Source organism: Acinetobacter indicus, from assembly GCF_009914475.1.
GTDB lineage: Bacteria > Pseudomonadota > Gammaproteobacteria > Pseudomonadales > Moraxellaceae > Acinetobacter > Acinetobacter indicus.
The window spans coordinates 2,824,803-2,882,473 of the sequence record NZ_CP045198.1; the positions used below are offsets into that span (position 1 = coordinate 2,824,803).

At 48.7% G+C, this 57,671-nt stretch carries 45 protein-coding genes, 4 tRNA genes and 1 pseudogene (2 of these 50 cut by a window edge); 25 read left to right on the forward strand and 25 right to left on the reverse strand.

Going from position 1 to position 57,671, the window contains the following annotated elements; genetic code table 11:
* A protein-coding gene (pilB, locus tag GA693_RS13880) for a type IV-A pilus assembly ATPase PilB (protein ID WP_075167609.1) crosses the window boundary here: on the reverse strand, positions 1–417 show its 5' portion. The gene continues 1,290 nt to the left of window position 1, outside the view; the window shows 417 of its 1,707 coding nt (coding positions 1–417); it begins with the start codon at positions 415–417; its stop codon lies beyond the left edge, outside the window.
* 288 nt (positions 418–705) lie between these two features.
* On the opposite strand from pilB, the gene tpiA reads away from it, so the two are divergent.
* From tpiA to GA693_RS13930, 10 genes are all read left to right on the forward strand, one after another.
* The gene (tpiA, locus tag GA693_RS13885; protein WP_005181780.1) at positions 706–1,497 is read left to right on the forward strand and encodes a triose-phosphate isomerase; all 792 of its coding nucleotides are present in this window, start codon (positions 706–708) and stop codon (positions 1,495–1,497) included.
* A 13-nt stretch (positions 1,498–1,510) separates the two neighbouring features.
* Positions 1,511–1,840, forward strand: coding sequence for a preprotein translocase subunit SecG (gene secG, locus GA693_RS13890; RefSeq protein ID WP_005181783.1), 330 nt, complete (start codon positions 1,511–1,513; stop codon positions 1,838–1,840).
* A gap of 53 nt (positions 1,841–1,893) precedes the next feature.
* Positions 1,894–1,978: transfer RNA gene (locus GA693_RS13895), tRNA-Leu, on the forward strand.
* A gap of 51 nt (positions 1,979–2,029) precedes the next feature.
* Positions 2,030–2,106, forward strand: a tRNA-Met gene (locus GA693_RS13900).
* Positions 2,107–2,183: 77 nt separating this feature from the next.
* Positions 2,184–2,260: transfer RNA gene (locus tag GA693_RS13905), tRNA-Met, on the forward strand.
* A gap of 143 nt (positions 2,261–2,403) precedes the next feature.
* Positions 2,404–2,480: transfer RNA gene (locus tag GA693_RS13910), tRNA-Met, on the forward strand.
* Positions 2,481–2,708: 228 nt separating this feature from the next.
* On the forward strand, positions 2,709–3,233 hold the full coding sequence (gene rimP / locus GA693_RS13915; RefSeq protein WP_005181784.1) for a ribosome maturation factor RimP: 525 nt from the start codon (positions 2,709–2,711) through the stop codon (positions 3,231–3,233).
* Between the two features lie 32 nt (positions 3,234–3,265).
* Positions 3,266–4,750 carry a transcription termination factor NusA gene (nusA, locus tag GA693_RS13920; RefSeq protein ID WP_005181786.1) on the forward strand — a complete coding sequence of 495 codons (1,485 nt, stop codon included), beginning with the start codon at positions 3,266–3,268 and terminating at the stop codon, positions 4,748–4,750.
* 10 nt (positions 4,751–4,760) lie between these two features.
* Complete coding sequence (gene infB, locus GA693_RS13925; RefSeq protein WP_005181788.1) at positions 4,761–7,481, forward strand: translation initiation factor IF-2; 2,721 nt, start codon at positions 4,761–4,763, stop codon at positions 7,479–7,481.
* The gene (locus GA693_RS13930) at positions 7,481–7,885 is read left to right on the forward strand and encodes a ribosome-binding factor A (RefSeq protein ID WP_005181793.1); all 405 of its coding nucleotides are present in this window, start codon (positions 7,481–7,483) and stop codon (positions 7,883–7,885) included. Before infB ends, GA693_RS13930 begins: the two co-directional genes overlap by 1 nt.
* A gap of 53 nt (positions 7,886–7,938) precedes the next feature.
* Here GA693_RS13930 and GA693_RS13935 read toward each other — a convergent pair whose 3' ends face one another.
* From GA693_RS13935 to GA693_RS14005, 15 genes are all read right to left on the reverse strand, one after another.
* Positions 7,939–9,243, reverse strand: a complete 1,305-nt coding sequence (locus GA693_RS13935; protein ID WP_160241679.1) for an IS4 family transposase — start codon at positions 9,241–9,243, stop codon at positions 7,939–7,941.
* A gap of 247 nt (positions 9,244–9,490) precedes the next feature.
* Entirely contained in the window at positions 9,491–9,901 is a 411-nt protein-coding gene (locus tag GA693_RS13940; RefSeq protein WP_005181795.1) for a Na+/H+ antiporter subunit G, read from the reverse strand.
* 9 nt (positions 9,902–9,910) lie between these two features.
* Entirely contained in the window at positions 9,911–10,186 is a 276-nt protein-coding gene (locus GA693_RS13945) for a monovalent cation/H+ antiporter subunit F (protein ID WP_005181799.1), read from the reverse strand.
* Positions 10,183–10,704 (reverse strand): Na+/H+ antiporter subunit E, encoded by a 522-nt coding sequence (locus GA693_RS13950; protein ID WP_005181800.1) that lies wholly within the window; start codon positions 10,702–10,704, stop codon positions 10,183–10,185. Before GA693_RS13950 ends, GA693_RS13945 begins: the two co-directional genes overlap by 4 nt.
* 2 nt (positions 10,705–10,706) lie before the next feature.
* Complete coding sequence (locus tag GA693_RS13955) at positions 10,707–12,515, reverse strand: monovalent cation/H+ antiporter subunit D (RefSeq protein ID WP_160241678.1); 1,809 nt, start codon at positions 12,513–12,515, stop codon at positions 10,707–10,709.
* Complete coding sequence (locus tag GA693_RS13960) at positions 12,515–12,880, reverse strand: Na+/H+ antiporter subunit C (RefSeq protein ID WP_160241677.1); 366 nt, start codon at positions 12,878–12,880, stop codon at positions 12,515–12,517. The genes GA693_RS13955 and GA693_RS13960 overlap by 1 nt, the downstream gene beginning before the upstream one ends.
* Before the next feature lie 2 nt (positions 12,881–12,882).
* On the reverse strand, positions 12,883–15,720 hold the full coding sequence (locus GA693_RS13965; RefSeq protein WP_104499198.1) for a monovalent cation/H+ antiporter subunit A: 2,838 nt from the start codon (positions 15,718–15,720) through the stop codon (positions 12,883–12,885).
* Positions 15,721–16,059: 339 nt separating this feature from the next.
* Entirely contained in the window at positions 16,060–17,427 is a 1,368-nt protein-coding gene (locus GA693_RS13970; protein WP_160241676.1) for an AAA family ATPase, read from the reverse strand.
* 16 nt (positions 17,428–17,443) lie between these two features.
* Positions 17,444–18,946, reverse strand: a complete 1,503-nt coding sequence (locus GA693_RS13975; RefSeq protein ID WP_160241675.1) for a UvrD-helicase domain-containing protein — start codon at positions 18,944–18,946, stop codon at positions 17,444–17,446.
* Positions 18,947–18,957: 11 nt separating this feature from the next.
* Positions 18,958–19,743: a bifunctional phosphoribosyl-AMP cyclohydrolase/phosphoribosyl-ATP diphosphatase HisIE gene (gene hisIE, locus GA693_RS13980; RefSeq protein ID WP_005181811.1), complete on the reverse strand. Its 786-nt coding sequence runs from the start codon at positions 19,741–19,743 to the stop codon at positions 18,958–18,960.
* A 149-nt stretch (positions 19,744–19,892) separates the two neighbouring features.
* A complete protein-coding gene (locus GA693_RS13985) occupies positions 19,893–20,969 on the reverse strand; it encodes a patatin-like phospholipase domain-containing protein (RefSeq protein ID WP_160241674.1) in 1,077 nt (358 codons plus the stop codon).
* Positions 20,970–21,164: 195 nt separating this feature from the next.
* A complete protein-coding gene (locus GA693_RS13990; RefSeq protein WP_104494772.1) occupies positions 21,165–22,784 on the reverse strand; it encodes an ABC1 kinase family protein in 1,620 nt (539 codons plus the stop codon).
* Positions 22,785–22,796: 12 nt separating this feature from the next.
* Positions 22,797–23,468, reverse strand: coding sequence for a ubiquinone biosynthesis accessory factor UbiJ (locus tag GA693_RS13995; RefSeq protein WP_104471776.1), 672 nt, complete (start codon positions 23,466–23,468; stop codon positions 22,797–22,799).
* 19 nt (positions 23,469–23,487) lie between these two features.
* Positions 23,488–24,429, reverse strand: a complete 942-nt coding sequence (ubiE, locus tag GA693_RS14000; protein ID WP_160241673.1) for a bifunctional demethylmenaquinone methyltransferase/2-methoxy-6-polyprenyl-1,4-benzoquinol methylase UbiE — start codon at positions 24,427–24,429, stop codon at positions 23,488–23,490.
* Between the two features lie 207 nt (positions 24,430–24,636).
* Positions 24,637–25,341 (reverse strand): FFLEELY motif protein, encoded by a 705-nt coding sequence (locus GA693_RS14005; protein WP_160241672.1) that lies wholly within the window; start codon positions 25,339–25,341, stop codon positions 24,637–24,639.
* A gap of 207 nt (positions 25,342–25,548) precedes the next feature.
* Here GA693_RS14005 and pap point away from each other — a divergent pair, with 207 nt between their 5' ends.
* Positions 25,549–26,973 (forward strand): polyphosphate:AMP phosphotransferase, encoded by a 1,425-nt coding sequence (pap, locus tag GA693_RS14010; protein WP_160241671.1) that lies wholly within the window; start codon positions 25,549–25,551, stop codon positions 26,971–26,973.
* Between the two features lie 74 nt (positions 26,974–27,047).
* On the opposite strand, the gene GA693_RS14015 is transcribed toward pap, so the two are convergent.
* Positions 27,048–27,554 carry a hypothetical protein gene (locus tag GA693_RS14015; protein ID WP_005181834.1) on the reverse strand — a complete coding sequence of 169 codons (507 nt, stop codon included), beginning with the start codon at positions 27,552–27,554 and terminating at the stop codon, positions 27,048–27,050.
* A gap of 181 nt (positions 27,555–27,735) precedes the next feature.
* Here GA693_RS14015 and GA693_RS14020 point away from each other — a divergent pair, with 181 nt between their 5' ends.
* The 7 genes from GA693_RS14020 (at position 27,736) to GA693_RS14050 (ending at position 42,879) form a co-directional block, all read left to right on the forward strand.
* Complete coding sequence (locus GA693_RS14020) at positions 27,736–31,422, forward strand: exodeoxyribonuclease V subunit gamma (protein ID WP_160241670.1); 3,687 nt, start codon at positions 27,736–27,738, stop codon at positions 31,420–31,422.
* 3 nt (positions 31,423–31,425) lie between these two features.
* The gene (locus GA693_RS14025) at positions 31,426–35,142 is read left to right on the forward strand and encodes a UvrD-helicase domain-containing protein (protein WP_160241669.1); all 3,717 of its coding nucleotides are present in this window, start codon (positions 31,426–31,428) and stop codon (positions 35,140–35,142) included.
* Positions 35,143–35,204: 62 nt separating this feature from the next.
* Complete coding sequence (recD, locus tag GA693_RS14030; protein WP_160241668.1) at positions 35,205–36,980, forward strand: exodeoxyribonuclease V subunit alpha; 1,776 nt, start codon at positions 35,205–35,207, stop codon at positions 36,978–36,980.
* Positions 36,981–37,665: 685 nt separating this feature from the next.
* Positions 37,666–38,733: an RNA-guided endonuclease InsQ/TnpB family protein gene (locus tag GA693_RS14035; protein WP_160241667.1), complete on the forward strand. Its 1,068-nt coding sequence runs from the start codon at positions 37,666–37,668 to the stop codon at positions 38,731–38,733.
* Between the two features lie 217 nt (positions 38,734–38,950).
* Complete coding sequence (rpsO, locus tag GA693_RS14040; RefSeq protein ID WP_004637724.1) at positions 38,951–39,220, forward strand: 30S ribosomal protein S15; 270 nt, start codon at positions 38,951–38,953, stop codon at positions 39,218–39,220.
* Between the two features lie 247 nt (positions 39,221–39,467).
* On the forward strand, positions 39,468–41,555 hold the full coding sequence (gene pnp, locus GA693_RS14045; RefSeq protein ID WP_171065134.1) for a polyribonucleotide nucleotidyltransferase: 2,088 nt from the start codon (positions 39,468–39,470) through the stop codon (positions 41,553–41,555).
* Positions 41,556–41,652: 97 nt separating this feature from the next.
* Positions 41,653–42,879 carry a CorA family divalent cation transporter gene (locus GA693_RS14050; RefSeq protein ID WP_160241666.1) on the forward strand — a complete coding sequence of 409 codons (1,227 nt, stop codon included), beginning with the start codon at positions 41,653–41,655 and terminating at the stop codon, positions 42,877–42,879.
* Between the two features lie 87 nt (positions 42,880–42,966).
* Here the strand turns inward: GA693_RS14050 and GA693_RS14055 are convergent, their stop codons facing one another.
* The 6 genes from GA693_RS14055 to GA693_RS14080 form a co-directional block, all read right to left on the reverse strand.
* On the reverse strand, positions 42,967–43,236 hold the full coding sequence (locus tag GA693_RS14055) for a YdcH family protein (RefSeq protein WP_034598128.1): 270 nt from the start codon (positions 43,234–43,236) through the stop codon (positions 42,967–42,969).
* 76 nt (positions 43,237–43,312) lie between these two features.
* Complete coding sequence (locus GA693_RS14060) at positions 43,313–43,651, reverse strand: chaperone modulator CbpM (protein WP_005181858.1); 339 nt, start codon at positions 43,649–43,651, stop codon at positions 43,313–43,315.
* A 392-nt stretch (positions 43,652–44,043) separates the two neighbouring features.
* Positions 44,044–44,505, reverse strand: coding sequence for a DUF2147 domain-containing protein (locus GA693_RS14065; RefSeq protein ID WP_005181860.1), 462 nt, complete (start codon positions 44,503–44,505; stop codon positions 44,044–44,046).
* A gap of 411 nt (positions 44,506–44,916) precedes the next feature.
* Positions 44,917–45,792 carry an Hsp33 family molecular chaperone HslO gene (hslO, locus tag GA693_RS14070; RefSeq protein WP_075175495.1) on the reverse strand — a complete coding sequence of 292 codons (876 nt, stop codon included), beginning with the start codon at positions 45,790–45,792 and terminating at the stop codon, positions 44,917–44,919.
* A 50-nt stretch (positions 45,793–45,842) separates the two neighbouring features.
* Entirely contained in the window at positions 45,843–47,684 is a 1,842-nt protein-coding gene (locus GA693_RS14075; RefSeq protein ID WP_016659637.1) for a monovalent cation:proton antiporter-2 (CPA2) family protein, read from the reverse strand.
* A 49-nt stretch (positions 47,685–47,733) separates the two neighbouring features.
* The gene (locus tag GA693_RS14080; protein WP_160241665.1) at positions 47,734–49,956 is read right to left on the reverse strand and encodes a primosomal protein N'; all 2,223 of its coding nucleotides are present in this window, start codon (positions 49,954–49,956) and stop codon (positions 47,734–47,736) included.
* 151 nt (positions 49,957–50,107) lie between these two features.
* Between GA693_RS14080 and gspF the strand changes: the two genes are divergently transcribed.
* From gspF to GA693_RS14100, 5 genes and pseudogenes are all read left to right on the forward strand, one after another.
* On the forward strand, positions 50,108–51,313 hold the full coding sequence (gspF, locus tag GA693_RS14085; RefSeq protein ID WP_005181870.1) for a type II secretion system inner membrane protein GspF: 1,206 nt from the start codon (positions 50,108–50,110) through the stop codon (positions 51,311–51,313).
* A 79-nt stretch (positions 51,314–51,392) separates the two neighbouring features.
* Positions 51,393–51,827: a type II secretion system major pseudopilin GspG gene (gene gspG / locus GA693_RS14090; protein WP_160241664.1), complete on the forward strand. Its 435-nt coding sequence runs from the start codon at positions 51,393–51,395 to the stop codon at positions 51,825–51,827.
* A gap of 13 nt (positions 51,828–51,840) precedes the next feature.
* Positions 51,841–52,062 (forward strand): annotated as a pseudogene (locus GA693_RS15020) (hypothetical protein); the annotation flags it as partial.
* A 117-nt stretch (positions 52,063–52,179) separates the two neighbouring features.
* Positions 52,180–52,563, forward strand: coding sequence for a type II secretion system major pseudopilin GspG (gene gspG, locus GA693_RS14930; protein ID WP_228718909.1), 384 nt, complete (start codon positions 52,180–52,182; stop codon positions 52,561–52,563).
* A gap of 279 nt (positions 52,564–52,842) precedes the next feature.
* Positions 52,843–53,178 carry a hypothetical protein gene (locus GA693_RS14100; RefSeq protein WP_016659636.1) on the forward strand — a complete coding sequence of 112 codons (336 nt, stop codon included), beginning with the start codon at positions 52,843–52,845 and terminating at the stop codon, positions 53,176–53,178.
* 153 nt (positions 53,179–53,331) lie between these two features.
* Here GA693_RS14100 and lnt read toward each other — a convergent pair whose 3' ends face one another.
* Together lnt and GA693_RS14110 are read right to left on the reverse strand one after the other, a co-directional pair.
* Positions 53,332–54,891 (reverse strand): apolipoprotein N-acyltransferase, encoded by a 1,560-nt coding sequence (gene lnt, locus GA693_RS14105; protein ID WP_160241662.1) that lies wholly within the window; start codon positions 54,889–54,891, stop codon positions 53,332–53,334.
* Positions 54,888–55,727: an HlyC/CorC family transporter gene (locus GA693_RS14110; protein WP_005181878.1), complete on the reverse strand. Its 840-nt coding sequence runs from the start codon at positions 55,725–55,727 to the stop codon at positions 54,888–54,890. Before GA693_RS14110 ends, lnt begins: the two co-directional genes overlap by 4 nt.
* A gap of 198 nt (positions 55,728–55,925) precedes the next feature.
* On the opposite strand from GA693_RS14110, the gene tusA reads away from it, so the two are divergent.
* Positions 55,926–56,183: a sulfurtransferase TusA gene (tusA, locus tag GA693_RS14115; RefSeq protein WP_160241661.1), complete on the forward strand. Its 258-nt coding sequence runs from the start codon at positions 55,926–55,928 to the stop codon at positions 56,181–56,183.
* A 149-nt stretch (positions 56,184–56,332) separates the two neighbouring features.
* Positions 56,333–57,671, forward strand: the 5' portion of a protein-coding gene (locus GA693_RS14120; protein WP_160241660.1) for a type VI secretion system Vgr family protein. The gene runs 1,313 nt beyond the window's last position; only the first 1,339 of its 2,652 coding nucleotides appear in the window; it begins with the start codon at positions 56,333–56,335; the stop codon falls past the right edge of the window.

A 57,671-nucleotide genomic window follows, 5' to 3' on the forward strand; every position in this document is an offset into this window, starting at 1 on the left:
CAGCTTGTCATGCTCAACAATCACCACTTCAATATTCAGCTTGCTGTTAAAGCGGATCGCATCAATGGCTTCGATATTGGTTGGGTTACTGGTAGCAATATAAAGCTGATTGTGACGTCGGAAAATGGGCAGAATTCGGTATTTGGTGAACAGTTTTTCATCCAGACCTTCACGTACAATCAGACGCGAATCGTACACGGCTAAGTCAAAAATCGGCTCACCAAATTCATAGGAAATTTTTTCAGCAATAGTCAGCGGTGAAATCTGCAACTGCTGAATTAAATACGGCACAATATCGGTCTCAGCTTTTCTTGCCGCGACAATGGCTTGCTGCATATTTTCAGCCGTCACAAGCCCTTCTTCGACCAGTCGCCGAATAAAACCTGTAAATCTAGGCATTGCTTGTTGTACTGACATTCCCCAACGTCCTTAAAAAAAATCAAAAAAGTTTGTTTATAATTGGTATCACAAAATTATACTTTTGTTGCATAAAAATACCATATCTGAAAATGATGTCACCACCTAAGTATCCCCTAAAAGCATGAACCAGTCGCAATTAATCGGCAAAGATTTTTGTTAAGCCGATGTTCAGATGGGCCTATTTAGACTGCAAATCTAAAAATGCCGCAACAAATTGTTCTGTCCTGAATCGATTTACGTGTAGAATGTGCGCGATTGAAACATAGGTATTTGAATAGGTATTGTATGTCGGGTTCGGCGATTACGCCTTGGGTGATTGGCAATTGGAAAATGAACCCAGTGCAAGCAGAAGCGCAACAGCTGGTTTCAGAATTTAAAACATTATTAGAACAGCAGGCCATTGATGCCGCACAGTGTCATTTAGGGGTTGCGCCAGTTGCAATCGCATTGGGCAGTGTTCAGGAACAGCTGAAAACTGCGGTACGTCCGGTGTATACCGTGGCACAAGATGTTTCACGTATTGCTGGTTTAGGTGCTTATACTGGTGAGGTGAGTGCCGAGCTATTAAAAGACAGCCAGATTGGCTTTGTACTGGTCGGTCATTCAGAACGCCGTGAAATTTTTGCTGAAAATGTGCAAATTCTAAATGCAAAAATTCAAAATGCACTGGCAGCCGGTCTGACCGTAATTTACTGTGTCGGTGAAAGCCTGCAGCAGCGTGAAAGTGGCCAGGCCGAGCAGGTGGTGTTACAGCAGATTTGTGACATTGCGGCAGTGGTCGAGGCAGAGCAGTGGCAGAATATTGTAATTGCCTATGAGCCAATCTGGGCCATTGGTACTGGTAAAACCGCTTCGCCTGAAGATGCGCAGGCCATGCATGCCAAAATTCGTGAAGGTCTGACCCAGCTGACCAGCTATGGTCCGCAAATGGCTATTCTGTACGGTGGTAGTGTTAAGCCGGAAAATGCAGTAGAGTTAGCAGCCTGCCCAGATATTAATGGCGCGCTGGTCGGCGGTGCTTCTTTAAATGCAGCATCGTTCCATCAAATTGCGCAGGCCTTTGCCAATACACAATAATTAGGAGTTCAGCATGCAAACTTTTGTGCTGGTAGTACATATTATTTTAGCCGTCTTGATGATTGTGCTGATTCTGGTTCAGCACGGCAAAGGGGCAGATGCTGGTGCTTCTTTTGGTGGCGGCGGTGCGGCGACCGTATTTGGTGCCTCTGGTTCGGGTAATTTTATGACCCGTTTGACTGGAATTTTAACGGCTTTGTTCTTTATCACCAGTCTGACCCTGGCGGTATTTGCCAAACAGCAAACCACCGATGCCTACAGTTTAAAATCAATTCCGGCGACCACAACCGCGCCGGCAACATTGCCTGATTCTTCACCAACTACACCTCAAACTGGCGAATAATTGCAATTAGGCCTTTATTTTTCGCGGTGATGCGACTAGAATGCGTCACAGCTGCGGTGGTGGTGGAATTGGTAGACACGCTACCTTGAGGTGGTAGTGCTTTCGGGCGTGGGGGTTCAAGTCCCCCCTTCCGCACCAAACTTATAATCCAGAACATAAGTTTGGTGTATGCAGCAAAACTTCTGTTGATGCGGGATGGAGCAGTCTGGTAGCTCGTCGGGCTCATAACCCGAAGGTCGTTGGTTCAAATCCAGCTCCCGCTACCAATCAATCCTTTTTAAAGATGCAAACTTTAAAAGGCGGCTTAAGTTTCTTGAGCTGAGAAGAGTTATTTGTACGCTGATGCGGGATGGAGCAGTCTGGTAGCTCGTCGGGCTCATAACCCGAAGGTCGTTGGTTCAAATCCAGCTCCCGCTACCATTTTTAATGGTTGAGTAATATATTTCATGTTGGTTGAATCTGACGATTGTTACTCATTCTTCAGCGATAAATAACGCCACATACAGGACATACGATTTTCATTGAAAATTGCGCATATTTTGTATATAATTTTTGCACGTTGATGCGGGATGGAGCAGTCTGGTAGCTCGTCGGGCTCATAACCCGAAGGTCGTTGGTTCAAATCCAGCTCCCGCTACCAAGTTTCTTAAGAGGCTCACAACAAGGTGGGCCTTTTTGCACAGTGGACATTGGTTTTTCTGTGTAATAATAGGGGCGATTTACGCCCTTTTTTATTGGCTATCGTGTAGTGTCGATATGAGCCGGATACGGCATAAACTCAAGTGTCATGTTTCACTACTACTATAGCTTGAATGAGACTGTAGTGGTCAGATCAGGCCATTGAATCGCACCCATATGACGAGAGTAAATGAAGCTATCAAATAAAACCCAGGCACTCCAGGACTTGATTGCACCCGCAGTTGCAGCCTGTGATGTAGATTTGTGGGGAATTGAATTCCTGCCACAAGGTAAACGCTCACTATTGCGTATTTATATCGACAAAGCGGTTGATGAAAATGCCGCACCGGTCCTGAATGAAGACGGTGAACTCGAGCAGGGTCGTGGTGTAGGCGTACAGGATTGTGTGCGCGTGACTCAGCAAGTGGGCGCCATTTTGGACGTTCATGATCCGATCTCAGGTGAATATGCACTTGAAGTGTCTTCCCCAGGTTGGGATCGTCCGTTTTTCCAGCTGGAACAGCTTCCTGCCTATATTGGCCAGACCATTGCCTTGCGTTTGATTAGCGCGGTAGAAAACCGTCGTAAATTCCAGGCGAAACTGGTGGCAGTTGACCTTGAAAATGAAACCATTCAGGTTGAAGTTGAAAAACAGCAAGTGCTGGAAATTGACAGCCATAATATCGATAAGGCCAATCTGGTTTATCAAGATTAATTCAATAAATAAGAATCTAAAATAGGTGACTTATGGCACGCGAAATTCTTACCGTCGTTGAAACGGTTAGTAACGAAAAAGGTGTAAGTCGTGAAGCAATCTTTGAGGCGCTAGAGCAGGCTCTTGTTGCTGCGACGAAAAAGAAATTTTACGAAGGCACAAATGCGGAAGAAGCACGTTTACGTGTAGAAATCGACCGTAAAACAGGTGACTACCGTACTTTCCGTCAATGGGAAGTGGTGGCGGATGAAGATCATGAAATGCCAGCATGTCAGGATGCGATTTCTGATGTCGATCCGGCGCAGTGGTCAATTGGTGACATTCGCGAACTTGAAGTGGAATCAATTGATTTCGGTCGTATTGCGGCGCAAATTGCCAAACAGGTAATTGTTCAGAAAATTCGTGAAGCAGAACGTGCACTCGTTGCCGATGCTTATGAAGCCAAAGTGGGCGAGCTGATTTACGGTGAAGTGAAAAAGCAGACCAAAGATGGCTTTATCATTGATTTGGGTGACAATGCCGAAGCGTATCTGGCACGTGAAGAAATGATTCCAAAGGAAATTCTGCGTCCAAAACAGCGCGTGAATGCCATTTTATTTAACGTCAACCGTGAAGGTCGTGGTGCACAGTTACTATTGTCACGTGCGAAACCTGAAATGCTGATGGCGTTAATGAAAAAAGAAATTCCTGAAATTTCTGAAGAAATCATTGAAATCAAGGCGGCTGCGCGTCAACCAGGCGTTCGTGCTAAGATTGCAGTGAAAACCAACGATCATCGTATTGATCCGGTTGGTGCATGTATTGGTATGCGTGGTACGCGTATCCAGGCAGTCCAGCAGGAACTTAATGGTGAACGTATTGATGTGGTGGTGTGGTCAGATGATCCGGCACAGTACATTGCCAGCGCTTTAGAGCCGGCTGATGTATCGAGTATCGTGATTGATGAAGATGCACGTACTGCTGACATTATTTTTGCCACCAGCGATCAATTGGCCCGTGCCATTGGTTCACAAGGTCAAAACGTACGTCTGGCATCTGAACTGACCGGTTATAAACTGGACATGATGCTGGAAGAAGAATATTACGCGCGTCAGCAAAATGAAGCGCAGCAATATCTGGATATGTTTGTATCGCGTTTGGACATTGCAGAGGACCTGGCGATGGCACTGGTTGAAATGGGCTTCACTTCACTGGAAGAGATTGCCTATGTACCAGCAGAAACATTTGATGAAATTGAGCTTGATGCCGAGCTGGTTGAATTATTGCAAAGTCGTGCCAAAGAAGTGGCTTTGGCAGATGCGTTAAAACAGCAAGAAAATATTCAGGATCCGAGTGACGAACTTCTGGCAATGGAAGGGATGACACAAGAGATCGCCTATGCGCTTGCTGCTCGTGGTGTAGTGACCGTTGATGACTTGGCAGACCAGGCCACCGACGATATCGCAGATATTGAAGGTCTAGGTGCTGACAAAGCGGGTCAACTCATTATGAAAGCACGCGAATCATGGTTTAACTAGGAGGTAATGTATGACGGACAAGACGATTAAAGAGTTAGCGCTCAGCGTAGGACGTCCAGTTGAGAAACTCCTGGAGCAGGTTCGTGATGCAGGTTTACCGCAACGTAAAGCTGACGACATTATTTCCACTGAACAACAAGATACCCTCGTGACCCACTTGAAAAAAGTACATGGTCAAGATGCGGGTAATGCAGGACAAATCACGTTGAAACGTAAAACTACCAGTACTGCTAAAGTGGCAAGTACGTCAGGTAAGGCGAAAACAATTAATGTAGAAGTGCGCAAGAAGCATACATTTGTCAAGCCAGACCCTGAGCAAATCAAAGCAGAAGCTTTGGCCAAAGCACAGGCTGAAGCAGAAGCCAAAGCAGCTGAACAGCAAGCCCGTGAACCGGCGAAGCCAAAAGCTGCGCCAGAAGCTGCCAGCAAAGGCGAATCTAAAGCCAAACAGGCCTTAGAAGCAATGCGTGCTGCTGCGAAACAGGAAACCGCCAAACAGGAAACTTCTAAAGCCGCTGTGGTGGTGAAGCGTAAATCAACCAACAAGCCAGTGGTGAAAGCCCAGGTTAAAGTGGTTGAAACGCCTGAGCAAAAACGCGCCCGTGAAGAACAGGCAGCACAGTTGAAAGCGACTGAAGAAGCTGCACGTCGTAAGGCAGCTGAAGAAGCGCAGCAACGTACCCTTGAGCAAATGCGTAAAATGGCATCGAAGTATTCATCTGATGATGCTGCACCGACCATTCGCGTAATTGATGATTCACCATTGGCCGCAGGTCTGGTGGGTCAGGCGTATGAAGATTCATTTGCCAAAGAAGACCGTGAAATCAAACGTGGTGGCGGAACCAAAGATACCCGTGGCCAGAAGAAAGGCGGCCGTCGTGGTGAAGAACAGTCATTCCGTGACAACTCGCATAAACGTGGTTTAAAAACCAGTCAGGCCAACAAGCATGGCTTTGAAAAACCGGTAAAAAAACAGGTTTATGATGTAGAAATTGGTGAAACCATTATTGTGGCTGACTTGGCTGCGAAAATGGCAATTAAAGTACGTGAAGTAATCAAGACCCTGATGAAGATGGGTGAGCTGGTCACACAAAACCAGGCCATTGATCAGGATACTGCGGTGCTTGTGGTTGAAGAAATGGGCCACAATCCGGTGCTGGTGTCTGAAACTGCGGCAGAAGACAACCTGCTGGAAGCGGCTGAAGAAGCACGTGGTGAGCAAACTACGCGTCCACCTGTTGTTACCATCATGGGTCACGTTGACCATGGTAAAACCTCGCTTCTGGACCGTATCCGCCGTGCTAAAGTGGCACAAGGCGAAGCCGGTGGTATTACCCAGCATATCGGTGCTTACCATGTGACAACAGACAAAGGTATCATCACCTTCCTGGATACTCCGGGTCACGCCGCGTTTACCGCGATGCGTTCACGTGGTGCCAAAGCGACTGATATCGTGGTGTTGGTGGTTGCAGCAGATGATGGCGTGATGCCACAAACTGCAGAAGCGATTGACCATGCGCGTGCAGCGGGTACGCCAATCATTGTTGCCATCAACAAGATGGACAAAGATTCAGCTGATCCAGACCGCGTACTGAACGAATTAACCACCAAGGAAATCGTGCCTGAAGAATGGGGCGGTGATGTTCCAGTCGCCAAAGTTTCCGCGCATACCGGTGCCGGCATTGACGAATTACTTGACCTGATTTCAATTCAAGCAGAAATGATGGAATTGAAAGCCTCTGAAGAAGGTGCAGCACAAGGTGTGGTGATTGAAGCACGTGTTGATAAAGGCCGTGGTGCAGTGACCTCGATTCTGGTTCAAAACGGTACCCTGAAAGTGGGTGACTTGGTACTTGCCGGTTCATCTTATGGCCGTGTACGCGCCATGACCGATGAAAACGGTAAACGCATCAAGTCTGCTGGTCCATCAATTCCAGTGGAAATTCTGGGTCTGCCAGAAGCGCCAATGGCGGGTGATGAAGTACTGGTGGTCAATGACGAGAAGAAAGCGCGTGAAGTTGCTGATGCGCGTATGGATCGTGAACGTCAGAAACGTCTTGAGCGTCAGTCTGCAATGCGTCTTGAGAACATCATGGCGTCTATGGGCAAGAAAGATGTGCCGATTGTGAATGTGGTACTGAAAACTGACGTACGTGGTACGCTGGAAGCATTACACGTGGCACTGGCCGAGCTTTCAACGGATGAAGTGAAAGTCCGTGTGATTGGTTCAGGTGTCGGTGCGATCACTGAATCTGACGTAACGCTGGCTGAATCTTCAGAAGCGGTACTGCTGGGCTTTAACGTTCGTGCCGACAATACTGCACGTCAAAAAGCCGATGCTGACGGTATCGACATCCGTTACTACTCGATCATCTATCAATTGATTGATGACGTGAAAGATGCGATGAGCGGCAAGCTGGCACCAGAACACCGTGAAACGATTCTGGGTGTGGCTGAAGTCCGTGAAGTATTCCACTCAAGCAAGTTCGGTGCAGCAGCAGGCTGTATGGTACTGGAAGGTACTTTACACCGTAACAAGCCGATTCGCGTATTACGTGATGATGTGGTGGTGTTCCAGGGCGAACTTGAATCTCTGCGTCGTTATAAAGACGTGGTGGAAGAAGTCCGTGCCGGTATGGAATGTGGTCTTGCAGTCAAAGGCTATAAAGACATCAAAGTACAAGACAAGATTGAAGTGTACGATGTCCAGCTAATTAAACGGAGTCTTTAATGGCGGGTAGTCAGCGTCTTAAGCGAATGGCAGATACGGTACAACGCGAGTTGTCCGACCTGATCCGCCAGGAGCTGAAAGATCCACGTCTGGGTGGTCTGGTGACCATCTCGGCGGTGAAAGTCAGCCCAGATTTAGGCTATGCCGAAGTGTATGTGACCGTAATGGGTCGTGAACTTGGCGATGAGCAAAGTGAAGCGGCAAACAAGGAAACCCTGGATGTGCTTAACAAAGCCTCCGGTTTCCTGCGCCATGAGCTGAGCCGTCGGATCAAGACCCGGATTACGCCGCGTTTGCGTTTCCATTACGATAAAACCAATGCCTACGGTAACTATATGTTTGGTCTGATTGCAGAAGCAGTAAAAGATTTACCAGCTGCCGATGCAAAAAAAGATGAAGAATAAGTAGGCCAGCAGGTCTATGCAAAAAAAGCCACCTTCGGGTTAATGCCAGTCAGTTAAGAGATTGACTGGCTTTTTCTTGGGTATTTTTGAGGTTTTCCTTTTACAACTCTTGGGTAACTCCTCATCCGTCTCTCAGGTATAACATACCGATTAGATTTCTCCATTAAACTTTCCAGATGTTTGGGTAGATTACCTGCAGAAGCCAAAGAGTCGAATCTGAGTAAATTAAGAAGGGCAATAGATGCAATATGAAAACTGATCCTCAACGGGCTTACTTTGGCACGTTGAGCCATATATTTCATTTGTCTTCTTAGAACATTATAAGCAATCAAGACACCCCATAATTCTTGATAAATTAAGTCTGGCTGTTTGCTCCTTAAGTGCTTACCTTCCTGTAAATTGCTTTTAATTTCTCGGTAACACATTTCAATTTCCCAACGCTGAGCATATAACTTTGCCAAGGCTATAAGTGGGTATGTCTTTGAATCTAATAATGAAGTAATGTAACGTCTGATTTTTCCTGCCTGCTCAACTTCAATTAAACGTGCTTCCCAGTAATCTCCTAATGCTGGATTAAGTTTTTTGGCTCTTGCTGATATTGGCATCCTGATATGAAAATCATGTGGGGAATTCCGTTTAATTATGTCATAACGTAAATTATCTTTAGCTCGCATAAGCCAATGACTTGATTCTCCACGTGTTTGCCAGCCTATTAAAAAATCAGCAGAGAAATAAGCTCGATCAAACAAAGTAATACTTTGTGCTGGAGGAGATAATTGATTTGCTAATGTGAGTTCACCTTGATCCATACTGCCTATTTGGGCATCTATGATTTCATGAGTATTGGTATTCACTAGACACGTGGCTCTAACTTGTGGGTAAGGTGCTACAGCAGTTTTACCTTTAGATGAGCCAAAATGATTAAAATTCTCCTTGGTCAGTGGCATAGACCAAACCACCCCGTCAACAGCACATACACTAAGACCTTGAAAGCTTGAATATTGTTGTTGTGATTCATCAAACCATGCTTGGCTGATTAAGGAGAATAAGGCAGCTAAGGGTTCTCGACCTAAACGTTGTCGAGCTTGGACAGCTGCACTAGGAACACAATAATCTGTTGTACCAAACACGAGTTTTAATTGTTCTACCACATAGCTGATGGGTTGATTGCGAAACAAGGCAAGCCCAAGAACAAGCCAAACCACGTGCTCAGCAGGTAATTTTCTCCTTCTGATCGATGCCTTACCTGTTTGATGCAGAGATGTTTCAATCCAATTTAAGTCAATAAGTTCACAAAAATGGCTAAGTGATGGGAGAGCATGTTCAAGAGTGGATTCTAAATGTTCAGATAAAGACATAAAAAAATGAGCGTATTTACATACACTCATTTTTACTACATTTTACTAATATTTGCTTAACTGACTGGCATTACACCTTCGGGTGGCTTTTTTTATGTCATCCGTAATTGCTTAACTTGCTTATCTTCCAGCAGAAACAAGCGCTTTAAGATTGCAATCAGGCAAGGGCAGGGCGGTTGAGACAGCACATAAAAAACCTGACCAGGAACAATCCGGGTCAGGTTTTTTTAGAAGATGACGCGAAGACTTATTCGTCTTTAGAGGGTTTGATTCTGCCCAGTGGTTCACGATCACTAAAGGCACGGCGACGGCTACGCTGCCATGGCAGTGGTCGTTCCAGGGTTTCTGGGACTTCACCACTCATCGAGCGCAGACGTAAATGCAGGGCTGCCTGTGCCATCAGGTTGGCCGATACTGGCGCGGTAATAAAGGCAAACAGGGTAATCAGCACTTCGGCAAAACCGAAGCGACCCAGATAAGCCGAATAAATAATGGCAGCAATCAGGAAGCTGCCCAGACCTAAGGTACTGGACTTGGTCGGGGCATGCAGGCGCATAAACAGGTCCGGCAGACGAATCATGCCAATCCCGCCAACCAGCATAAAGAAGGTGCCGATTAACAGGAAAATTGAGACCAGGATTTCCATCATCAGTTGCATGCTGTTCTCCTAATCAATCACGTGGCCAGAGGTGAAGTAACGGGCCAGGGCAGCGGTTGAAACAAAGCCCAGCATCGCCACCAGTAATGCACCTTCAAACAGTGAAGTGCTGGTCCAGTAAATGCCCAGCACCACAATCAGACAGGTTGCATTTAAAAACAGGGTATCCAGCGCCAGCAGACGATCCACAATTGACGGTCCCATAATCAGGCGAATCAGGCACATAAACATCGAACCGGCAATGGCAATCAGGCAGATGCCAAGCGCATAAGGCAATATCATCATGAGGCCGCTCCTGTCTTGACGTTAAAGATTTCAATCAGCGGCTGTTCATAACGGCTCTTGATCAGGGCAATTTCAGCTTCTTCATCATCGGTACTTAAGGCATGCACCAGAATATCGCCGCGGTCCTGGTCAATACCGGCCGTGACCGTCCCCGGCGTGGTGGTAATGATCATCGCCAACAGGGTATTGACCTGTTCATGCTCGGTCTCCAGCGGTACACGGAACCATTTCGGATGCAGCGCATCGGTGGGTCCCAGCACCTGTTTGGCGACACGGATATTGGACAGGATAATGTCCCAAACCACCACCCAGAACAGTTTAAAGGCTGGCACCCAGTGGATATTCGGGGTGCGGGCAATAAACGGTTTGACCATCAATGGAATCAGGATACTCAGGATCAATGCCATCAGCAGATTGCCGGCAGAAACACTATGTGCCAGTAACAACCAGCTAATGGCCACAATCACCGAAACAAAGGGATGTGGCAGCCAGATATCCCAAAACGATGTCTTTTGCATAGTTATGGCTCCATAGGTTTAAGTTGTGGCAGGTCGTTGCTGGCGGCGTCCTGCTCAATCTGCTGATTGATCTGACGTTGTTTATAGTCCGATATATGCTCACCTTCCAGTGTATTTGGACTGATCACATACGGAATCAGCTTGGCATTCGGGTCCGGTTTTTCACCACTGTATTTGGTTTCTGGCAAATAGTTCGGATCATAAGGCTGGACGCTAATCACCTGACCGGTTTCATCCTGCTTTAACACCGCCATTTCATACAGACGGTTGTTCTGCATTTGCTGGGCTGTGCTAAAGGCATAACGCTGGATTGGGTTGGCAAAAACCACATAAGCCACCAGTGCCGCCAATAACAGGTAAATGGCCTTGTCATTGCCTTTCGGTGCCTTGGCTGGCAGGGCCTGGTAGCTGTGATAGGCGTCATTGTCCGGATCATCTTCCGGACGCGATGCGCGCCAGAACAGGATAAAGCCAACCCGGGTCAGGGCCAGAATGCTGAGTAAACCGACCAGCAGCACCACCGCAATAATAATGCCCTGATAAGGCGCATCAGCGGTGGCCTGTAACAAGAACACCTTACCGAGGAAGCCACTAAAAGGCGGCAGGCCGGCAATCATCAGTGCAATCAGCAGATAGATAATAGACATCACTTTATGCTGTTTCATTTGCGGGGCGATATTAAAGTGATCCTTAAATTCACCGCGCTGCGCCGTGACCCAGCCGCAGAACAGATAGAAGGCCGCGGCAATTAAGGTACTGTGTACCAGATAATACAGCGCTGCTGTCCAGGCCTGGGTGCTAAACAGGGCAATCGCAATCAGGATGGTCCCAATCGACGACAGCATCATAAAACCGACAAAACGGCGTAAGCGTTCTGCCCCAATTGCGCCAATGACGCCATACAGTGAGGTAATCAGGCCAATTGGCAATAACCAGTTGCTGAGAATTTTCTGGCTCAGTTCATCATCAAAGACCGTCCCATTGACCCTTAAAATCGCATAAATCCCGACCTTGGTCATAATGGTAAAGATCGCCGCCACAGGGGTGGCTGCTACGGCATAGGTTTTCGGTAACCAGAAGCCGACTGGCAGCATCGCCGCTTTAATCCCGAACACAATAAACAGGATCAAGCCGCCGACCACCGCCAGACGATGCTGATCTTCTGCCAGCGTCGGTATTAAACGGGCCACATCGGCCATGTTGAGGCTGCCGACACTGCCGTAAATCATGCCCAGACCAATCAGGAACAGCGCTGAAGCCAGCAGGTTGATGGTGACGTAATGCACCCCAAGCTGAAAGCGCGGTTTGCCCTGACTGTGCAGCAACAGCACATACGAGGCCAGCAGCAGTACTTCAAAGAATACGAACAGGTTAAATAGGTCGCCGGTGAGGAAAGCCCCACACAAGCCCATCATCAGGAAATGGAACATGGCATGGAAGTAGCGGCCACGTTCATCCCATTGCTGGCAGGCGAACCACAGCACTGGCAAGGCCAGACCGTAAGTCAGTACCAGCATTAGCGCAGCCAGCTGATCCAGCACCAGTACAATCCCGAATGGAGCCGACCATTCAGACAGGTTGTAGACGGTAATCTGGCCGGTTTTGGCCAGCATCAGATAGCTGATCGCCAAGCCCAGTCCGAGAATAGTCGAAATCAGGCTGATGCCACGACGCCACGGCTGGCGCCAGTCATACGACAGCGAACCCGAACCCGGGTTGCCCAGCAGCACCAGAATAAAACCGGTAAAAGCCGGCAGCAGGATGCTGAGAATAGGAGTATGTTGCGCCCAGAATTGGATAAAGTCATGCATTATGGCTCATCCTCACGTGGGTCAAGTAAAGCAGGATCATCTTTGGCATCCACATGGTCGGTTCCCGATTCATAACGGCTGCGTAAGGCCAGCTGCACCACAAAGGCAGTGGTGGCAAAGCCAATTACAATAGCAGTCAGCACCAGCGCTTGCGGTAAAGGGTCGGAGGATTGCGCCGCCGTGGTTAAAATGGCCGGTGCATTCAGCTGAATCCGGCCCATGGCGAACAGGAAAATATTGACTGCATAACCAATCATGGCCAGGCCCAGTACCACCGGAAAGGTACGTGCCCTTAAGATCAGGTACACGCCGGTGGCGACCAGTAAACCTACAGAGGTTGCGACTAAAAATTCGATACTAATCATGCTTACCCCCGAGGAATTGGACCAGACATACTGGAGTGACGCGAGTCGCCCAGCACGGAAATCAGCAACATGGTTGCCCCGACAACGGTAACGTAAACTCCGACATCAAACAGTGCCGCTGAAGCCAAATGCAGTTCACCAATCACCGGCGGATTGACATAAATATGCGCGCTGGTCAGGAATGGACGACCCCAGAACCAGGCTGCAATCCCGGTCAGGCCGGCAATGGTCAGACCGGAACCAATCCAGATTTCATATAAACGTCCGGATTTGGCTTTCAACATTTGCTCGGTTTGGTCCTGACCAATGGCAATGTACTGAATGATCAATGCCATTGACGTGACCAGTCCGGCAATAAAGCCGCCGCCTGGCAGGTTGTGCCCGCGCAGGAAAATATACAGGCTGACTACTAGGGCCACCGGTAAAATCCAGGAAGCGGTCATGCGCAGCATCAGTGGAGATGGGTTAAAACGATAGGTCAGGCCCTGCGTCATGGTGGTGCCGTGGGCACGCATACCATCCATCAGGCAGAGGGCACCAATGGCAGCAATACCGAGTACGGTAATTTCACCGAAGGTATCGAAGCCACGGAAGTCGACCAGAATCACGTTGACCACGTTGGTACCGCCGCCCAGTGGAATCGACTGCTGGTTAAAGAACCATGAAATCGAGTTGTGATCACGGGTCATGATTAACCAGGCCAGCCAGCTGATGCCAGCACCGGCCAGAATTGCAATTCCGGCATCGCGCCAGCGGCGGGTGCTGCTTGATTCATACGGGGTTAATTGTGGCAGCAGCGACAGGCTCATCAGTAACAAGACGGTGGTCACCACATCGACGGTAATCTGGGTTTGAGCCAGATCCGGAGCCGACAGGGTTACAAAGATCATGGTTACCACCAGACCGACGGCGCCACTGATCAGGACAGCTTTAATCCGTTCATGATGGAACCACAGCATCATCCAGCAGGCACTGAATAATAATAGCCACAAGACAATGGCAATCGCAGGTGCCTGGGTCAGCTCACGCGTACCGGTACCAATCCCCTGATTCAGCAGCGGCACCGACACCAGTGCAATGGTAAACACCAGAATCCAGAACAGATAACTTTGTAGGGAGCCGTTTTCGGTCAGGCGTTTAAAGCGGCGCGAGTTCAGCAATAGGCCTTTTAAGAACAGGTCAAATAACACCCGTCCCTGTAAGCGGCCCAATGCCGGATCAAGATCAATCTCGCGGATACGGCCGCCTTTGGCCAGGGCAAAATACATCACCAGACCGCCCACCAGCGCAATCACACTCATTAGCAATGGCAGGTTAAAGCCGTGCCAGATGGCCAGATGGGTGCCTTCAAAATTCATCAGCTGGGTACTGGCACGGGTGGTGCTATTGACCAGATGCTCAACCAGCAGGGCAGGGAACAGGCCGACCGCAATACATAAAATCGCCAGAATCAGGGCCGGTGCGCGCATGCCCATTGGCGGTTCATGTGCATCTTTATTGGGTACGTCTTTGCCAATCGGGCCATCGAAGAACACGCCATGCACTAAACGTACTGAATAGGCCACGGCAAAAATACCGGCCAGTGTCGCGACAATTGCCGAGATCACCACCACCGGTCCGCTTAAATTGGCCAGCAGTTCGGTAAAGAACATTTCTTTGGACAGGAAGCCGTTGAACAGCGGCACACCCGCCATCGACGCAGCCGTAATCATGGTTAGCGTACCGGTAAACGGTAACAGCTGCCATAAGCCACTCAGTTTGCGTAAATCACGGGTGCCGGATTCATGGTCAATAATCCCGGCAATCATGAACAGCGCCGCTTTAAAGGTGGCGTGGTTGATAATATGGAAAATGGCTGCAGCCACGGCCAGCGGAGAACCAATCCCGAGCAGGCAGACAATCAGGCCCAAATGGCTGATGGTGGAATAGGCCAGCAGACCTTTCAGATCTTCTTTGAAAATGGCAAAGAAAGCCGCGATACACAGGGTAAACAGACCAACAAAGGTGACCAGATTATGGTACAGCGCCGCGCCGGCAAAAATTGGCAGCAGACGCGCCAGCAGGAAAATTCCGGCTTTCACCATGGTCGCGGAGTGCAGATAGGCCGATACCGGCGTTGGTGCCGCCATGGCATTCGGCAACCAGAAATGGAACGGGAACTGGGCACTTTTGGTAAAGGCGCCGAGTAAAATCAGCAATAAACTGGGTACAAACAGCGCATGGCTTTGAATCTGATCGGTCATGGTCAGAATCTGGTCTAGCTCATAGGTGCCGGTGATCTGTCCGAGCAGGACAAAACCACCGAGCATAGCCAAGCCACCCATGCCGGTAATGGTCAGGGCCATACGTGAGCCGCGTTGAGCCGCTTCGTAATTGCTCCAGTAACCCACCAGCAGGAAGGAGGAAATACTGGTCAGTTCCCAGAACACCAGCAGGATAATCAGGTTATTCGACAATGAAATCCCGAGCATGGCTGCCATAAACAGCATGAGCAGGAGATACAGTTTGCTGAGGGAGTTTTTGGGGCTTAAATAATAATAAGCATAAATAAAGATGAGGGTACCGATACCGGTAATCAGCAAAGAAAATAATAAACCTAAAGCATCCAGGCGAAAGCTTAAATCAATCCCTAACTGGGGTAGCCACGACCATGACTGAATGATGGTGGCGCCATTAAAGACATCCTTTGCTTGAGTCAGTAACAGGATCAGACTGCTTAAACTGACTCCTATCGCCCCTAAAGCCGTTACCCCGCGCGAGAATTGCTTCAGCCACGAGACAAGGGTTGTGCCAAGTACCAGCGGTAGCAATATAATAATCGATAGCACACTCGTATCCATTGTCTTGATAGGTTCAAAACCTAAGGGTGAATCTTATCTTTCAAGGATTACAGGAATGCAAGGAGCAGTCCAAAATACTCAATCTTGAAAGCCGAAAAATAGAATTATGTCTAAATAAACAAGTTGTGTTGCGCAACTTGAGAAGCTTATAGAAAATCGGATTTTACTATAAAAATATAAATCTGATTGATTTTATTACATGAATAAAACAACATCAATTTGTTTTTGCGCACACGGCAGACATTATACGCCGCCGAACTTTTTTCAGGATGAAATTGTTAGATCAGACCGGATTTTTTCGGCTGATTTTCCGATATTCCCCTCTATTCAAAGCCGTATTTAAGGCAACGGATGCGGGGTCGAGGTGTCATCATCATTTTGCAGCCGTTTCAGCAAGGCTTCCTGCTGTTCGGCACTCAGTTGCTGCTGAATCTGCTGATAGATGTCATCTACGCTGGTGGGCTCCTGTACCGCTTCACTCAGGCTTTCATCGCTGCTGCTGACTTCAGTCTGCATAAACTGGGCATAAATGGCGTCGAGCTGTTCCTGCACCGGTTGCAAATGAATTGGATGCAATTGCTGCTGATCCAGTCTTAAACATTGATAGTCTTCGGCATTTTCCAAGAGTGCCGTGCGGTTACCGGTGGCAATAATCTGCAGTGCCGGAAAAGCCTGATGCAAACGTGCCAGAATTACCGAGGCCATATCCTGATCAAGCTGATGATCGACCTGATCAATCAGCAGAATGCCGTCGCCTTCTAGAGTCGGATACAGACTATAGGGATTGAGCAGACATAAACGCCGCACAATATCTCCGACCAGTGCAATCCAGTTGCGGATACTGTTGGACAGCTGCTGATACAGCTGGGTTTTGCCCTGATAGGTGACCATTAATTGCAGTTTTGGATGATATTGTAGATAAATCTGGCTCAGTTCTGGCAGTACAATCTGTAGTGCATCGCGCAGGGCCTGCAGACTTGGCGCGTGCATCTGGGCATGTGCCTGCATCAGTTTGTCACGCCGTGGAGGTTCTGCGTCGGGATGCTGCGGATGTAATAACTGTTCAATCAGCTGGGCGCTCTGGGCGTTTTCAATATCGGAAATTTCCCGGAACCACTCAAAAAAACGTGTAAAGGTGGTGAAGGGGATAGCAGAAATTTCATAGGCATGTGCAGCCTGAAAAATCAGCGGATTGTTTTTACTCAGCAGATTGACTTCATTGACAAAACGTTCGGCCGGATAATAGGCAATTAATGGCAGGCCTTGTAGCGGGTCCTGTTTTACCGCCTGCTGGTACAGGCTGACCATTTTTTCTAGTTTCTGGGTTTCAGCCTTGCTGACCCCGACGCCGTTGCTGTTCAGGGTTTTGTACAGCTGCCAGTCGCAGCACTGACGGTCCTGCTGCTGGGCATCGCTGCTTTCCGGCAGGCTGCCAATGTCTTTGGGAAAACACACGCACAGGTCAATTTTGGACTGCAGCCGGGTGTGCATAATGTCCTGATCAAGCATGACCAGTCCGGAGGTGCGTAAATCTTTATAGCGGGCAGCAAACCAGGTCAGTGCCTGATAGGTGAAGCGCAGTAGCGAGGTTTTACCGGAACTCTGATTGCCCAGAATTAAGGCCACAGGCTGTTGCTGCGGATGCAGTTGTAGCTGAAGGTCGGTAAAGTGGGTGATGTGCTTGAACTGGACAGACTGAATTTTCATGGGTCACCTGCATGCTTTAACCCACCGCCTTACGCAAGGACACCGGCATCTGCTGTTTCAGCTGTTGCACCAGATCGTAAATATGATGGATATTTAAGCTTACTTTAGCACGTGTGCAGGCCACGTACAGTAATCGTAACTCTTCATCACTAATTTTATGATCACGTTCATTGACCTTGAACTGATAGTCATCTTCCAGATGCACGCGGTCCCATTCCAGCCCTTTGGCTTTGTGCGCGGTTGAAATAATATAGTCGGCCTGACCAATCGGGGTGATTTTGGCCAGCGCCTTTTTCAGCGGATCGGTACCATGATCATCCACCAGTTTTACCAGCGGCTTAATGTCGCTGCCTTCATTGGTTTCGCAATATTCATGTACATCGTGCCAGGAGTTAAACCAGGCCAGTTCCGGCACATCGGTGACGCGGCGGCCCTGTTTCAGCATACTGGCAGCATCGACAAAACGGTTCAGTTTGACATGGTCGGCCTGCAGGCTGACCTTGTCACCATGTACCAGACCGGCCAGCAGCAATTCCATCGCCCGGGCATTGGTGCGGCATAAAATCGCATCGCGCTGTTTGGTATGCGGCTTGTTCACCACTTTGGAATGTAAATCCGGGTTGCCGAGCAGCGGCACGGTTTCATTTAAGCCGCCGAGAATGGCATTGGCGGTCATGGCGATGTCCGGACCAAAACGGAATGAGGTGGTTAAGCGCGACTCCGGCAAAGGCAGTTGCTGCATGGCGTTGATGGCACCGCGCCAGGCATAAATTTGCTGATGGGCATCGCCCACATAAATCACCTGGGTGTTGCGTTGTTTGAGCAGAATCCCCAGCATTAGCGGGTCGGCATCTTGCGCTTCATCAAACAGCACATAATCGGCCGGAATATTCGGTTCCGACAGCGCCCACAGTTTCAGGTAAATATCATGACCGATTCCGGCCTGATGGTTCGGATCAATTGATTCCAGCCAGCGCCGTTCCACTGCCGGATACAAATGTTTTTGCAGCAGCTCGGCATCATCAGGGTGCAGCCAGTTCGGTGCCTGAATATGCCGTGGTGCCGGATATTGCGAGCTGGTCGAGCAGAAATAGCCAACGGCATTGGCCACCAGACTGGCCAGCCGTGAAGGCATCAGCACATATTTTTCATAGCGGCCACCCATCATCCGGCGCAGGGTAATCGGTTCGAGACGATATTCCTTGGCAATAAAACTCGGACTCAGGCGCGGCAGGCGCAGTTTGTCGGTGACTCCACGTGGAACACTACGAAAGGCCAGCGAGTGAAAGGTGCGACAATCGACATGGCGATGAAACTTGTGTTGCGCTTCTGCGGCAATGGATTTGTTAAAGGCCAGATACATGCCACGCCGCTCCGGCATGGCTTCACTGATCATCTGCAAGGTGGTGGTTTTCCCTGTGCCGGCATAGGCAATCACCTTGAAGGATTTGCCCAGACGTGCGTTATCAATGGCAGTGGCCTGCTCATAGGTGGCGGTCGGTTTCTTCAGCTCAGACACAGGGCGACAGCTTAAGCCTGAGTACGGTTGGCTTTTTCCACCAGACCGGATAAGCCCTGACGGCGTGCCAGTTCATTCAGAATCAGTTGCGGGTCCAGATTGAAATAGCCGAGCATGACCAGGCTGTGGAACCATAAGTCAGCCACTTCATAGATCAGGTCATTTTTATTGTCTTCATAAGCTGCAGCCTGATATTCCTTGGCTGCCAGAATAGTTTCTACGCTTTCTTCACCAACTTTTTCCAGAATCTTGTTCAGGCCTTTGTGATACAGCTTGGCCACATACGAAGAATCCGGATCGGCGGCTTTACGTTCAGCCATCATTTTGCCTAAATAGCTCAGAATTTCGACCTGTTCAGATTGCGCAGTGGAGGCATTCATGGCCAGGGTGTGCGGATTGCTGGACTTCTCGCCATAAATCGCATTCGGGTCTTTTAGCTGCGCATCAACAATTTCCCAGCCATTCGGAGTCAGTTTGCGATAGAAGCAGGATTCACGGCCAGTATGGCAGGCAATGCCGCCATGCTGTTCAATTTGCAGGATAATCACATCAGCATCGCAGTCCAGACGGATTTCATGCACCGTCTGGAAGTGACCGGATTCTTCACCTTTGTGCCAGAGTTTGTTGCGTGAACGGGAAAAATACACCGCCTGATTTTTTTCTGCGGTTAAGGCCAGCGCTTCGCGGTTCATCCAGGCCACCATCAACACCCGACCGGTTTGATGATGCTGTGCAATGGCTGGCACTAATCCCTGTTCGTTAAATTTTACTTCATCGAGCCATTGCAAGTTATTCATGAGTATGTCACCAAAATTTGTTCAGAAAAACGAGATTTACGCCAGTGCGCAAACGCTATAGTGTACGGTATCTGACCGGCTTGCAGGAAAAAATCTTTGCCTATTTTTGCTCAGGATGTTACCACCATCCTGCTCATTCATCTCCCCATTTAAAGCGGCTGTAACACCTCTGGTAAACACTGCTTTTCAACCAGTTCTAAAAATTCATCGCCCAGGCGCTGACTTTCCGCAATACATTGTTTCCAGAGCTGAATACGCTGTGCCTGATCCATGCCTTTTAAATTAAAGTCTTTACGGTCGGGTAGGCGGCCCAAGGGTAAAGACTGTAAATATTCGGCTGATGGTGAAATCAGCAGGGTTCGTGCATGATTGTCCGGATTGGCTTTGCGGTGTTTCAGCATTTTGTCGAACCAGCCTGGGGTAATGCTGTCGGTAAAATGCGGATACAGCACCAGTCCCTGACTCTGAAACGGCAGGTCAATATGATAGTCAATCAGGCCGCCATCGCGGTAGCTGCCCGGCGCTTCCGGAATATCCCGAATTGCGGACATCACGCCCGGAATTGAGGCCGAAGCCATCAGCCAGCTGGTGACATTGTCCGGCGTTAGCGCATGATAATGGGTAAAGAAATCATCCTGCACCTGAAACTGGTTGCCTTGAGCTGGCTGGCTGATCACGCGCTGCATAAACAGGCGGTTGTGTTTGCGCGCCAGTGCATTGCCGCTGATAATACCAGCCACCGAGGCCAGTAGGGCCAGTGCACGGTCACTCTGGAAAATGTGCTGCGCTTTTACCGAGAGCACGGTCAGATGATAATCCGGATGATCGACCAGCTGCTGTGCCTTGCCATCGACCAGATTCAACAGCATATCGCGGCAGACATGACTGACGTCCTGCCGTGACATTTTTTTATGAAAGCTCAGATTGGTATATAAGTCTGCCAGCCGTTCGGTACCTGCTTTGGCGCCCCAGGCCAGAATGCTGGCAAAACGCCAGCTGCCAATTGAAGAACCAATCAGGGTGCGGCGCTGCGCTGACTGCGGCAAAAACTCGCCAAAAATGGCCTGATCCAGTCCCTGAATACCAATACCTTTTGGACCACCGGCAGCACCCGGAATCATATCGACCTGATCGGGTTGTAGGCCCTGCTCGGCAATCAGCTGCCGGGCCAGATGACCGGCACGAAGGGTGAGGGCAGGTGGACGTTTTTGCAGAATCTGGATCATAGTCAGGCAGAAAAATAAACAGTTGTCTGTATTTTAGGCCAGTGACCAAGGCTCACAAGGGCAGGAATGTTCACTCTCTGACTGCTCAGTCATCCGGTATGTTATCTGCAATTGCAGGCCATAAAAAAACCGGTCATGTGACCGGTTTAAATAATGGAGGAATATAAGGATTCAGGAAACTTTGCCCATTTCGCCTTATTTGGCCACGCGCCAGACTGCCAGAATACTGGCCAGCACAATCAGAATGACTGAGACAAACCACGGTGAAATAATCGCAATCGACAGCAGAATCGCCATTACGCTACCAAAAATCCAGCTGCGTTTTTGCTGATGTTCCATTTGCAGACGCATGCTTTGCAGTTCATTCAGCTGTTTGGCATGCCAGGCCGACTGGTTTTTCAGGCCGTTTAAGCTGTCGATCATCAGGGTCGGTAAATCCTGCGCACCCAACAGCAGGTCCGGAATTTTTTGTCCCAGCTCTTTCAGGTTTTTCTGCGGATTCATTTGTGCCTTGACCCAATCGGTGAGGATTGGTTTGGCCAGACTCCAGATGTCCAGTTCCGGATACAGATCGGTGCCCAGCCCTTCAACATGCACCAGCGTTTTGAGCAGCAGCATCAACTGTGGAGGAATTTCCAGATGGAAACGGCGGGCAATATCCATCACTTCAATCAGAATACCGGCAAAGTCCAGCTCATGCATGGGTTTGGAGACCATCGGTCCTACCGTGCGGCGCATTTCACGTGCCAAAGCATCCTGATCAGTGCCCGGTGGAATCCAGCCAGCCTGATGCACAATCTGGATCAGCTGCATAAAGTCGCTGTTCATGACCGCCAGTAACATGCGCGCCACGGTCATCTGGTCGTGCTTGGACAGCTCACCCATAATCGCGCAGTCCAGTGCAATAAAGCGTGGGTTTTGCGGATTGATAGTTTCTACAAACACATTGCCCGGGTGCATGTCGGCATGGAAGAAGTTGTCGCGGAACACCTGGGTAAAGAAGATGGTCAGGCCTTTTTGCGCCAGATCGGCGCGGTCCATACCCAAGCGGTCAAAGGTGGCCACATCGGAAATTGGTACCCCGGTAATCCGCTCGGCCACCATCACATCTTTGCTGTCCATATACACTTCCGGCACATACATCATGCTGGAGCCGGTGAAGTAATGACGCATACGGCGGGTATTATCGGCTTCTAAGGTCAGATCGAGTTCTTTCAGGATAATCTGGCGATAGTCCTGAATAATTTCGGATAAATGCAGCGCGCGTGCTGCTTCAAGACGTTTTTCCAGAAAATGGCCGAGCCATTGCAGAATTTCAAAATCCTGCAGAATCTGCTGGCGGATATTAGGACGGGTGACTTTGACCACCACTTCGCGGCCATCGTGCAGGGCAGCGGTATGCACCTGGGCAATTGAAGCAGCTGCCAGCGGCTGTTCATCAAAACGCGCGAACAGGGTGTTGACATCGGCCTTTAAGGATTCCTGAATCCGCATTTGCGCGACATCGGAACCAAAGGGTTTGACCCGGTCCTGCAGCAAGACCAGCTGCTGTAATACTTCAGGTGGAATCAGGTCACGACGGGTCGATAACAGCTGACCGAGTTTAATCGCCAGCGGTCCCATATCTTCCAGGGCCTGTTTCAGCTTGAGCGGATTTTTCCGTTCCTTACTGGACCAGGCCGCCGGATGCATCCGGATCAGACTCAGAATATGGCGGGCTTTTTCTGGTAATTCTTCCGCAGGGAACAACGTGTCGAGTCTATAGTGCGCAGCAATACGCCAAAGTTCGATTAAACGTGAAACGTGCGGAATCATAAATCTCTTTACCTAGTCGTGTGAATCTGGAGTGTCTTCAAGCTGCTTGCGGAGCTGTTGAATCTTGGCCTCTACGCGGTCGATATTCTGGTTCAGGATGCGGGTATCCTGTTGCAGATCATCCATTTGCCAGCGCGGTGCAAACAGGCCGGAATCTTCTTTCAGGGCATCTTCGGCGAAAAACAGCTGGCTTTGCAAGGTTTTTTTCAGCTGCTTGGGCGCCAGCTGGATTTTACCCAGCTCATGTGCCAGTGTCGGGCCAACCCATGGCGACAGATGCGCGGCCAGATCGGGTTCGGCCTGCTCGATAATACGCTGGATGTCCTGTAGCAGCTTATAGTCGCCTTGTACCGGAATGGTGCCGACATCATCGGCCAGCAGCAGTTTCAGCAGTTCCACCACATTCTTGACCTGCAAGGTGGCGGTGGCTTCACTGAGCTGCTGTTCGCGCTCAAACGGGCGCTGCTCGAAAATAGACGGTTGGGTTGCCTGTCCGGTAACGGTCGGCTCCAGACGCACCTTGTTTTCATCAAAAAATACATCTACCGACAGTTGCGGCGCATCCATCACCACGCGCAGGGTTTTGCCCTGTAGCTGGTTCAGCTGGATGCGGGTAATCGCATCCAGATTAATGACATGATGGATGCATCGTTCAACGGCACCTAAGGCCAGAATCGACCACATAGCAGTGTCCTTTTCGGAATTAGAGTTTAAAACCGCGGTGCACCGCCACAATACCACCGGTCAGGTTGTGGTAGTCACAGTTCTGGAAGCCGGCATTTTCCATCATGCCTTTCAGGGTGCGCTGGTCTGGGTGCATACGGATTGATTCCGCCAGATATTTATAGCTTTCAGAATCATTCGCCACCAGTTTGCCCATGATTGGCAGTGCAGTGAACGAGTACAGGTCGTACAGTTTCGAGAACGGTTCAAATACCGGTTTTGAGAATTCCAGAATCAGTAAACGGCCACCTGGCTTAAGCACGCGGTACATGGCTTGCAGTGCAGCATCTTTATCGGTCACATTACGTAAACCGAAAGAAATGGTCACCAGGTCAAAGCTGTTGTCAGCAAAAGGTTCAAGTGTTTCAGCATTGGCCAGGACGAAATCGACATTGGTACAGCCGGCATCAATCAGACGGTCACGACCGACATTCAGCATCGATTCGTTAATATCTGAAAGGACCACATGGCCGCTTGGACCAACTTCACGGCTAAAAACTTTGGCCAGATCACCGGTACCGCCCGCAATATCCAGTATGTGCTGGCCACGACGCACACCCGACATGTTAATCGCAAAGCGTTTCCATAAACGGTGAATACCAAAAGACATCAGGTCATTCATGATGTCGTATTTGCTGGCCACCGAATGAAATACTTCCGCCACTTTCTGGGCTTTTTCTTCGCTGTTTACGGTCTGGTAGCCAAAATGTGTGGTCGCACCGACATTACCGGTATTGGCGCCACGTGGCAGGTTGTATTTTGGAATGCTGCCTGTTACCGGGGTGTCAGTCAGGCGCTGCTCTAGAGACTGCTGCTGACCTTGTGGTGCACCTTCCGGTAATGGCGAGGTTAAGAATGGGCTCACTTTGTCTGTGTTGGTTGCCGTTTCTGGATGGGTAGGCTTTTGCTCTTCATTAGACATAGTGTCACTCCTAACATGAAAATCGGGTTGATGTGGCAGTGCAAGCATGATGACAGATTCTTAGGCGTTGTACAGTCATCGGCCTGCAATTGTCAGGAATAAAATACAGAAAATTGAATTGTTATCCTGATGAACGTGAATGCATATTCGTTTTACTGCTGTTTTTGTACCAAATTTTGGCCATCACATGCAAAAAATTATGTGGCTTTATTGAAAGGGCTGCGGATCTCCCCGATGCACTTTGTCAATAATCTGGCGTTCAACCGCAGTAAATTCGCGGACAAATTTTTCTGCAGATTTCAGCGGTTTCATGGCCACAAAACCATCTTGCATAAACTCGTACATGATATCGAAATTGTATTTATGCGCGGCGCCTTTACACATTTTAAAGGCGGTATAAACCATAAAGGAGCGCATGTATTTGTCCAGGCTTTTGCCCAGTTCATCCAGCATGTCCAGCTGTTTTAAACGCGCGCTGCCCTGATCGAGCTTTAAATAGGTCAGGCGCATCATCTCGTCGGTCAATGGCGTCTGCGCCGGATAATCCTTTAACAGCTGAATGGCAACCTGTTCATCCAGCTGCACCGCTAAAATGGCCAGGGCCACCCCGGAGGTGCCGGTTTTAATGGCATTTTCCGGAATCAGTTTTTCTGCTTTATGTGCGTATTTGGTCAGGCGTGCAATCTGTGCGGCCAGCGCATCAAAATCGGGGCCGCCGTATAAACGGTTCAGAAAATATTCGGCCATCAGTACATTATTTTTTTCGGCAAAATACGGGGCATGGGTACGTTGCATGCGCTGTTTCTGCCACAGCTGCACTTCCTGCAAACGTGTGAAAATTTCCGGCTGGCGATGATATTCAAATTGATTATAAAGTTCTAAAAGGTCATCTAAAACCGCAAGTTTGGACATGGAGCGTCTCAATTGTTTTGACTTAAGCGGCATTCTAAAGCCAGTTACATGCACAGGCCATGACAAATTGGTGACAGATTCAGGATCATCGGGTCAGTTTGCACTAGAAATAGACAAAATCAGACAGACGCGCTATACAAAATCATCAGCCGCCCGGCCAGCAGGCTGGTTATACTGAACGGAACAATAAAACAAGAGTGTGTGCCTATGACCGAGCAGAACCCGCAAACAGAATTTCAGTTAATGGATGAAGATCAGCTGTCTGTCGAGCTGATTGAAGCACAATATGCCCTAAAAGACAGCCGCGGTCAGAGCAATGCCAAAAGTCTGGTGATTCTGGTCAGCGGCATTGAGCTGGCTGGCAAAGGCGAGGCGGTGAAACAGCTGCGTGAATGGGTCGATCCGCGTTATTTGCATGTGAAGGCCGATGCCGCACACCTGTTTGATTTCAAAACCAGTTTCTGGCAGCCCTATGCCCGTTTTATTCCGGCCGAAGGGCAGATCATGATTCTGTTTGGCAACTGGTATAGCGATCTGCTCAGCAGTGCCACCCATGTCTCGAAGCCTTTTGATGACAGCCTGTTTGATGAGTATGTGCAGCGTTTTCGGGCCTTTGAACAGGATTTAAAAAACAACCAGGTCGATGTGGTCAAGATCTGGTTTGACCTGTCCTGGAAAACCCTGCAAAAACGCCTGAACGAGATGGACCCGAGCGAAGTGCGCTGGCATAAGATGAATGGCCTCGACTGGCGTAACAAAAAACAGTACGACACCTTGCAAAAGCTGCGCCAGCGCTTTACCGATGACTGGATTATTATTGATGGTGAAGATGAGCAGCTGCGTGACCAGCAGTTTGCCCAGCATGTATTACAGGCTTTTAAAGATTGCTCGGAGCATCCGAAAACTGTTGAGCAGAGCTGGCAGCAGGCGCCGATTCCCGAGGCCTTGCTCAATCCGGACAATGCCGCGCTGGATGAGGGCGACTATAAAGCCGAACTCAAAAAACTCAGCCGCAAAGTGGCCGATGCCTTGCGTTTTGATGACCGCAACGTGGTGATTGTGTTTGAAGGGATGGATGCAGCCGGCAAAGGCGGCGCAATTAAACGGATTGTGAAAAAGCTGGATCCGCGTGAATACGAAATTTATACCATTGGCGCACCAGAAAAATATGAATTACGCCGGCCTTATTTATGGCGTTTTTGGACCAAGCTGCAACCAGAAGAAAAAATCTGTATTTTTGACCGTTCCTGGTATGGCCGGGTGCTGGTGGAGCGGATTGAAGGTTTTGCCAGTGACCTGGAATGGCAACGCGCGTATGCGGAAATTAACCGCTTTGAACAGGATTTAACCGAACATCAGACCGTGATTATCAAGTTCTGGCTGGCGATTAGCAAAGATGAGCAGGAACAGCGTTTTAAAGCGCGTGAGCAGACTGCGCATAAACGCTTTAAAATTACCGAGGAAGACTGGCGGAACCGGAACCGCTGGGATGATTATTTAAATGCCGTCGCCGATATGTTTGCCCATACCAGCACCCAGGATGCACCGTGGCATATTATTGCCACCAATGACAAAAACAGTGCCCGGATTGAAGTGCTGAAAACCATCTTGAAACAGCTGAAAGCTGATTAAGCCGGCAGCAACCATACATGAATCCGCCATAAAAATGCCGGTCACTGGACCGGCATCAGATTGAGGAAAAAGGCTTAGCCATTGACCACCTGGGTCTGTTTCTGCTGGATGCCTTTGGCAATCTTATAGCTTTCTTCCACATGCGCTTCGGCGACTTTCTTCATGACAAAATAGCCCAGGCTGGCCGCCACCAGCTGTCCGCCTAAAGGAATAAATTTGGTGACTTGCTTCGTGATCACTTTCGCGGCAACATTGTTCAATGATTTTTTGACGGCGGTACGTGCCACCACCAAACCGGAAAATTCAATGCCGCGTTTACGCAGTTCCTGCCAGTGAATCTGCTTGGTTTCGGGGTCATAGACACTGACCTGTTCCGGCGACAGACCAAAACGGGCATTAATTTCAGGAATCAGTTGTGACAAAATACCGACGTCAATCACGACATCTAAAAATGGAACCGGAATGACCGCCGCGCCTGCGGACACGTAGGCCCGTTTTTTGACCAGCTCCAGACAGTCAGCACGAACTTGCTCTAAATTTAAATTGGGGTCAATCGAGTTGGGAATCTTGTCTATTTTCATAATATTAAATACCTTAAGCGGTGTATCGATTTTTTTATTGAAGCACTATTAAGGTACGTATTTCAAAGCATTTTTGAATCGAACCATGAGCTAAAAGTGACATAGGCAACTGCAAAAGTATAGTAATGAATCTTTATGGTTTTGTAGATATCATGGCAAAAGTTTAACAGGGTAGAGCGTTATGGGGATTCATGTCATTCAAAGTCAGCGTGTCGATGTACTGGTCGAGGCGATGCTGAAGACAGTCCGTAAACCTGCAGCGCATCCGCTGGAGGTATTAAAAACCCAGCACTTTATTGTGCCGTCCCCTGCGGTGGAAGCCTGGTTAACCCAACGTCTGGCCGAACATCAAAGCATCTGTGCCAATACCGAGTTTCATCACCGGATTCGCGGTTTCCAGTGGAGTGCCTATCAATGGGTGCTGCACGATCAGAAAGACTTGGTCCGTCAAGCCAATATTCCACGAATTATCATTAAATGGCGCGTATTTCAGGCGCTAAAAGAATTTATTCAGCCGGAACAGAATCCGCTAGCAACCAGCCATGCGCTGTTTCCGATTATCCAGCGGATTTATGCCAGTGCTGACCGGCTGGAACAGCCGCTGGAACGCCAGCTGAAAAAACAGAGCATGCTGTACTGGGTGGCCGAACAGGTATCCAAACTGTTTAGCCACTATATGACTTATCGCGGGCATTGCCAGAAAGGCTGTGGCGAGCAGTGCCGCTGTCCGACCAACTGGCTGATGCAATGGGGCCGTGATCAGGCCCTTGATCTGGAGCAGATGTTCTTTAAAACCGACAGCGAAGTGTCGGGCTTTATGCTGCAGCAGGCAGAAGAACTGGAGGCGTGGCAGCGCTGGCTGTGGCAGGCAGTTTTTCATGAAGATTTTGAGCAGATGCAGCAGATTGACCAGCTGTTCTGGCAGGCGCTGGGCAGTCCGGAGCAGCCGGGCAAGGCGCTACGCAAATTACCGAAACAGCTGGTGGTATTTACCTTGCTGGACTTGCCGCCGCAGCAGTTACAGTTCCTGCGCCGTTTAGGTCAGTACATTGAAATTTTTATCCTGCATTACAACCCTTCACAGGAGTACTGGGCCGACAGCGTCGATCCGAACTGGAAGGCACGTTATGATGCGCGGGTGAAACAGCGTTTTCTGGCGCAGCATCCACAGGCCAATGATGCCGAGATTGCTCAGTTTTTCGAGCAGTTTACTCTGCATTTTAATGCCCAGAACCGTGAGTCGCGTCATCCCTTGCTGACCCGTCTGGGCAAGCAGGCACGCGATCATTTCTCCTTACTCTCTGCCTTATCTTCCGGTGAAGAAGGCGTGTGGGCCGATCTGTTTATTGATGACTATCAGCCCAGCTTATTGGGCAAGCTGCAGGCCGATATCCTGTATTTAAATGAACCGGCCGCGCATCAATATGCTTTAGAGCAGCATGATGATTCCATCCAGATTCATGTCTGCCATTCCAGTCTGCGTCAGCTGGAAGTGTTAAAAGACCAGCTGCTGCACTGGCTGTCGCAAGGCACGAAAGAGCAGCCGCGCCGGCCAAGCGATATTCTGGTTTTGAGTCCGAATTTAAAAGAGATCGAACCTTTAATCCGCAGTGTCTTTGCGCCACCACCGAGTGCGCGTGATCTGGGCAGTCCCTCACATGACAGCAGCAGGTTGGCCCAGCACAGCGTGTATTTGCCAATTCAGATTGCCGGGGTCAGCCAGCTGGATGTCAGCAATGCCTGGCGCGCCGTGGCTGGCCGGATTCGTCTGTTACAGGGCCGCTTTAGTCTGGATGAATTTGCTGATTGGCTTGGGCTAGCGGCCAGTTTGCAGCGTTATGAGCTGGACATTGCCCAGCTGGAGCGTCTGCTGGAACTGCTCAGTGCCGCTGGTTTTAAACGCGGTTTTGATGCCGAGCATTTGCAGCGCAGCCTGAGCGCCGATGATCAGGATTATCGCTTCAGCTTTAAATTTGCGCTGGATCGTCTGGCGCTGGGGCTGGCCATTCCGGAGCATACCCTGTTTCAGGATACGCTATGTTTTGCCGAGGTAATGCCGGCCGATTTTGAACTGATTGCCAAACTGATCCAGATTTATCAGGACCTGGCCGAGCGCCGGCACTGGATGATTGCGCATGAACGCGGCGAGAACACGCGGGCCGAACAGTGGCTAAAACGCTTAATGCAAGACATTGACGAGTTTAGTGCAGCCGGTGTCACCGCGCTGGAAAACGTCTATAAAATCATTAAAAAGCAATACCGTATGCTGACTTTGGCTAGCTATTATGATGAGCAGGACCGGCATGCACTGGCGGCCTTAAGTCTGCCTTTGCCGTATATATTGGAAGAAATTGAAGCACAGCTGGCAGCACAACTGGAACAGGCTGAACCAAGCGGCCAGATTACCTTTTGCCAGCTGGGCCAGCTGCGTCCACTGCCGTATAAACTGGTGGTGATGCTGAATCTGGACAGTGGCAAATTCCCGAATCGTAATGTGCAGCTGCCATTCGATTTAATGCAGTTGCTGAAACCGCAACTGGGTGACCGCTCGCGTCTGGAAGATGATCAGGGTGCATTTTTGGATGCACTGCTATTGGCGCAGGACAAGGTCTGGCTGTTTTATAACGGCTTTGATGTCAATGACGGGCAGGTGCGTGATCCGTCCAGCATCTTGCAGGAGCTGATTCAGCATCTGGCGCTGATTGTTGCCGCGCCGCAGCCCGAGTCTGCGCTGAACCAGACCGTGAATATTGACGGGATTGAGGTGCCGGAGCAGTTGCGTCAGCTGTACTGTGTGCACCGTTTACAGCCGTTTGATCCGCTCGGTTTTGAATCCAGCGAGATCATCCGTTTTCAGGACCAGTGGTATGCAGTGGCACAGCAGATTCGTCAGCCGGGTGGGCAGCGCAGTCACTGGGCCAATCAGCCTTATCCTTTATTGACCCAGGATTTGCAGGTGCTGGACAGCCAGCAATGGATTCAGGACATGATTTTCCCGGCGCGGCTGTATTTAAAAAGTGTCGGGGTGGAAAACCTGCGCCCGGAACAGCGCAGCGATCAGGCCGAGCCGTTATTGCTGGATGGTTTAGGCCGTTATACCATCCGCGATTTTCTGAAACAGCAGCACGATACGCCCGATCCGGCACTGTTACAAGACCGCCTGCCGATTGGCAAAATTCGTGAAGGCAGCTGGACCATGAGTCTGGTCGAACAGCAGCAGCTACAGGCCCGCTTGCAGCACTATGCACCGAGTGAAACGACTATCACCCGACAGGTCTGGAAAGTGCGTCCTGACTTGCACATCCGCCTGACCCTGCCAAAACAGGGCGCCGAGCGCTGGGTTAGTCTGGAAGCGTCCAGTGCGCGTGCCAAACGCCGTACCGCACTCTGGCTGGAATATCTGCTCTGGCTGGCCTATCTGAATCTGGGTGATGGCGGCCAGCAGCATCAGCGGATTGTGGTATTTAGCGATGATACCGTCTGCTGTGAAGGGGTCAGTTCCAATCAGGCCAGACAGTGGCTGGAACACTGGTTTAAGGCTTGGGACTATGGCCAGCGCCAGCCCTTGGTACTGCCATCAGCCTTGCTGCTGAAAGTGGCGGAAAAAGGCAAGCAGCATGAATGGGAACCCGATGCCGAACAGCGTATGCAGCTGAAAGATCTGGAGGGGCTGTATAAGGACTGGAATGATTCAGGCCAGTTCAGTGCCTTTTCAGTGGCCGACAATGAAGCCTGCAAGCATCATCGTGACTGGCAGTTTATTTTGCAGGAGCAGGATGCCAGTTTATTATTGGTACATGCCTGTGAACAGTTTTCCTATGATTTATACCAGCCGATTTTCTGGCACCAGCAGACGCTTGAGGAGTAAATGATGGCCGCTACTCCACATTCTTCGCCACTATCTTTCCAGCCCATTACCGACATGCAGTTCAAGGGGCTGCACTGGATTGAAGCTTCGGCTGGCACCGGCAAGACCTATACCTTATCCAGCCTGATTGTGCGGATTTTTCTGGAAGCCTATTTACCCCATCAGGTGGTGGCGACCACCTTTACCCGTGCCGCCGCGGCCGAGCTGAAAAGCCGGATTCGTGCACGTCTGGTTGAAACCCTACGTTATTTTGAACAGTGCCAGTCTTATACCGAAGCCGAACTGCAAGCCAAGGCCCAGACTGAGTCCGATCCGCTATTGCAAAAAGTGCTGGCGGATTATGCTGCCAAACCGGACTTTGCCCGTGACCGGCTCAAGCTGGTGATTGACCAGCTGGATGAACTGTTTGTGGGTACCTTAGACAGTTTTAGCCAGAAGTTGTTGCGAGAATTCAGTTTTGAATGTGGCAAGATTGAACGCGCCGATATTACTGATGATGCCAAAAGTTATGTGCATCAGCTGATTCATGATGTGCTGCGGCAATGGCTGCAGGCCCAGCCACAGCAGGTGGTGAATTATCTGCTGTTGCAAAAGAAACTCAAGCATGTCGACGCCTATGTGGGTATTGTTGAAAATACCCTGAATTTTGCCTCGGCCCAGTTTCGTGAAGTACCGGCGCCCGAACTGGATTTAAACCAGTTTGAAGCAGCCATTGATGAGTTGTTGCAGCTGGATCTGGCTGATGTCGACAGCCTAAGCGACTATTATCTGGCGCAGGGCCAGTACGCTGCACTGGTCGGGAAAAAGTGGCGCACCAATCAGCTGATGCAACACACCTTATGCGAGGCTTTGCCGGCATTACTAAAGGCGTTGTCCCAGCAACGCGGCTATGCCTTGTTTGCACCACATTTTGAAAAAACCTTAAAGCTGTGTACCGATTTATCCACCAAAAAAGTGCTGAACAAATGCCCGGACGAGGTGCTGACGCAATTTGAACAGCATGCGGTGATTCAACGGCTGAAAGCCTTCTGCCAGCAGTTGCAGCAACTGCAACTGGATTTAGAGCTGCTGGATGCCTATCTCAAATACTATTTAAGCCGTGAAGTAAAAAAACGCCTGCCACAGGTGTTGCAGCAAAAAGGTGAAACCACCTTTGCCCAGCAGATCCGCAGCCTGTCGGAAGCCTTGCAGGGCGAGCAGGGACTGCGTTTTGCCCAGTTTGTGCACAGTAAATATCCGCTGATTCTGGTCGATGAATTTCAGGATACAAACCAGGATCAGGACAGTATGCTGGCCAGTATCTGGCGTCATGCCCGCTATTATCAGCAGGGCTGCATGATTATGGTCGGTGATCCAAAACAGGCCATTTACGGTTTCCGCGGCGGTGATATGCTGACCTATAACAAGGCCCAGGCCGATGTGCAGGCCAAACAGGGGCGCCTGTATAGCCTGAAATACAATCATCGTTCTATTCCGGCTCTGGTGGAAGTGGTGGACGCCTTGTTCCAGCGCCAAATAGATTTTGGTGAAGAGGTGCAATATAGCCTGGTAGAAGCTGGACCTCGCCCCCATCCGGCCTTAATTGACGGGCAAGGGGAGAACCGGCAGCCCTTACGCTGGTTAATGCTAGAAGACAAAAATAATGAAGCATTGCAGGTGGCCTGGAAAATCCGGGAGCTTTTAAATCAGGCGGCGCAGCAGCAGATCTATCTGCACAATGGTCAGGAGCGCAGCCCGCTAATTGAAGATGATATTGCGGTGCTGTCCAAAAACCATGACGGGCTGGACAAGGTGCAGTATGAACTGGAGCGGCTCGGGATTCGGGTGAACCGTCCATCCAAACGCAGTGTGTTTGACAGCCAGATCGCCAAAGATGTGGGTGCGGTGCTGACCGCAATCATGCATCCTTATGATGAAGCCAAAGTCAAACGGGCCTTGTTAAGCCGCCTGCTGAATTTTAATTTACAGCGCTTACTGGAACTGGAGGCTCATCCGGCCGGCCTGAGCCAGTTTATGGATGATTTTGACTGCATCCGCAGCATCTGGTTTGAAAAAGGCTTTTTAAGTGCCTGGCAATATGCCCTGAACCTGTTTCAGGTCTGGGAGAATCTGGTCGCCCATCACAGCCGTGACAATGAACGGGTGGTGGTCAATCTGCGCCATTTAAGCGAACTGCTTAGCCAGCACAGCGAACATTATCAGGGTGCACAAACCCTGTATCAGTGGTATTTAAAACAGTTGCAGGCGCCAAGTGAACGCGAGTGGGAACTGGAGCGAAAACTGTCCAATGCCGCCGGGGTACAGCTGATGACCATCCACCAGTCCAAAGGGCTGGAATTTAAAGTGGTGTTTTTGCTGGGGGCTGATAAGGACTTTCGCGAGGTCAACAAAACCCTGAATTTCTCGACCATTCAGGCGGTCAATCCGCTGACCGGTCAAACCGAGCAGCAGCGTCTGATTGCGGTAAATGCAGCAGCCTTGCTCAGTGCAGAGGATCAACAGCAGCATCAGCTTCGGGCCGAAGCTGAGCAACGCCGTCTGTGGTATGTGGCGCTGACCCGGGCCAGCCATCGGGTCTATGCCATTTTGCAGGATCAGAGCGGAAAATCCTGCTCCGGTCTGGCCTTCTGGCGCGGTCAGGGCAGCGACGTTTTCCAGCATCCGCATTGTGGCGATGAAGCGTTGCTGACTGAAAAGCCGCCAAGGCTGAAGCTGCAGCAGCATGAGCAGACGCTGCCATTAACGGCAAAGACTTTCCCGCAGCAGCGTTTTTATCCGCGCAGTAAAACCAGTTTCAGTGCTCTGGCCCAGCATTTAAGCCGTAAACAGGCGATTGATGCGCTGGCGGCTCATATTGAGCAGCACAGCAGTGCCTCTGATGAACTGCATCAGCCAGTAGCGGTGGCTGATGTCGACATCCTGAATCAGCCGATTGCCTGGATTAAACGCCAGTTCCCGATGGGTACGCTGGCCGGTAATTTCCTGCATGAGATTTTTGAACACATTGATTTTCAGGATCAGCAGGACTGGCCGCTGGAAATCCAGCGCCGTTTTAAAAATGATTATCCTTCTTTGTGGCAGGAGCTGCAGGACAAGTTTAGTCAGGAATATCCGGAACATACGGAGGACATCTTGCTGAGCTGGCTGTCGGCTTGGCTGCTGGATGTGCTGAGTACACCGCTGCATCCGGGCTTTCAGTTAAAACAGCTGGCGCCCGAGCAGCATCTGGCAGAATTTCCGTTTTATCTGTCCTTGTCCGATCAGGTCTTGGCGATCAAGCGGATTCATCAGCTGTTTGATGAATATGGCATTCAGATGCTGGATTTTCATGATGCCAATTCGGCGCGCTATTTAACCGGTTCGATTGACCTGGTGTATTTTGATGGCCACCGTTACCATATTGCCGATTATAAAAGTAACTTTTTAGGCGCCGATCAGTCGCATTATCAGGCGGCCTCGGTGCAGGCCAGCATGTCACAGTCCAGTTACTGGCTGCAGGCCGGTCTGTATCTGGTGGCCCTGCATCGCTACTTGAAAGTCCATCTGGAAAATTACGATATTTATCAACATTTAGGTGGGGCCAGCTATTTGTATTTGCGCGGCATGAATGGTCAGGCCGGGCAGGGCGTGTACCATTGGAAACCGCCGGTCGAGTTTATTTTGCGACTGGATGCACTGTTGGGGAATCCAACTGTCGATCAACTGGGGAAAATTGCCTAAATCATTTAATAACATTTAAAGAAAGAATGATTTAGCATGTGGATAACTTTGAGGATAATAGTGTGGACAACCAGCGGACAGTTTTAGCAGCAACGCCTGAAACCCAAACCCCGGCATGGTTTGCGCTTTGGAGTAACTATCTTTTACAGGCGCCTTTTTTTCAGGCGGAAAAGCGAGAAGATTCCGCTAAAATCATCGCGCAGTTGCTGGAGGCTACTCTCAATGGTGACAGCTGTATAGCCGCTTCTGCCGAACAGGTGGCAGCGTTGGCCAATCTGGTCGGTTCCGGTTCTGAACCGGGTTCGGTGGCGCCGTTTATTTATGACCAGCAGCATTTATACCTGTACCGTTATTGGGCGCTGGAGTCGGCGCTGGCACAGCAGGTGGCACGCTTAAAACAGCAAGCTGTTACGGCGGTAGATGTGTCGGACTATCTGCATTTATTGGAAGACCAGCACCAGCAGCAGGCGCTCAAAATGACCGCGACTACCGCTTTTAACCTGATTACGGGCGGCCCGGGTACCGGTAAAACCTATACTTTGGCGCGGATTATTGCCGTGCTAAACCAGGCCTTGCCGGAAATCCGGATTGCCATGGCGGCCCCGACCGGAAAAGCCGCGCAGCGTATGAAAGAAGCACTGCAGAATTCCTTTGATGATCCGAAAATTGCCAATCTGGTCAGTGACGATCTCAAACGCCTGACTCCAATTACCATCCACCGGCTTTTGGGCCTTGGCAACCGGCAGCAGCCACGTTTTCATGCTCGGCAGCCTTTACCTTATGACCTGATTGTGATTGATGAAGCCTCCATGCTGGACCTGAATCTGGCCAGTATGCTGTTCAATGCCATTGCTGAACAGACCCGGGTGATTTTACTGGGAGATGCGCAGCAGCTGGCGTCGGTCGATGTTGGTTCGGTACTGGCCGATTTACAGCAGGTGCCGGCACTGGCAGATAATCATGTGCATCTGGTCACCAGTCGCCGTTTTAAAGCCGGTGCCTTAATTGGTGAAATGGCCCGCTTTATTCAGCAGCAAACGGCTGAACAGCCGGCCGCGCAAATCTTGCAGCAGTTTGCCGCACAGCTGGTGCAGCCGGGCGAATTACAGGCCGTAACTTTAACGCAGGACATGGCCGATGTACTGCAACTGGAATATTTACCCGATGAAGCCCCGGATCCCATAGCCGGGCAGGGCTATTATGACAAACTGATGCTGGGCTATCAGGGCTATGTGCACAGCCTAAAACAGTATTTACAGGCCGATGATCCGGACGCGGTGGTGGCGCAGGTGGTGAAAGCCTTTGACCAGTATCGGATTCTGACTGCAATTCGGCATGGTGGCTTGGGCTTGCAACAGCTGAACATGCAGATTGAGCAGCGTTTGTTGCAGCAACTGGTTCTGGACGTGGCCAAGCAGGGCGACTGGTATGTCGGCCGGCCGGTAATGATGACCTATAACGACTATCAGCTCGGCCTGTCCAACGGTGATATTGGCCTGTGTCTGCAACGTCTGCGTGAGGGCAACCGGCAGTTTGAAGTGTATTTCCCGAGTCTGGATAAATGGGTGCCAGCCACACGCTTGCCAAAAAATATTGAAACCGCATTTGCTCTGACCATTCATAAATCTCAAGGTTCGGAGTTTCAGCATGTGGCGGTGGTGCTGGATCAGGCCGCGCAGAATCTGCTGAGCAAGGAACTGATCTATACCGCCATTACCCGGGCCAAATCGGTGGTGAGTTTACTGGCCGACCGGCAGGCGCTGGTACAGGCCTTAACCGTGAAAACCAGCCGTAACAGTGGTGTGTTAGAAAAAGTAAATGAACATTTGTCATTATAAAGTTGGCATAAATAAACCCGGCCGTTGTAAGAAAATGCTTACAACGATTCGAGAAATTTGCGCATAGAGCTTTGCCTGAGTTTTTGAGAAGATGACTTCACACAAAAGCTCAACACGGAAAGTTGAGGAAAATCGCAAAACCAGAATAAGAAAGTCGAGAGACAGCGAGCTTACATTGAAGTAGGTGAAAAAAAGAGGAAACTTACAGCCGCTAAGCCTTGTAGTTTTGGGAGAGACTACAGGGCTTTTTTATTGGCAGTTCAAAATCAAAAAAATGAAGCGTCATTCATCGACGTAAGCGAAAACGTACAAGGAGAGAGGTAATTATCTGCTTCTTTCCCCAAGGGCTTGTGGCAAAATCTATCACATAAGGAAAGCCAATTAAAACAGGGAATGTTGATTAGAAGAAGGCCAAAGCCTCGCTATACATCACAATAAATAAAATTAGAACAACGAAAAAAGAAGAAACTACAGCGCAAAAAATAGCCCGGGAATTTATTCCCGGGCTATTTTTATTCCATCTTGGCTTATTTGCGTTTGATCATCTTGGGCTTCTACTCGGTGTTTTATCAAATGGAGCGTAAACCTCTGTCTTTCAGGTCAGAGATATAAGCGACACGACATGAAATGTCGTTTAATTGCTAAAAAACAATATTTCAAGCCTAATATGAGCTAATATAAGCCCATGAAAACACTTAAATTACGCATAAAAAACAGTCACACAAAGGTGCTAGACCAATTGGCATCTGAAGTTACTTTTGTCTGGAACTATGTCAATGATTTGTGTTTCAAACACCTACAGCGCAAACAACAATTCTTTTCAGCATACGATATTGCTAAATACACGAAAGGCGCATCAAAGGAATGTAGTCTTCATAGCCAAACCATTCAGGCTGTAACAGAAGAATTGGTCACTCGCAGAAAACAGTTCAAAAAATTAAAATTGAGATGGCGTGTCAGTAATAAGAAATCAGCAAGAAGATCACTAGGTTGGATACCCTTTAAAAAGGTCGCTATTAAATATGCCGATGGATACGTTCAGTATGGCAAGCATCAATTCAAGCTATGGGATAGTTACGGACTATCGAAATACAGCATTCAAACAGGCTCATTTGTAGAGGATAGTCGTGGACGTTGGTATGTCTGCTTAGTGGTTGATTCACCCAAACAAGACAAACCTACCGCCACAAAAGCCGTGGGCATTGATCTAGGCTTAAAAGATATTGCTACTTGTTCAGATGGTACGATCATTTCCAATCCCAAGTTCTACCATCAATATGAACAGAAATTAGGGATTGCTCAGAGAGCGAGAAATAAAAAGCGTGTCCGTGCATTACACGCCAAGATTGCAAACTGTCGTAAAGACCATTTGCACAAGGCTAGCACCCAGCTGGTGAAAGACAATGCACTGATTGTCGTTGGTGATCTAAGAGCGAACAAACTTGTAAAAACTAAAATGGCGAAATCTGTTTTAGATACAGGATTTTCAGCACTCACAACCATGCTCAAGTATAAATGCGAGAACGCAGGGGTCATGTTTGAGGAAGTCAATGAGAGATTCACAACCCAAACCTGTTCGAGCTGCGGTACAATCACCGCAAGCAGTCCGAAAGGTAGAGCAGATTTGCGAATAAGAGTATGGGAATGTGAATGCGGAAGTGTAAATCAACGCGATTTAAACTCCGCCAAGAACATACTTGCGCTTGGGCATAAGCGTCTAGCAGTAGGAATTACCCTCCTTTCAGGTGGGTGAGGATGTCAAGAATAGAATCAATCCTCCGGGTAGACGCTGCATCATTCATGTGACATCGCATCGGATAATTCATGGCTTTTTCGCGTTGTGTTTTGCAATTTAAGCGGTTTTGTCTTAAAATAATGCACTTGCTGTAGTGATGCACGGCAGTCAGACAGATGCTTGACATCGGTTTGATTTTTATCAAGGTATTTTATAAGCATCTCGGAGAAATCGAATGGCTTTAACAAACGCAGATCGCGCAGAGATCATCGCTAAATTTGCTCGTGCTGAAAACGACACTGGTTCACCAGAAGTTCAAGTAGCTCTTTTAACTGCTCAAATCAATGACTTACAAGGTCACTTCAAAGAGCACAAACACGACCACCATAGCCGTCGCGGTCTGATCCGTATGGTTAACCAACGTCGTAAATTATTAGACTACTTAAACGGTAAAGATCACGGTCGTTATGTTGCGTTGATCGGTGCTTTAGGTTTACGTCGTTAATTCGATTTAGACTTTTATTTTCGGGTTATTGCATGCGTTGCGCTGTATGTCTGAAAACTAAAGTGTACCCGGCGTTGACCGGGTAATTAAGAAGGGGCGATTGTTTCGCTCCTTCTTTGTGTTTAAAAAACCTATATTTCTAGTGAGGTCGGCTTCTAAGCTTTGTCATTTACTTGAACCTGAGTCGTGAATGCCAAACCTTAGGGGTCTCCACTAGAATAAAATCAGGAAACAAAAATACATGTCAATGTTTAATATTATTCGTAAAGAATTCCAATATGGTCAGTACAACGTGGTACTGGAAACCGGTCGTGTTGCACGTCAGGCCAACTCGGTTTTAATCACCATGGGTGGTGTATCGGTACTGGTGGCGGTAGTTGCACAGCCAACAGCAAAAGCCGGTCAGGACTTTTTCCCACTAACCGTAAACTATCAAGAAAAGCAATACGCTGCTGGCCGTATTCCGGGTGGTTATGGCAAACGTGAAGGCCGTGCGTCTGAGGCAGAAACTTTAATTTCACGTCTTATTGATCGTCCAATTCGTCCATTGTTCCCGGAAGGTTATTACAACGAAATCCAGGTAACAGCAACAGTTGTCTCTTCTGACAAAACCATGGAAGCGGATATTGCTGCCATGTTAGGTACTTCAGCAGCACTGGCAATTGCGGGTACACCGTTCCGTGGCCCAATTGGTGCAGCACGTGTGGGTTTAATCAACGGTGAATACATCCTGAACCCGAACCACGAACAGCTGGCACAGTCTGACCTTGACCTCGTGGTTGCAGGTACAGAAGCTGCAGTACTGATGGTTGAATCTGAAGCGAAAGAACTGTCTGAAGACCAGATGCTGGGCGCAGTGTTATTCGGTCATGACGAAATGCAAATTGCGATTCAGGCGATTAATGAATTTGCAGCAGCGGCTGGCGCAACTGAGTCAACCTGGACTGCACCAGAGAAAAATGAAGACCTTCGCGCGAAATTAAAAGAAGCGTTTGAAGCGAAAATCTCTGAAGCCTATACCATTGCAATCAAACAAGACCGTTATGCTGCTTTGGATGCATTGCAAGCAGAGGCGGTTGCGCAGTTCGTACCTGAAGAAGATGTAGATGGCATCGCAGATGACCTGAATGAACTGTTTGAAGATCTGAAATACCGCACTGTACGTGACAACATCCTGTCTGGTAAGCCGCGTATTGATGGTCGTGACACCAAAACTGTACGTGCGTTAGATGTACAGGTGGGCGTTCTTGATCGTGCTCACGGTTCTGCGCTGTTCACCCGTGGTGAAACACAGGCGTTGGTAACAACGACTCTTGGTAACACCCGTGATGCATTAATGGTTGATACCCTGGCTGGAACCAAAACTGACAACTTCATGTTGCACTACAACTTCCCGGCTTACTCGGTTGGTGAAACGGGTCGTGAGTCTGGTCCTAAACGTCGTGAAATCGGTCACGGTCGTCTGGCACGTCGTGGTGTACAAGCGGTTCTTCCAGCTGCTGACCGCTTCCCGTACGTAATCCGTATTGTATCGGACATTACTGAATCGAACGGTTCATCTTCTATGGCGTCTGTATGTGGTGCATCTCTGTCACTGATGGATGCCGGTGTTCCACTAAAAGCACCAGTTGCGGGTATTGCGATGGGTCTGGTCAAAGAAGGCGAGCGTTTCGCAGTGCTTTCTGACATCCTGGGTGACGAAGACCACCTGGGCGACATGGACTTTAAAGTTGCCGGTTCTGCCAACGGTATTACTGCGCTGCAAATGGACATCAAAATCGAAGGGATCACTGAAGAGATCATGGAAGTGGCATTGAACCAGGCTTATACCGGTCGTATGCACATCCTGAACGAAATGAACAAAGTGATTTCACGTGCACGTCCAGAAATTTCAATGCATGCGCCTACCTTCCAGGTCATTACCATCAACCCGGACAAAATCCGTGACGTGATTGGTAAAGGCGGTGCAACCATTCGTCAAATCACTGAAGAAACCAAAGCGGCAATTGATATTGAAGACAACGGTACCGTTCGCGTATTTGGTGAAACCAAAGCAGCTGCACAAGCGGCTATTGCCAAAATTCAGGCTTTAACTGCTGAAGTTGAACCAGGCAAAATCTACGCCGGTAAAGTAATTCGTATTGTTGAATTCGGTGCCTTCGTAAACATCATGCCGGGTACAGATGGTCTGCTGCACATTTCTCAAATTTCAAATGAGCGTGTAGCTAACGTGACTGATGTACTGAAAGAAGGCCAGGAAGTGAAAGTCCAGGTTGCAGATGTCGACAACCGTGGCCGTATCAAGTTAACCATGAAAGACATTGATCAGGCTTAATTTCAGGCCCTGATGAATTGAAAAAGCCCGCTTTATGAAGCGGGCTTTTTTATGGCATGATCGCAAAATAAAATGACAGGAATGTGGATGCACGCGGATGCAACAGTATCATTTTTCCCTTCATGACACCACACAACAGTTATTTCTGCATCGGGAGCCGGCCGCCGAGGCAGAATTTATCTGGCTGGACTATACCCGGGAAGATGTACGCCAGCATCCGGAACAGTGGCAGCAACAGGTACTGCAGCTCACCCAGCTGTGGCTGAACGAATATCATCTGCGCGATATTTTAAATCTGGAACATCCCTGCAATTTCGATAGTCTGGAAGATTATGACCTGCTGATTTTCCGCAAACTGATTACCCCGGATGACCAGATTTATAACTTTAATGACGAAGCGCATGAGCATGTGTTTGGCTTAAGCATCACACCAGTCAGTTTTATTCTGACCCCGCAGGTGCTTATTACGGTGCGTGAGCAGGGCAATAAAGCCATTGAAAATTATATTGCCCGTTTAGATACCATTTTAAGCCGGCCAGCTGAAGAGCAGAATAAACCGAAAAAACTGGCAACCTCGCCTCTAGATTTGGCCTTACGTTTACTGAACAGTATGGTCGATGACTATTTAAATCTGCGCCATCCTTTAACCCGCCGGGTCGAGTTTTGGCAGCGTGAGCTGTTGCAGGGCCATCGCCGTTTTAACCAGTGGCATCAGTTGCTACAGGAAAATATGGCATTTCAGCATGTGGAAAATCTGTGTGAAGAACAGATTGATACCTTGCAGGAACTGCGCGATGAAATTGTCGAAAACTATCTGCATTTAAAAGGCAAGAAACGCAGTGAAAAACAGGAAATCATGCTGGTGCGGGTAGATGACTTAAGCAGCCATGTGGCCCGCATCCAGAAACATACCTTGCGTTTAAGAAGTGCCATTCAGGCGGCCATTGATCTGCATTTTTCTGCCATTGCCAACCAGACCAATGAAAATATGCGGATTCTGGCGATTATTACCGCGGTGTTTGCACCCTTAACCCTGTTAACCGGAATTTATGGCATGAATTTCGTGATGATTCCGGGGCTGGGTTCACCCTATGCTTTCTGGGTGATGCTTGGCACCATGCTTATTACCACCTTGTTGCTGCTGTATTATTTTTATCGGCGGCATATGGTGGGACGCGGTGAAAAAAGTGTGCTGGACATGCTTTCGCAGCGACCGGATCGGACCCGGATTGACCTGTTCTGGTTTCTGGATTATGTGCCCGGCAAGCCGTTACCACCGGAAGGTCAGAACGCTCTTCGAGATTCTCAGCTTAAACCAAAATAACGCAGTCCTTCATTTGCCTGCCCGAAAGAAAGCATATACTTTCTTTCGGGCAGAATGCAGATTTCATCGCACTGCAATAAAAACCGGTTAAGGTGAAGATGAAGGATTTTGCTGGGCCTGCTGCAAAAGCTGATAAATCTGATCTTTCAGTTTTAATTTTTTGCGTTTCAGCGCCTCGATATCATCATTAATCTGATGAACCGGATCAAGCTCGAGCTGGCTGATTTTCCGGTCCAGATGTTCATGATCTTCAAACAGGCGCGCAAAATGTGGGTTGTCTTCGCGCAGTTGTTGCATTAATTCCCGAAACTCCGGGAACATGAGTTTGACCTTTTTGTTGCATTCTTTTGTTTTCATTGCGACCGTCTATTTTCCCAAAAATAAAGAGAGGGAAATACGCAGATTTCCCTGTAGAGAGTAAATGGCGTGGTGCCTAGCTTTGTCTTAAATGCAGATGTTTGACTTCTTTGCGCAAATTTTGCAGTTCATCAATCAGGTCGAGCATCATGGCGACGGCAGAAAAGCTGGCATTAAAATCGCGTTGCAGGCGATAGGCCTGGCGGGCACGAGAGACATCTTCCCCAAAGAACTGGTGAATCCGTTCTTCCGGACGTGAAGGGAGAATGTCATATTCTAAAAGCTGTAATACCCATTCTGGGCTTTGACCACAAGCTTCAGCAAAATGCTCTAAATCAAAAGATACGCGCTCATCTATAATTTCAGCTTGTGGGCGACCAGACTGGGAGTTTTCGCGATATTGGATCGTGGTCATGGCTTACTCCTTTTAGCTTGAACTTGTTAAAACAAGGAAGAGCAGATGCATGGGTTGCTCTATCGCAATTTTGGGTCTATGCGCTGCGCTCTTGTTGTTTTATCTGAAGGATTAATTTTATTTAAAACCATATTTCAGCATTTGGCTGTTTTGTTTGGTATTCCTTTGTGCTTGAAACGTAGCCTTGCTTGCTTTTTCGCCATTTTGCTGGCAGCAAGAACAGTCAACAGGCCTACCTTCAGCTTAAATAAACTGTTTAAATTTTATTCATTATTCAGGCTTTCGAGAGGGACGGACAGAGGGTAGAGCAACTATATTGTTTCAAATTATGTCCATATCATTAAGATAAAATGAAGGCTTCCGTAGAAGCCTCTTGTAAACTTGTTGAAGAATCAGTATTTAATCCAGGTCACACTACGACCGATCACGGAAACACCGACATAGCCGCGTAAGGTCAGGCGTTTACCGTTGGCACTTAGGCGTGCCTTGCCTTTATAGACTTTGCCACCAATCGGGTCGAGTACACTGCCTTGCACAAACTGTAACGGGTTTTTTGGATCCTGCTTAAAGCCCCAGATAAATGGCAAGCCGATAAACGGTTTGTTTTTAAGCTGGCCCGGACATTGGTGGCAAATATTCATTTTTTCTGCACCCGGAATGTTGCGGGTTTCAACAATAATACCTTCATAGGTGCCATCTGGCTTTTTACGGATTTCGACATCGGCACGGGAATAACTGGTACGGTCATCAATTGTTTTCCATTTCCCCACCAATGGATCATTCTCTGCGAAAGATACACCTGAAACTGTTGCCAAAAGCAATCCAGCAACAATCCCTGTAAACCCCTTTTTCATGATTATTATCCCCAACGCCATGCGCGTTATTAAAATTAGAGTAAAGTGCCTAATTCTATAGAAGAAAATACTGTTAAATCAATGAAATAATAAGTGAAAACGATCACAATAAGGCAGTAAACCGCTAAGTGGTTGCAGCTATTACGCGCGCTTGAATTCATCGGTCAGGTTATACAGAGAATGTGTGCGTACGCTAGATGAATAAATTGGTACGGTTTGTCGCAACCCCATAGCTTAAAAAAGATGAGTAACAGCTTGAGCGAGATTGATGCTGAGTTCAGCAAAAAGCGTGCGCTATTTGAACCTATATCTGCAGGGTCATAAAGATTGAATAAACGCATAAAACTGAACATAAAAAAGAGACCAAACTGTTCTCCAATTTGATCTCTCGGACATTTTAAATTGTACAGCTTAGCTTAGGTGTTCACCAAACAGGCCGAGTGCTTCTTCTGCAGTAAACTGATAACGTGCATTACAGAACTGGCAATCCATCACAATCGGGTTTTGATGTTCCAAGGTTTCGCGTACTGCATTGGCCCCAATCTGGGTCAGTGCCGTAGCACAGCGTTCTTTGGAACAGGTACAGCCAAATTTAAGATGTTCAACTTCTGGCAGACGTACTTCTTCTTCGTTGTACAGACGGTACAATACTTCCTGAACTTCCAGATCGGTCAGTTCGCTGGTTTTCAGGGTTTCGGTCAGCATGGTCAGACGTGGCCATAAATCTTCATCTACACGTTGCTGTTCTTCTTCGCTATTTCGCGGTAACAGCTGAATCAGCAAGCCGCCAGAACGCTGGTCGTTGCTGGCCAGTACAATACGGGTGGGAATTTGTGCAGATAAATCATAGTATTGCATCAGGCAGCCGGCCAGATTTGGCTTGTCTAAAGGCACAATACCCTGATAACGCTCACCAAATTCTGGTTCAATATTAATAAACAGCACCGGATTAACCAGGGTTTTGAGTACCGTGCTGCTGTCTTCAGCCTGCTGGAAATGCGGATCTGCCTCATAATCTGCCAAAGCACGAATTTCACCCAGATGGTTACATTCGGCCATTGCCCATTTAAAGGTACCGCTGGCTTGAATTTGCAGGCTAATCCGACCTTTAATTTTTAAGGTACTGGCCAGCAAAGCGGTGGCACTGAGCATTTCTCCCAAAAGGACCTGAATGGCTGGCGCATAGTCACGTTGGGCCAAAATAGTTTGCAGGGCTTCTTCAAGATGAACAATCTCACCGCGGACAGGGCTATCTTCAATAAAAAAGCGTTGGCGTAAATCAGACATAAAATTCTCCATAACCCTGCATTAATGGTGATGATATTGTAAATCACAAGTCAGTTTGATTCATTACGTGTTACATCAATATGATGGTTTTGTAGTGAACGCTTTAAATCTACACCGGTCGGGCTTTCCCGGACCTGGGCATCATTCTCGAACAGGTGCTCCAGCTCGGCCAGTGCATTGCGATGAGTTTCATAGATTTTTTGCTCATCGGTATAAATGTTCTGCTGCTGGGCCAGTAATTTTTCATCATAACTGCGAAACAATTCGATACTCTTGTAAGCATCTTCTTCAGCAATACCCTGGTCGCGCAGCGCGCAATAGGCCATCCCTAAAGAAGATAAATAGGTTTCGCGCCAGATGTGTTCAACGCCTAAATCCCGCAATAAATGCACATGATGGCGGTCACGGGCACGCACCAGCAGTTTGAGCTGTGGATAATTCAGGCGGATATGCCGAGCCACATTCATCGAGTCTTCAATATCATCAATGGCCAGAATAAAGGTCTTGGCATGTTCAATCCCGGCGGCACGTAAAATATCGGGCTGGGTGGCATCGCCATAATAGACTTTGCCGCCATAATTGCGCACAAAATCGACTTTATCCAGGTTGCTGTCAATGGCGGTATAGGGTAGGTGCTGCAAATAGGCCACCCGTGCAATAATCTGCCCGACCCGGCCAAAACCGGCAATAATCAGCGCTGGATGCGCATCGGGAATCTGGTCATATTCCGGCGTCTTGTCCTGATTCAGACGCGGAATCACCTGGCTGGTCATGAACCAGTACAGCACCGGGGTTAGCACCATCGACAGGGTCACCATCAGGGTAATTGGCTCTAAAATGGCCTGTGCCACCACTTTTTCTGTTAAGGCAACCTGTAACACCACAAAGGCAAATTCACCGCCTTGCGCTAGACAGGTGGCCAGTAGCAAACTGTTTTGCCAGGAATATTTAAAATACCGGGCAATTGCGGTCAGGGAAATAAATTTCACCAACAGCAGTACTAAGGCGCCGCCGAGAATGAACAGCGGACTGTCGATCAGCAGAGACATCTGAGTGGTCATCCCCACGGTCATGAAAAACAGGCCCAGCAATAGTCCTTTAAACGGTGCAATACTGGCTTCCAGTTCATGCCGGAATTCGGAATCGGCCAGTAGCACCCCGGTCAGGAAGGCGCCAAGCGTGGTGCTAATCCCCAAGACATCCATCAGGCAGACCACGGCCAGCACAATAAACAGGCCGACCGCGGTAATCAGCTCATGCGCGCCGGTTTTGGCAACAAAACGGAAAAACGGGCGCATGAGATAACGGCTAAATAAAAACAGTCCGCTAAAGGTGGCCAGAATCGCGGCGAAATAGGCCAGCCCGTGATGGGTCGATTCGGTACCGGCCAGCAAGGGAATAATCGCAATTAATGGAATGGCGGCGATATCCTGAAACAGCAGAATTGAAAAAGACTGCTGGCCATAACTGCTGTTCAGTTGCTGTTTTTCATTTAAAAGTTGCAGCACAAAGGCGGTTGAGGACAGGGCCAGGGCAAAACCAATAATCAGGCTGGCGGCAATCTGCTGCTGCAAACTGAAAAACACCAGAATCGCCAGTAACAGGCCAGTGACGGCCACCTGCGCGCTGCCCATGACAAAAATCGACTGACGCATTTGCCAGAGCCGCTGGGGCCGCAGTTCCAGACCAATAATGAACATCAGTAAAATGACGCCAAATTCAGCCAGTTCCTGAATGGCTTCCGGGTCGCTGGCGATATTGAACACGCTCGGGCCCAATAAAATACCGGTAAACAGATAGCCGAGTACGGTGGCAATCCCAAAACGCTTGAGCAGCGGAACCAGTAATAAAGAGGCACCCAGAAACAGGGTGATTTGCAGCAGTAACGACATCGACAATCCTAGGAGTTATGGTGCCCTCAGGCTGCAGCCAAGTCAGTGGTTAACTGAATTCCTGAGGGTCTATATCTAAGCTAAGTTTCATATTTGATGGCTTGTGATGCAACATATTTTGCCACCATGCACGTAGATAAAAATGTAAACGGGCACGATCTTGCGACAACAATACTAAATGGGCCTGATAGCGGCCGGCCTTGCGTTCCATTGGTGCCGGAATCGGTCCCCAGATATCAATTAACTGTTCAGAATTTTCTCGCAGCCATTGAGCATGTTGCTGTAAAAACTGCTGATTCTGCTCCTGACTTTTAGATTCGCAGCGAATCAGGGCGGTATAGCGAAATGGGGGCAGCAGGGCAGCCTGACGTTCTTTTAAGGTTTGCCGGGCAAAGGCACGATAATCCTGCTCGACCAGCGTGCTCAGCAGCGGATGATCAGGACGCAGGGTCTGTAAATAGACATCGCCTTTATGCTCACCGCGACCGGCACGACCGGCCACCTGCACAATCAGCTGCGCAGTCCGTTCCGGTGCCCGGATATCAACACTTAACAGGCCAGCATCAATATCTAAAATCGCTACTAAGGTGACATAAGGAAAATGATGACCCTTGGCCAGCATTTGGGTGCCGAGTAGAATCAGCGGCTGGCTGGTTTGAATGCGGTCATAAATTTTTTGCCAGCTGCCGACGCGGCTGGTGGAATCGCGGTCTACCCGCACCACCTCATAGTCCGGGAACAGCTGTTGTAGGTTTTCTTCAACCTTGGCTGTGCCCATACCCAGGGTTTTCAGTTCGCTATGCTGGCACTGCGGACATTGCTCCGGCTTGCGGTGAATGGTGCCACAATGATGACAATGCAGATGGGTATATGGACTATGATGCAGGGTAAAGTTGGCATCACAGTGTGGGCATTGTGCCTGCCAGCCACAGCTGTCACAGACCAGCACTGGCGCATAACCGCGGCGGTTTAAGAAAATTAGCACCTGTTCTTTTTTCTGCAGGCGTTTCTTGATTTCCTGAATCAGCAGCAGGCTTAGACCTAGCTGTTTTTGCGCAACTTTTAAGTCAATGATGTGAATTTTGGGCATCAGTGCCGGGCCGGCACGCTGGTTCAGTTCCAGACGGATCATTTTACCCTGTTCCGTTAAGGCATAGCTGTCAATGCTGGGCGTAGCTGAACCGAGAATCACCGGGCAGTTTTCTAAATGGGCACGGTATAAGGCCACATCACGGGCATGGTAACGAAAGCCTTCCTGCTGTTTAAATGACAGGTCGTGTTCTTCATCCAGAATAATCAGCCCCAAATTGGGCAGCGGGGTATAAATTGCCGAGCGCGTACCAAGAATAATGGAGGCTTTGCCGGTCTGGGCGGCCTGCCAGGCCTGCAGACGTTTGCTGTCATTTAAACCGGAATGCAGCAGCGCAATATGACAGTGAAAACGTGACTGGAAGCGGCTAATGGTTTGAGGAGTCAGGCCAATTTCCGGCACCAGCACCAATACCTGTTTACCCTGTTTTAGCACTTTCTGCATGATTTGCAGATAGACTTCGGTTTTACCACTGCCGGTCAGACCATCGAGTAAAAAGGCCTGATAACGATGCTGTGCTTTCAGTACGGTTTCAATGGCCTGTTTCTGGTCGCTGTTCGGGGTTAACGGCATTTGCGCCAGCGTCATTGGCACTGGGCTAAAATCCTGCTGTTCCAGATCGCAGTAGCAAATCTGCTTTTTTTCCAGCGCTTTTAAGGTTGCAGTTTCAATACCGGCCAGATTCAGGATATTTTCTGAGGTCCCGCTCGGATGCAGCTTCAGGACTTTATAAGCCTCCTGCTGCTTCTCGGAGCGCTTCAGTTTGGCTTCGGCCTGATCATCCAGTAGTTTCCACATTCGTGCCAGTAAATTATACGGGCGTCCCTGACGTAACAGGCTGGGCAGGGCGCTATGCATCACTTCGCCAATCGGAAACTGATAATACTGCGCCGACCATGTCAACAAAGTTAAAACTTTCTGATCTAGAATCGGCTGCTGGTCGAGCAGCTCGCTAATGGCTTTCAGTTTAATCTTGGGGTCAAGCGGATGATTGGGCGGGAGTTTTTCAATAATGATGCCCACCAGATTCTGCCGGCCAAAGGACACCAGCACCCGCGCGCCAACGGCAGCCTGCTGATATTCAGCCGCACTGAGCATATAGTCAAACCCGTCATACAGATAGACCGGAACAGCTACACGAACACGGTAGATGGGGGCGGGATGAACGGGCGAATTTGGCATAACAGCGGGTCTGCTTCCTGATGAAAATGTCGTCGTGCTCGATCTGGAGTTATGATAGAGTGAGCAAATAATTTATATCTCAGAATATGAATGATTTTGGTGGTGAGACGCAACTGCGTTGAATAATTTTTTGGAAAATTAGAGCATTACAATGCCTGCATATCAGTTTACAGCCCTTGATGCATCAGGAAAGCAGCAAAAAGGGGTTTTAGAAGGGGATTCTGCACGGCAGATTCGTCAGCAATTGCGTGACAAGGCCCTTATCCCGATTAGTGTTGATCCGGTAGAACAAAAACAGAAGCATCAGGCCCAGCGCTGGTTCCAGAAAAAAATGACCGCTTATGATCTGGCCTTAATGACCCGGCAGCTGTCGGTACTGGTGGCCGCAGCCATTCCGCTGGAAGAAGCCTTGCGCGCCGTGGCCAAGCAAAGTGAAAAAGTCCATGTGCAGAATTTATTGCTGTCGGTACGCTCCAAGGTTTTAGAAGGATATTCACTGGCCAATGCCTTACAGCAGTCGGGGCATTTTCCGGATTTATATATTGCCACCATTGCCGCCGGGGAACGTTCTGGACATCTGGATTTAATTTTGGACCAGCTGTCGGACTACACTGAAAACCGCTTTGCCATGCAGAAAAAAGTGCAGGGCGCGATGATTTATCCGATTATTTTAATGCTGATGTCCTTCGCGATTGTGATGGGGCTGATGACCTATGTGGTGCCGGATATTGTCAAAACCTTTGATCAGGACAAAGGCGCCTTGCCATGGATTACCGTGGCGTTAATGCAAGCCAGTGATTTTATCCGTCTGGCCTGGCCCTTTTTGCTGGTCGGGACGATTCTGGGCATCTTCCTGTTGGTCCGCTTTTTAAAAACCTCGGCCGGCCATTATGCATTTGATCGTTTAACCCTCAAACTGCCACTATTTGGTAAACTGTCACGTGGTATAAACGCAGCACGTTTTGCCAGCACCCTGTCGATTCTGACCCAGTCCGGTGTACCATTGGTTGATGCCTTAAAAATTGGCGCTGCGGTCAGCAGTAACTGGGTGATCCGCGATTCGGTTAATCTGGCGGCCGAGAAAGTCACCGAAGGGGGGAACTTGGGCACCCAACTGGAGCGCAGTGGTTATTTCCCGCCGATGATGGTACAAATGATTAAAAGTGGTGAAGCATCGGGTGAGCTCGACCGGATGCTGGAGCGCGCATCGACCATGCAGGATCGGGAGGTGACCACGCTCATCTCGACCTTACTGGCGCTGCTGGAGCCCTTAATGCTGGTGCTGATGGCCAGTATTGTGCTGGTGATTGTGATTGCGGTGATGCTGCCAATTGTGAATATGAATAATATGATTTAAACAGAAGCCAGTTAGAATTTTGCTGTGATCAAGATTCAAGTGGAAATTCTGAATGATGCAAATAAATGAGAGAGATTGAATGAAAAGGAATCAATTAAATAAACAGACAGGCTTTACCTTAATCGAAGTCATGGTGGTGATTGTTATTCTCGGTGTGCTTGCTGCGCTGATCGTTCCGAACGTGATGGGACGTGGTGAAAAGGCCAAAGTCGATACCACCGTGATCAAGTTACAAAGCATTGCAGGTTTTCTGGATCAATACAAGCTGGACAATGGCAAGTATCCAAGTATGCAGGAAGGTGGTCTGGATGCACTGGTGAATCAGCCCGCGACTGCAAAAAACTGGGTGCCGGGTGGTTATGTTAAAGGTGGCTATCTGAAAGACAGCTGGGATAATAAACTGCAATATGTAATCCCGGGCACCGATGGCCGAAGCTTCGATCTGTATTCATTTGGTGCAGATGGGGAATCGGGTGGTGAAGGGACTAATGCAGATATTTACTATCAACCATAAAGTTGTAAGTTAAATGTTGAGTTCTTCGGATAACCTCAGTCGATTAGCATATGCGGCAAGAGTTGGCTTAATCAGTATAATTTTTAATTTATGTACAATAGTTATAGTAAAAATTTTAAATTTTTCAAATTTTTATATAGTTTTTATTATATATGTTGTTAGCTTCTTGCTCATTTTACCTTTCTCGCTTAAGCGTTTACATCATATCAATATCTCAAGATGGTGGGGGATAGTTATCTTTTTACCGATAGTAAATTTACTATTCATGCTATTCCTTTATTTTAAACAAGGTACATTAGCAGTTCGTGAAAATAAAATTTGGGAAAAGCTTTTAGGAAGTTTAACTATTTTTATGCATATATGTATCACAACAAGTATTTTAATAGCGCCTTTTGTCCCGAACGTGATGGGCCGTGGTGAAAAAGCCAAAGTCGATACCACCGCAATTACCTTAAAAGGTGTGGCCGGCGCGCTGGATCAATACAAGCTGGACAATGGCCGTTATCCGTCCATGCAGGATGGTGGTTTAGATGCGCTGGTCAATCAGCCCGCGTCAGCTAAAAACTGGTTGCCGGGTGGTTATGTCAAAGGCGGTTATCCAAAAGACAGCTGGGACAATGACATTCAATATGTGATTCCAGGCTCTGAAGGTCGCGCTTTTGACCTGTATTCTTTTGGTGCAGATGGTCAGCAGGGCGGTGAAGGCACCGATGCCGATATTTATTATCAGCCTTAAGCCGGCTTGATTATAAATGCCGTGATGGAATATATCACTTCACCTGATTGGACTATTCAATTAAAGGTGAAGTGATAATAGCTCTTAATTATAAAAAATATACTAATATCTTGATAAATATAGATTTAAGATAATCTTCCAGATTTGAGATTCATAATAAGAATTATTCCCAACAGTACTGATTACAATAATCCCGGGAATGTGGAGCAATATCATCTATTTATTTCATTAAAACCGTTCATAATAAGTCAAAAGGCACATATTTGTCTGGAGGATGGTATGAAAGCATTAATCTTGTCGGATGAAATTAACCAGTTTCACTGGACGATGCTGAAGTCTGTTCTGCTGATTTTAAGCCTGCTTCCCTTGAGTCAGGGCTTTTTGCATCTCTGGCAAAGCACCGAAGGCAGCAGCCAGATTATGGTCGGTTTCTTCGCCCTGAGCCTGATGAGCTCGTGCTTGCTCTTAAGTTTCTGGTCGGCGCTACAAGCCACTATTTTAAAACTAGAACCAGAACAGGCCTCTTGCTTTGAGCAGGCAGTGGTAAAAGTCTATCGTTATTTGCCGATGCTCTCTCTGGCGGCGATGCTGTCCTATCTGGTGACCCAGCTTTAAATATAGACAAAATAAAAAAACCGAGGCATGCACCTCGGTTTTTTTATTACGCCTCCCTTTTACAAAGGGTGAGAAGTACTGCTTCGCAAGGGAGGGATTTATAAAGTTAATCCCCTTAACCCCCCTTTGATAAAGGGGGACTTCATAGGCGAATTATCTTCTCGACTTAAAGCTCACATCGACCTTACGTGGGCGGAAACGCCATCCAAGTAATAACAGCAGGGCTGAGAGAATCAGCACCGGCCAATCACTAAGGCGGGTATACAGGGTCTGGCCCTGCATTGCCGGTAATTCACCGCGCAGCACCGCTTCCTGATCAATTGGAGCCTGCTGCACAATATGGCCCTGATGGTCAATAAAGGCGGTCACACCGGTATTGGTGGCCCGAATAAACCAGCGGCCATTTTCTTTGGCACGCATCTGCACCATCTGTAAATGCTGCCACGGGCCGGCTGTACCGGTAAACCAGGCATCATTGGACACAGTCACCAGAAAATCACTCTGGCTGGCATTACGACGGGTCAGATTCGGATAGGCCACTTCATAACAGATGGCTGCACCCAACGGCGAGTTGTGAATCATCAAGGGCTTTTGTTCTTTGGCACCGCGCGAAAAACCACTCATGGATGGATCATTCTGCAAGGCCGGCAAGACCCAGCTTAACAGGCCGGATAAAGGAATATATTCACCAAATGGTACCAGGCGCTGTTTCTTGTATAAGCCTTCTGAATCTGTACCGGTGGCCATAATACTGTTGTAGTACATCGGCTGGCCATTTTGCTGCGATTCAGGCAGGTCCCAATACGGAATGCCGGTGACCCAGGCACTTCCCGTTTTTTCCGCCTCGGTTTTCATGGCGGCTAAAAACGGTTCGATATCGGTCTGGAACATTGGAATGGAAGATTCCGGCCAGACAATCAGGTCGCGGCCCCATTCGGTGCGGGTCAGTTCGCTGTAGATCAGCAGGGTTTTCAGTTGATATTCGGTCAGCCATTTCAGGTCTTGCGGAATATTGCCCTGAATCAAGGACACGGACAGCGGCGGTTCATCTTTCTGGTTAACAAAACTGAGCTGGGAAGCACCCCAGGCACCAGCCAGGAGCAGCAATGACGGCACCAGCCAGAAGATGCGTTTATTCAGGATTTCCACCAGCGCACAGGCCAGAATAAGGGCCACAAACGACACCCCGAACACCCCGAATAAGGGCGCATAGCTGTCCAGAAAACGCTCGGTAAAGGCATAGCCGACAAATAGCCACGGGAAACCGGTAAATACCCAGGTTTTGGCCCATTCAAAGAACACCCACAGCGGAGCGAAAGTTAGCGGCGTTTCCGGGAAGAAGCGGCGATACAGCCAGGTCTGAATGGCGGTAAACAGCCCCATGGCCAAGGCCATAATCGCAATCATCAGCACGCTTAAAATGGCCGGGGTATCTCCATAGACATGAATGGAGGTATATAGCCAGAATGCACCGACAAACCACAGGCCAATGCCGTAGGCCCAGCCAATAAAAAAGGCCTGTTTGGCAGAACGCTGACGTAAAACTGCATAAAGCAAGGCCGGAGACAGCAGGGCAATCCACCAGTAATAATACGGTGCCAGGGCAAAACTGAAAATGGCACCTGCGATTAAGGCAATCAGCAGGGGATAAACTAGCGGGAGCTGTTTGTGTTGTTGGGATGAATCTAACAGCTTGGTGAAATAAGTCCTCATTGACGTACAGCTCGAATCAGATGAATAGTGCGCGCATCTGCTTCAAGAATCTTAAACTGCCAATCCCCAATTTCAATAATTTGACCTTGCAGATCACTCACCAATCCAATTTCCTGAAGCAGTAAACCGCCGACAGTTTCTACTTCATCGTCAGAAAAATCAGCATCTAAAACATTGTTAAAGTGTTCAATTGGTGTAAGTGCCTGTACCAGCCAGGTGTTGGCGGTCTGTGGATCATGATCGGGCACAATGTATTGTGCTTCGGCATCAGCCTGATCATGCTCATCTTCAATTTCGCCGACAATTTCTTCCAGAATATCTTCTAGGGTTACCAGACCTGAAGTACTGCCATATTCATCAATCACAATAGCAATATGGGTCTGGGTATTTTTCAGCATACGCAGGACCTGATCAGAACGTGCACTTTCCGGCACAAATAGTGGCTGACGCATCAGTGCTCGGATATCAACCTTCGGCGTTGGTTCGGTCAGAAAGGGTAATAAGTCTTTGGCCAGGAGAATGCCCACTACATTGTCAGGCTGGTCTGAAGAAAAGACCGGAAAGCGTGAATGGGCCGACTCGACCAGTACATGCAGAATATCCAGCAGCTCATCATCTTCCTGCAAGCTGATCATGGAAGTGCGCGGGGTCATAACCTCACGGATTTTGGTGGCCGGCAAATCCAGCACACCTTCCAGCATTGCCACAGTATCGGGTTCTAAAAAACGACGTGAATCTTGTACTAATTTTAGCAATTCATCGCGGGTTTCCGGTGCAGTACCTAACCATTTACGTAAGCCACGCATACCCCACGATGGGCCTGATTCCTCGTGCATGATCCTTCCTAAAGACTCGTTGTATCTAAAAAACTTGATTTAATCATACCGCAGAAAATACAGTTGTCTATTGTTTATCGACTTTCGCCGAAACAATGAATTTGATGATTTATCAGGTGGATAAAGCCAGCTTGCAGCTTCAGTGGTTTTGCTGGCTTTGTGTTAGAATAGAAAAATTGTATCTCGCCGAGTTTTATTATGTCTGATTCATCCATTACCCCTGCCATTCAGCTAAATACGCGCGGTCTGCGTTGCCCTGAACCAGTGATGATGTTGCATCAAGCCATTCGTAAATCTAAATCGGGCGATGTGGTGGAGATTTTTGCCACCGACAATTCTACTTCGTGGGATATTCCAAAATTCTGTATGCATTTGGGCCATGGGCTGCTGTTACAGGAAGAAGTACTGGATGCTGCCGGTAATAAAGAATTTCATTATCTGGTCAAAAAAGGCTAGGCCATCCTCCACAATGCCGCGGTTTTAAAGGCCATACTTTTTATCGGATAGTTACATATTGATAAACAAGCGGCCGGGTTGAAGCGATGTTTTATGTGGTTATTTTGTATAAAATAGCCACACTTTTTTTAGCTATTTATTACAGAACAATGATGCCAAGCAATATATTTGCAGCACTAGAAAAATTAGGCCTCAGCCCACAAAAACGTGCCCTCCATATTCAATTTTCTCAGCCTGCCTTAAATACCGATGTTTTTTTACAGCGCATCGATGGTGAACACCAGCTCAATGACGGTTTACATGCCGAACTGATCTGTCTTTCGACCAATGCCCAGATTCCGTTAAAACAGTTTATCGGCGCGCAGGTTGCCGTCGATCAGGTCACTGACCAGGGCCAGCTATTTCGCAGCAGCGGTATTATCACCGCAGCCGCGCAAGGCCAGAGTGATGGCTCTCTCACCCTCTATAAACTCACGCTAGAAGATCCCACAGCACTCTGGCATAAACGCCGTAACAGCCGTGTGTTTATGAATAAAAGCGTGCGTGAGGTCAGTGAGATCTTATTTAAAGAATGGCAAAACAAAAGCCCGCTCTTTGCCGCCAGCCTGACCCTGGACTTAACCGGACTGACCCAGGAACTGGATGTGCGTCCCTTTATCATGCAGTCCAATGAAACCGACTATGACTTTTTGACCCGGCTCTGGCGCAGTGAAGGGATTAACTGGCTGATTGATGAAGCCCAGTTACAGGTCGTACATTCCAGCAGCCCGCTTCAGGCCCAGAAATTACGCCTGATTGATGATAACAACCAGTACAGCGCCTTAAATCGTCGCAGTATCCGCTTTCATCGCTCCAGTGCCACCGAACAATTAGACAGCATCACCCAGTTGATTGCCCAGCGCAGCCTGCAACCGACCGCCGTACATCTGCAACGCTGGCAGTCAGACAGTCTCAGCCAGGAAGAAGGCGCTGGTTCTGTACAAAGCAAACACCAGCACAGCCACAATCAGGACAATGCCAGCTTAAGCCTGGAACAAGCCTGGCAGATCAGCCCGGCCTGGATGCAGGATTTAAATGGTGAAGACCAGGCCACCGCATCCTCTAATAACCAGCTGGACAAACTGAACCAGAACCTCAGTCACTACCACGACCTGCAATCCAAATACTTCAGCGCCCATTCCACCGTCCGTGATGCCCAGGTCGGCTACTGGTTTGAACTGAATGAACACCCGGAAATTGATCAGCACAGCGCAGCAGACAAAGAATTTCTAATTACCGGCAAACAGTTCTATAACCAGAACAACTTACCTAAAGACCTCAATCAGCAGATTAACCAGTTACTCAGTCAAAGCCACTGGCATAGCCATTTTAGTTTTCAACAAAAACAACACCCGGATGAACGTCAAGGCAATACCTTAACCTTACAACGTCGCAACATCCATACGGTACCGGAATACCATCCACTACAGCACCGACCGGCGGCTCATC

Excerpts from the sequence above, each read along its gene's own strand:
- tpiA (WP_005181780.1), top strand. The coding sequence starts at position 706 with ATGTCGGGTTCGGCGATTACGCCTTGGGTGATTGGCAATTGGAAAATG.
- secG (WP_005181783.1), top strand. The coding sequence starts at position 1,511 with ATGCAAACTTTTGTGCTGGTAGTACATATTATTTTAGCCGTCTTGATG.
- rimP (WP_005181784.1), top strand. The coding sequence starts at position 2,709 with ATGAAGCTATCAAATAAAACCCAGGCACTCCAGGACTTGATTGCACCC.
- nusA (WP_005181786.1), top strand. The coding sequence starts at position 3,266 with ATGGCACGCGAAATTCTTACCGTCGTTGAAACGGTTAGTAACGAAAAA.
- infB (WP_005181788.1), top strand. The coding sequence starts at position 4,761 with ATGACGGACAAGACGATTAAAGAGTTAGCGCTCAGCGTAGGACGTCCA.
- GA693_RS13930 (WP_005181793.1), top strand. The coding sequence starts at position 7,481 with ATGGCGGGTAGTCAGCGTCTTAAGCGAATGGCAGATACGGTACAACGC.
- GA693_RS13935 (WP_160241679.1), bottom strand. The coding sequence starts at position 9,243 with ATGTCTTTATCTGAACATTTAGAATCCACTCTTGAACATGCTCTCCCA.
- GA693_RS13940 (WP_005181795.1), bottom strand. The coding sequence starts at position 9,901 with ATGCAACTGATGATGGAAATCCTGGTCTCAATTTTCCTGTTAATCGGC.
- GA693_RS13945 (WP_005181799.1), bottom strand. The coding sequence starts at position 10,186 with ATGATGATATTGCCTTATGCGCTTGGCATCTGCCTGATTGCCATTGCC.
- GA693_RS13950 (WP_005181800.1), bottom strand. The coding sequence starts at position 10,704 with ATGCAAAAGACATCGTTTTGGGATATCTGGCTGCCACATCCCTTTGTT.
- GA693_RS13955 (WP_160241678.1), bottom strand. The coding sequence starts at position 12,515 with ATGCATGACTTTATCCAATTCTGGGCGCAACATACTCCTATTCTCAGC.
- GA693_RS13960 (WP_160241677.1), bottom strand. The coding sequence starts at position 12,880 with ATGATTAGTATCGAATTTTTAGTCGCAACCTCTGTAGGTTTACTGGTC.
- GA693_RS13965 (WP_104499198.1), bottom strand. The coding sequence starts at position 15,720 with ATGGATACGAGTGTGCTATCGATTATTATATTGCTACCGCTGGTACTT.
- GA693_RS13970 (WP_160241676.1), bottom strand. The coding sequence starts at position 17,427 with ATGAAAATTCAGTCTGTCCAGTTCAAGCACATCACCCACTTTACCGAC.
- hisIE (WP_005181811.1), bottom strand. The coding sequence starts at position 19,743 with ATGAATAACTTGCAATGGCTCGATGAAGTAAAATTTAACGAACAGGGA.
- GA693_RS13985 (WP_160241674.1), bottom strand. The coding sequence starts at position 20,969 with ATGATCCAGATTCTGCAAAAACGTCCACCTGCCCTCACCCTTCGTGCC.
- GA693_RS13990 (WP_104494772.1), bottom strand. The coding sequence starts at position 22,784 with ATGATTCCGCACGTTTCACGTTTAATCGAACTTTGGCGTATTGCTGCG.
- GA693_RS13995 (WP_104471776.1), bottom strand. The coding sequence starts at position 23,468 with ATGTGGTCGATTCTGGCCTTAGGTGCCGTTGAACGATGCATCCATCAT.
- ubiE (WP_160241673.1), bottom strand. The coding sequence starts at position 24,429 with ATGTCTAATGAAGAGCAAAAGCCTACCCATCCAGAAACGGCAACCAAC.
- GA693_RS14005 (WP_160241672.1), bottom strand. The coding sequence starts at position 25,341 with ATGTCCAAACTTGCGGTTTTAGATGACCTTTTAGAACTTTATAATCAA.
- pap (WP_160241671.1), top strand. The coding sequence starts at position 25,549 with ATGACCGAGCAGAACCCGCAAACAGAATTTCAGTTAATGGATGAAGAT.
- GA693_RS14015 (WP_005181834.1), bottom strand. The coding sequence starts at position 27,554 with ATGAAAATAGACAAGATTCCCAACTCGATTGACCCCAATTTAAATTTA.
- GA693_RS14020 (WP_160241670.1), top strand. The coding sequence starts at position 27,736 with ATGGGGATTCATGTCATTCAAAGTCAGCGTGTCGATGTACTGGTCGAG.
- GA693_RS14025 (WP_160241669.1), top strand. The coding sequence starts at position 31,426 with ATGGCCGCTACTCCACATTCTTCGCCACTATCTTTCCAGCCCATTACC.
- GA693_RS14035 (WP_160241667.1), top strand. The coding sequence starts at position 37,666 with ATGAAAACACTTAAATTACGCATAAAAAACAGTCACACAAAGGTGCTA.
- rpsO (WP_004637724.1), top strand. The coding sequence starts at position 38,951 with ATGGCTTTAACAAACGCAGATCGCGCAGAGATCATCGCTAAATTTGCT.
- pnp (WP_171065134.1), top strand. The coding sequence starts at position 39,468 with ATGTTTAATATTATTCGTAAAGAATTCCAATATGGTCAGTACAACGTG.
- GA693_RS14050 (WP_160241666.1), top strand. The coding sequence starts at position 41,653 with ATGCAACAGTATCATTTTTCCCTTCATGACACCACACAACAGTTATTT.
- GA693_RS14055 (WP_034598128.1), bottom strand. The coding sequence starts at position 43,236 with ATGAAAACAAAAGAATGCAACAAAAAGGTCAAACTCATGTTCCCGGAG.
- GA693_RS14060 (WP_005181858.1), bottom strand. The coding sequence starts at position 43,651 with ATGACCACGATCCAATATCGCGAAAACTCCCAGTCTGGTCGCCCACAA.
- GA693_RS14065 (WP_005181860.1), bottom strand. The coding sequence starts at position 44,505 with ATGAAAAAGGGGTTTACAGGGATTGTTGCTGGATTGCTTTTGGCAACA.
- hslO (WP_075175495.1), bottom strand. The coding sequence starts at position 45,792 with ATGTCTGATTTACGCCAACGCTTTTTTATTGAAGATAGCCCTGTCCGC.
- GA693_RS14075 (WP_016659637.1), bottom strand. The coding sequence starts at position 47,684 with ATGTCGTTACTGCTGCAAATCACCCTGTTTCTGGGTGCCTCTTTATTA.
- GA693_RS14080 (WP_160241665.1), bottom strand. The coding sequence starts at position 49,956 with ATGCCAAATTCGCCCGTTCATCCCGCCCCCATCTACCGTGTTCGTGTA.
- gspF (WP_005181870.1), top strand. The coding sequence starts at position 50,108 with ATGCCTGCATATCAGTTTACAGCCCTTGATGCATCAGGAAAGCAGCAA.
- gspG (WP_160241664.1), top strand. The coding sequence starts at position 51,393 with ATGAAAAGGAATCAATTAAATAAACAGACAGGCTTTACCTTAATCGAA.
- gspG (WP_228718909.1), top strand. The coding sequence starts at position 52,180 with ATGCATATATGTATCACAACAAGTATTTTAATAGCGCCTTTTGTCCCG.
- GA693_RS14100 (WP_016659636.1), top strand. The coding sequence starts at position 52,843 with ATGAAAGCATTAATCTTGTCGGATGAAATTAACCAGTTTCACTGGACG.
- lnt (WP_160241662.1), bottom strand. The coding sequence starts at position 54,891 with ATGAGGACTTATTTCACCAAGCTGTTAGATTCATCCCAACAACACAAA.
- GA693_RS14110 (WP_005181878.1), bottom strand. The coding sequence starts at position 55,727 with ATGCACGAGGAATCAGGCCCATCGTGGGGTATGCGTGGCTTACGTAAA.
- tusA (WP_160241661.1), top strand. The coding sequence starts at position 55,926 with ATGTCTGATTCATCCATTACCCCTGCCATTCAGCTAAATACGCGCGGT.